This window comes from Methylocaldum sp. RMAD-M (genome assembly GCF_017832375.1).
Taxonomy (GTDB): Bacteria; Pseudomonadota; Gammaproteobacteria; order Methylococcales; family Methylococcaceae; genus Methylocaldum.
In genome coordinates this window covers 1-57,671 of the sequence record NZ_JAFIBZ010000018.1, presented here as the reverse complement: position 1 = coordinate 57,671, position 57,671 = coordinate 1, and the positions used below count along the sequence as shown (strand labels likewise).

Annotated in this window: 46 protein-coding genes, 1 tRNA gene and 1 pseudogene (1 of these 48 running past the window's edge); 23 read left to right on the top strand and 25 right to left on the bottom strand. The window is 57.3% G+C overall.

Annotation, left to right across the window (positions count from 1 at the left end):
* The 4 genes from lpxA to lpxB all read left to right on the top strand — a co-directional run.
* Nucleotides 1-611, top strand: partial view of an acyl-ACP--UDP-N-acetylglucosamine O-acyltransferase gene (gene lpxA / locus JOD69_RS16355; RefSeq protein ID WP_205781085.1) — the 3' portion only. 178 nt of this gene lie to the left of the window's left edge; 611 of the gene's 789 nt are visible here — the last part of the coding sequence; its start codon lies off the left edge, out of view; the stop codon is at nucleotides 609-611.
* Nucleotides 612-662: 51 nt separating this feature from the next.
* Nucleotides 663-1,598, top strand: a complete 936-nt coding sequence (locus JOD69_RS16350) for a Gfo/Idh/MocA family oxidoreductase (protein ID WP_077731244.1) — start codon at nucleotides 663-665, stop codon at nucleotides 1,596-1,598.
* A gap of 106 nt (nucleotides 1,599-1,704) precedes the next feature.
* Nucleotides 1,705-2,802, top strand: a complete 1,098-nt coding sequence (locus JOD69_RS16345) for a DegT/DnrJ/EryC1/StrS family aminotransferase (RefSeq protein WP_086134463.1) — start codon at nucleotides 1,705-1,707, stop codon at nucleotides 2,800-2,802.
* Entirely contained in the window at nucleotides 2,795-4,000 is a 1,206-nt protein-coding gene (gene lpxB / locus JOD69_RS16340) for a lipid-A-disaccharide synthase (protein ID WP_086134464.1), read from the top strand. The genes JOD69_RS16345 and lpxB overlap by 8 nt, the downstream gene beginning before the upstream one ends.
* Here the strand turns inward: lpxB and JOD69_RS16335 are convergent.
* Nucleotides 3,976-5,787, bottom strand: a complete 1,812-nt coding sequence (locus tag JOD69_RS16335) for a bifunctional diguanylate cyclase/phosphodiesterase (protein ID WP_077731241.1) — start codon at nucleotides 5,785-5,787, stop codon at nucleotides 3,976-3,978. The genes lpxB and JOD69_RS16335 overlap by 25 nt on opposite strands.
* Nucleotides 5,788-6,010: 223 nt before the next feature.
* Here JOD69_RS16335 and JOD69_RS16330 point away from each other — a divergent pair, with 223 nt between their 5' ends.
* From JOD69_RS16330 to JOD69_RS16310, 5 genes are all read left to right on the top strand, one after another.
* Complete coding sequence (locus JOD69_RS16330) at nucleotides 6,011-6,508, top strand: GreA/GreB family elongation factor (RefSeq protein ID WP_077731240.1); 498 nt, start codon at nucleotides 6,011-6,013, stop codon at nucleotides 6,506-6,508.
* Nucleotides 6,509-6,574: 66 nt separating this feature from the next.
* A complete protein-coding gene (locus JOD69_RS16325; RefSeq protein WP_240507010.1) occupies nucleotides 6,575-7,225 on the top strand; it encodes a SprT family zinc-dependent metalloprotease in 651 nt (216 codons plus the stop codon).
* Nucleotides 7,226-7,229: 4 nt separating this feature from the next.
* A complete protein-coding gene (locus JOD69_RS16320; protein ID WP_086134465.1) occupies nucleotides 7,230-7,721 on the top strand; it encodes a protein disulfide oxidoreductase in 492 nt (163 codons plus the stop codon).
* Nucleotides 7,722-7,757: 36 nt separating this feature from the next.
* On the top strand, nucleotides 7,758-8,735 hold the full coding sequence (locus JOD69_RS16315; protein WP_086134466.1) for an NAD(P)H-quinone oxidoreductase: 978 nt from the start codon (nucleotides 7,758-7,760) through the stop codon (nucleotides 8,733-8,735).
* A gap of 61 nt (nucleotides 8,736-8,796) precedes the next feature.
* Entirely contained in the window at nucleotides 8,797-9,510 is a 714-nt protein-coding gene (locus tag JOD69_RS16310) for a tetratricopeptide repeat protein (protein WP_086134467.1), read from the top strand.
* Between the two features lie 12 nt (nucleotides 9,511-9,522).
* On the opposite strand, the gene JOD69_RS16305 is transcribed toward JOD69_RS16310, so the two are convergent.
* The gene (locus JOD69_RS16305; RefSeq protein ID WP_086134468.1) at nucleotides 9,523-9,834 is read right to left on the bottom strand and encodes a pyrimidine/purine nucleoside phosphorylase; all 312 of its coding nucleotides are present in this window, start codon (nucleotides 9,832-9,834) and stop codon (nucleotides 9,523-9,525) included.
* Between the two features lie 178 nt (nucleotides 9,835-10,012).
* Between JOD69_RS16305 and JOD69_RS16300 the strand changes: the two genes are divergently transcribed.
* Nucleotides 10,013-10,975 (top strand): carotenoid biosynthesis protein, encoded by a 963-nt coding sequence (locus tag JOD69_RS16300; RefSeq protein ID WP_077731234.1) that lies wholly within the window; start codon nucleotides 10,013-10,015, stop codon nucleotides 10,973-10,975.
* Between the two features lie 75 nt (nucleotides 10,976-11,050).
* Here JOD69_RS16300 and JOD69_RS16295 read toward each other — a convergent pair whose 3' ends face one another.
* The 6 genes from JOD69_RS16295 to JOD69_RS16270 all read right to left on the bottom strand — a co-directional run bounded on the left by JOD69_RS16295 (nucleotide 11,051) and on the right by JOD69_RS16270 (nucleotide 20,026).
* On the bottom strand, nucleotides 11,051-13,594 hold the full coding sequence (locus JOD69_RS16295; RefSeq protein WP_086134469.1) for an ATP-binding protein: 2,544 nt from the start codon (nucleotides 13,592-13,594) through the stop codon (nucleotides 11,051-11,053).
* A gap of 51 nt (nucleotides 13,595-13,645) precedes the next feature.
* Nucleotides 13,646-14,284, bottom strand: a complete 639-nt coding sequence (locus JOD69_RS16290) for an FKBP-type peptidyl-prolyl cis-trans isomerase (RefSeq protein WP_348529967.1) — start codon at nucleotides 14,282-14,284, stop codon at nucleotides 13,646-13,648.
* Between the two features lie 347 nt (nucleotides 14,285-14,631).
* Nucleotides 14,632-16,470: an ABC transporter ATP-binding protein gene (locus JOD69_RS16285; RefSeq protein ID WP_077731231.1), complete on the bottom strand. Its 1,839-nt coding sequence runs from the start codon at nucleotides 16,468-16,470 to the stop codon at nucleotides 14,632-14,634.
* A 313-nt stretch (nucleotides 16,471-16,783) separates the two neighbouring features.
* Complete coding sequence (locus JOD69_RS16280) at nucleotides 16,784-16,969, bottom strand: hypothetical protein (protein WP_077731230.1); 186 nt, start codon at nucleotides 16,967-16,969, stop codon at nucleotides 16,784-16,786.
* A gap of 173 nt (nucleotides 16,970-17,142) precedes the next feature.
* Complete coding sequence (locus JOD69_RS16275) at nucleotides 17,143-17,847, bottom strand: endonuclease/exonuclease/phosphatase family protein (RefSeq protein WP_077731229.1); 705 nt, start codon at nucleotides 17,845-17,847, stop codon at nucleotides 17,143-17,145.
* A gap of 10 nt (nucleotides 17,848-17,857) precedes the next feature.
* Entirely contained in the window at nucleotides 17,858-20,026 is a 2,169-nt protein-coding gene (locus JOD69_RS16270; RefSeq protein ID WP_077731228.1) for a VTT domain-containing protein, read from the bottom strand.
* A 765-nt stretch (nucleotides 20,027-20,791) separates the two neighbouring features.
* On the opposite strand from JOD69_RS16270, the gene JOD69_RS16265 reads away from it, so the two are divergent.
* Entirely contained in the window at nucleotides 20,792-21,406 is a 615-nt protein-coding gene (locus JOD69_RS16265) for a response regulator (RefSeq protein ID WP_166642602.1), read from the top strand.
* Between the two features lie 799 nt (nucleotides 21,407-22,205).
* Nucleotides 22,206-24,623 carry a PAS domain S-box protein gene (locus JOD69_RS16260; RefSeq protein ID WP_168183837.1) on the top strand — a complete coding sequence of 806 codons (2,418 nt, stop codon included), beginning with the start codon at nucleotides 22,206-22,208 and terminating at the stop codon, nucleotides 24,621-24,623.
* On the opposite strand, the gene odhB is transcribed toward JOD69_RS16260, so the two are convergent.
* Nucleotides 24,609-25,859, bottom strand: coding sequence for a 2-oxoglutarate dehydrogenase complex dihydrolipoyllysine-residue succinyltransferase (gene odhB, locus JOD69_RS16255; protein ID WP_077731224.1), 1,251 nt, complete (start codon nucleotides 25,857-25,859; stop codon nucleotides 24,609-24,611). The genes JOD69_RS16260 and odhB overlap by 15 nt on opposite strands.
* The gene (locus tag JOD69_RS16250; protein ID WP_086134472.1) at nucleotides 25,834-28,686 is read right to left on the bottom strand and encodes a 2-oxoglutarate dehydrogenase E1 component; all 2,853 of its coding nucleotides are present in this window, start codon (nucleotides 28,684-28,686) and stop codon (nucleotides 25,834-25,836) included. Before JOD69_RS16250 ends, odhB begins: the two co-directional genes overlap by 26 nt.
* 555 nt (nucleotides 28,687-29,241) lie before the next feature.
* Here JOD69_RS16250 and JOD69_RS16245 point away from each other — a divergent pair.
* A complete protein-coding gene (locus JOD69_RS16245) occupies nucleotides 29,242-30,447 on the top strand; it encodes an HDOD domain-containing protein (RefSeq protein ID WP_086134473.1) in 1,206 nt (401 codons plus the stop codon).
* A 125-nt stretch (nucleotides 30,448-30,572) separates the two neighbouring features.
* Nucleotides 30,573-31,574, top strand: coding sequence for a GTP 3',8-cyclase MoaA (gene moaA / locus JOD69_RS16240; protein ID WP_077731221.1), 1,002 nt, complete (start codon nucleotides 30,573-30,575; stop codon nucleotides 31,572-31,574).
* Between the two features lie 224 nt (nucleotides 31,575-31,798).
* Here moaA and JOD69_RS16235 read toward each other — a convergent pair whose 3' ends face one another.
* The 3 genes from JOD69_RS16235 to moaB all read right to left on the bottom strand — a co-directional run bounded on the left by JOD69_RS16235 (nucleotide 31,799) and on the right by moaB (nucleotide 33,522).
* Nucleotides 31,799-32,005, bottom strand: coding sequence for a DUF6494 family protein (locus tag JOD69_RS16235; RefSeq protein WP_077731220.1), 207 nt, complete (start codon nucleotides 32,003-32,005; stop codon nucleotides 31,799-31,801).
* Between the two features lie 224 nt (nucleotides 32,006-32,229).
* Nucleotides 32,230-32,910, bottom strand: a complete 681-nt coding sequence (locus tag JOD69_RS16230) for an NnrU family protein (RefSeq protein ID WP_086134474.1) — start codon at nucleotides 32,908-32,910, stop codon at nucleotides 32,230-32,232.
* A 90-nt stretch (nucleotides 32,911-33,000) separates the two neighbouring features.
* On the bottom strand, nucleotides 33,001-33,522 hold the full coding sequence (gene moaB, locus JOD69_RS16225; RefSeq protein WP_086134475.1) for a molybdenum cofactor biosynthesis protein B: 522 nt from the start codon (nucleotides 33,520-33,522) through the stop codon (nucleotides 33,001-33,003).
* 317 nt (nucleotides 33,523-33,839) lie between these two features.
* Here moaB and JOD69_RS16220 point away from each other — a divergent pair, with 317 nt between their 5' ends.
* From JOD69_RS16220 to JOD69_RS16210, 3 genes are all read left to right on the top strand, one after another.
* Nucleotides 33,840-35,207 (top strand): TolC family protein, encoded by a 1,368-nt coding sequence (locus JOD69_RS16220; protein ID WP_210024078.1) that lies wholly within the window; start codon nucleotides 33,840-33,842, stop codon nucleotides 35,205-35,207.
* Between the two features lie 106 nt (nucleotides 35,208-35,313).
* Nucleotides 35,314-36,396 (top strand): efflux RND transporter periplasmic adaptor subunit, encoded by a 1,083-nt coding sequence (locus JOD69_RS16215; protein WP_086134477.1) that lies wholly within the window; start codon nucleotides 35,314-35,316, stop codon nucleotides 36,394-36,396.
* Complete coding sequence (locus tag JOD69_RS16210) at nucleotides 36,393-39,629, top strand: efflux RND transporter permease subunit (protein WP_086134478.1); 3,237 nt, start codon at nucleotides 36,393-36,395, stop codon at nucleotides 39,627-39,629. The genes JOD69_RS16215 and JOD69_RS16210 overlap by 4 nt, the downstream gene beginning before the upstream one ends.
* 377 nt (nucleotides 39,630-40,006) lie before the next feature.
* Here the strand turns inward: JOD69_RS16210 and JOD69_RS16205 are convergent, their stop codons facing one another.
* Nucleotides 40,007-40,288, bottom strand: coding sequence for a DUF4389 domain-containing protein (locus tag JOD69_RS16205; RefSeq protein WP_077731622.1), 282 nt, complete (start codon nucleotides 40,286-40,288; stop codon nucleotides 40,007-40,009).
* Between the two features lie 197 nt (nucleotides 40,289-40,485).
* On the opposite strand from JOD69_RS16205, the gene JOD69_RS16200 reads away from it, so the two are divergent.
* A complete protein-coding gene (locus tag JOD69_RS16200; RefSeq protein ID WP_086134491.1) occupies nucleotides 40,486-41,001 on the top strand; it encodes a DUF2127 domain-containing protein in 516 nt (171 codons plus the stop codon).
* 177 nt (nucleotides 41,002-41,178) lie between these two features.
* On the opposite strand, the gene ltrA is transcribed toward JOD69_RS16200, so the two are convergent.
* Both ltrA and JOD69_RS16190 read right to left on the bottom strand, forming a co-directional pair.
* On the bottom strand, nucleotides 41,179-42,852 hold the full coding sequence (gene ltrA, locus JOD69_RS16195) for a group II intron reverse transcriptase/maturase (protein WP_210024077.1): 1,674 nt from the start codon (nucleotides 42,850-42,852) through the stop codon (nucleotides 41,179-41,181).
* A 14-nt stretch (nucleotides 42,853-42,866) separates the two neighbouring features.
* Nucleotides 42,867-42,940, bottom strand: a tRNA-Gly gene (locus JOD69_RS16190).
* Between the two features lie 991 nt (nucleotides 42,941-43,931).
* Here JOD69_RS16190 and JOD69_RS16185 point away from each other — a divergent pair.
* The 3 genes from JOD69_RS16185 to JOD69_RS16175 all read left to right on the top strand — a co-directional run bounded on the left by JOD69_RS16185 (nucleotide 43,932) and on the right by JOD69_RS16175 (nucleotide 46,820).
* Nucleotides 43,932-45,359, top strand: coding sequence for a glutamate--cysteine ligase (locus JOD69_RS16185; RefSeq protein WP_086134480.1), 1,428 nt, complete (start codon nucleotides 43,932-43,934; stop codon nucleotides 45,357-45,359).
* On the top strand, nucleotides 45,347-46,384 hold the full coding sequence (locus JOD69_RS16180) for a M14 family metallopeptidase (RefSeq protein ID WP_077731625.1): 1,038 nt from the start codon (nucleotides 45,347-45,349) through the stop codon (nucleotides 46,382-46,384). Before JOD69_RS16185 ends, JOD69_RS16180 begins: the two co-directional genes overlap by 13 nt.
* A 151-nt stretch (nucleotides 46,385-46,535) precedes the next feature.
* Entirely contained in the window at nucleotides 46,536-46,820 is a 285-nt protein-coding gene (locus JOD69_RS16175) for a hypothetical protein (RefSeq protein WP_077731626.1), read from the top strand.
* 64 nt (nucleotides 46,821-46,884) lie between these two features.
* Here the strand turns inward: JOD69_RS16175 and JOD69_RS16170 are convergent, their stop codons facing one another.
* The 9 genes from JOD69_RS16170 to JOD69_RS16130 form a co-directional block, all read right to left on the bottom strand.
* Nucleotides 46,885-47,490 (bottom strand): peroxiredoxin C, encoded by a 606-nt coding sequence (locus tag JOD69_RS16170; protein WP_086134481.1) that lies wholly within the window; start codon nucleotides 47,488-47,490, stop codon nucleotides 46,885-46,887.
* Nucleotides 47,491-47,524: 34 nt separating this feature from the next.
* Nucleotides 47,525-47,752 (bottom strand): hypothetical protein, encoded by a 228-nt coding sequence (locus JOD69_RS16165; RefSeq protein WP_086134482.1) that lies wholly within the window; start codon nucleotides 47,750-47,752, stop codon nucleotides 47,525-47,527.
* 169 nt (nucleotides 47,753-47,921) lie between these two features.
* On the bottom strand, nucleotides 47,922-48,902 hold the full coding sequence (thiS, locus tag JOD69_RS16160; RefSeq protein WP_086134483.1) for a sulfur carrier protein ThiS: 981 nt from the start codon (nucleotides 48,900-48,902) through the stop codon (nucleotides 47,922-47,924).
* Nucleotides 48,903-48,905: 3 nt separating this feature from the next.
* Nucleotides 48,906-50,009 carry a 3-deoxy-7-phosphoheptulonate synthase AroG gene (aroG, locus tag JOD69_RS16155; protein ID WP_077731687.1) on the bottom strand — a complete coding sequence of 368 codons (1,104 nt, stop codon included), beginning with the start codon at nucleotides 50,007-50,009 and terminating at the stop codon, nucleotides 48,906-48,908.
* 176 nt (nucleotides 50,010-50,185) lie between these two features.
* Nucleotides 50,186-50,617 (bottom strand): hypothetical protein, encoded by a 432-nt coding sequence (locus tag JOD69_RS16150; RefSeq protein ID WP_077731630.1) that lies wholly within the window; start codon nucleotides 50,615-50,617, stop codon nucleotides 50,186-50,188.
* Nucleotides 50,608-51,393 carry a beta-ketoacyl synthase chain length factor gene (locus JOD69_RS16145; RefSeq protein ID WP_086134484.1) on the bottom strand — a complete coding sequence of 262 codons (786 nt, stop codon included), beginning with the start codon at nucleotides 51,391-51,393 and terminating at the stop codon, nucleotides 50,608-50,610. The genes JOD69_RS16150 and JOD69_RS16145 overlap by 10 nt, the downstream gene beginning before the upstream one ends.
* Nucleotides 51,390-52,577 (bottom strand): beta-ketoacyl-[acyl-carrier-protein] synthase family protein, encoded by a 1,188-nt coding sequence (locus tag JOD69_RS16140; RefSeq protein ID WP_086134485.1) that lies wholly within the window; start codon nucleotides 52,575-52,577, stop codon nucleotides 51,390-51,392. The genes JOD69_RS16145 and JOD69_RS16140 overlap by 4 nt, the downstream gene beginning before the upstream one ends.
* A gap of 53 nt (nucleotides 52,578-52,630) precedes the next feature.
* A complete protein-coding gene (locus tag JOD69_RS16135) occupies nucleotides 52,631-54,946 on the bottom strand; it encodes an MMPL family transporter (protein WP_077731633.1) in 2,316 nt (771 codons plus the stop codon).
* Nucleotides 54,943-55,575 carry a LolA-related protein gene (locus JOD69_RS16130; RefSeq protein WP_086134486.1) on the bottom strand — a complete coding sequence of 211 codons (633 nt, stop codon included), beginning with the start codon at nucleotides 55,573-55,575 and terminating at the stop codon, nucleotides 54,943-54,945. Before JOD69_RS16130 ends, JOD69_RS16135 begins: the two co-directional genes overlap by 4 nt.
* Before the next feature lie 1,254 nt (nucleotides 55,576-56,829).
* On the opposite strand from JOD69_RS16130, the gene JOD69_RS16125 reads away from it, so the two are divergent.
* Nucleotides 56,830-57,480, top strand: coding sequence for a DUF938 domain-containing protein (locus JOD69_RS16125; RefSeq protein ID WP_086134487.1), 651 nt, complete (start codon nucleotides 56,830-56,832; stop codon nucleotides 57,478-57,480).
* A gap of 45 nt (nucleotides 57,481-57,525) precedes the next feature.
* A pseudogene (locus tag JOD69_RS24755) lies at nucleotides 57,526-57,671 on the top strand (carbonic anhydrase); the annotation flags it as partial.

The following is a 57,671-nucleotide window of genomic DNA, read 5'->3' as shown; positions in this document are numbered from 1 at the left end:
GTCCACAGGCGGTCATCGGCGGATTGCCCCAGGATCTGGGGTTCGATCCTCTAACGGAAACCTATGTGGAGATTGGCGACGCCAATGTTTTTCGCGAAGGCGTGACCGTGAGTAGAGCCACCCGAAAGGGCGACGCTACGCGGATCGGCGCGAATAACTATCTGATGAACAATAGTCACGTGGCACACGACTGCCGGCTGGGCGACAACAATATTTTCGCCAGCGGTGCCACACTCGGCGGCCATGTTCAGGTAGGGGACCGGGTTTTTTTCGGGGGCGGGGTCATGGTTCACCAGTTCTGCCGCATCGGTAGCTTCGCGATCTTGCAGGGACTTGCGGGTATCAATAGAGACGTTATTCCCTTTACGATGGTAGGTGGAAGACCGGGTAAGCATTATCGGCTGAACCTGGTAGGTATGCGGCGCGCGGGGATCGACGGAGAACGTCTGAAAGCCGTATCGACCGCCTACCGGCGTTTGCGGAACAAAAAGAGCCTGGACGACTTGCCGGATACGCCGGAACTGGCCTATCTTCGACGTTGGCTGGCGGAAGAATCGAAGCGCCACGGGACTTTGGGGTTTATCGATATACATGCCCGTGGTGAAGATTGAATCGGTCGATACATCGACGCATCCACTTTCTTTCTCAGTTTAAAAAGCGCCATGAGTTCACTGAAATGTGCCGTGATCGGAGTCGGTTACTTGGGGAAGTTCCACGCGGAAAAATATGCTGCACTTCCTGATTGCGAATTGGTCGCCGTAGTCGATACGGATCTGCGGACAGCCCAAGCCGTAGCGGATAAGACCGGTAGCCAGGCGCTGACTGACTACCGGGAACTGCTCGGCCGAGTCGATGCCGTGAGCATCGTGGTACCGACCAGCTTGCATCACCAAGTGGCCAAGGATTTCTTGGCGGTGGGAGCGCATGTGCTGGTGGAAAAGCCGATCACGGTGACGGTAGAGGAGGCCGATGAGCTTATCCGCATCGCCGAAGAAAAGTGCCGCGTGCTCATGGTGGGGCATCTGGAACGCTTCAACGCCGCTCTATTGGCTCTCGATCTGACCGAGGACAAGCCGATTTTTATCGAATCGCACCGTTTGGCGCCGTTCAAACCACGCGCCAACGACGTCAGCGTAGTGCTTGATCTTATGATCCACGATATCGATATCATCCTGGATTTGGTCGATTGTGAAGTCGACCGCATCGACGCCAAAGGCGTGCCGGTATTGACCGGTGACGTCGATATCGCCAACGCGCGCATTGCGTTCAAGAATGGCAGCGTGGCCAACGTCACGGCCAGCCGCGTCAGCCAGAAAGTCGAACGCAAGATGCGTATGTTCATGCCCAATGCTTATATTTCCGTTGATTTCCAAAATCGCGCGCTGACGCGCCATCGTAAAGGTGAGGGCGAGATGTTTCCCGGCATACCGGAAATCGTCAGTGAAGAGTCCGTGTTCGACAACGGAGATGCTCTGATGGAGGAGATCAAGCATTTCGTCGCTTGCATCCGGAACGGACGCGAGCCTTTAGTGTCCGGGCATGCCGGACGGCGCGCTCTGGCAACGGCTACCGAAATCACCCGGCTACTCAACGCCTGACCATTCACGCCTGAATGGTTTTCCTGCCCCTGGCGCTGCGGTCGCGGGGGCTTAATGTCGCTACGCAACGCTTGTCATGACAACGCCTACAGGAGAGATAGATCTCATGATCCCCATGGTCGACCTAAAAGCCCAATATCTGCAAATCAAGGACGAAATCGATCAAAGCTTGAGGCAGGTCTTGGATAGCTGCGCCTTTGTTCTGGGGCCGAACGTCAAGGCCTTTGAAGAGGAAACGGCGGCTTATCTGGGGGTCAAGCACGCGATCGGTGTCGCTTCGGGAACCGACGCCCTGCATTTGGCCCTTTTGGCAGCCGGTATCGGCGAAGGGGACGAGGTCATTACGACACCGTTTACCTTTATCGCGACGGCGGAAGCCATTCGCTACGTTGGCGCCAAGCCTGTTTTCGTGGACATCGATCCCAAGACCTTCAATATCGATCCTGATGCCATCGAGGCGGCGATCACCGAAAAGACTGCGGCCGTCATGCCGGTACACTTGTTTGGCCAGCCGGCGGACATGCAGCGGATTTCCGCGATCTGCGAAAAGCACGGGCTCAGGATGGTGGAAGACTGCGCCCAGTCGTTCGGTGCATCCATCGGCGGGCAGCAGACCGGCAGCTTCGGCGTGAGCGCCGGATTCAGCTTTTTTCCGAGCAAGAATCTCGGCTGCTATGGCGATGGCGGTTTGGTCACCACGAATGAGGATGATATCGCCGACAAGGTCAAGGTGTTGCGTAACCACGGGTCCGAGGTGCGGTACTACCACGACGTGATCGGTTACAACAGCCGGCTCGACGAATTGCAGGCGGCAATCCTGCGCATCAAGCTGCGACGTATCGACGATTTCAACCACAATCGCCGCCGTGTCGCCCATCTGTATTCGGACCTGATGGCGGATCTGCCGGTAACCACGCCTTATGAGGACGGCATAGGCGTACACGTTTACCATCAGTACACACTGCTGACCAACCGGCGCGACGCCGTCATGCAGGCACTCCAGAAGTCCGGCATCGCCTGCGCGGTTTATTATCCGGTGCCGTTGCATCGGCAGAAGGTATTTGCCGAAGAGTGTGCCGGGCTAACTCTGCCGGTCACGGAAGCGGTCGCGGCGCGTTGCCTGTCCTTGCCCATTTACCCCGAACTTCAGGAAGCCGATGTCCGCCGCATCGTGTCGGTCATCCGTGCGGCTTTGAATGACTGAGCGCTCGCCTCTCGTCATGTTGAGCGCCGGAGAAGCGTCCGGCGATCTCCACGCCGCCCATCTATTTCGGGAGCTCAAAAAACTCATCCCGAACCTCCGCGGCATCGGCATGGGCGGCGTCAGAATGCGCGAGGCGGGGATTGAACTCCGTTGCGACTCCACCCATCTCGCCGTCATCGGGCTCGCCGAAGTGGCCAAGCATTACGGTGAAATTCGGCGAGCGCTCCGTTCGATGCAGCAGATAGCTTGCGAAGAGAAACCGGATTTGCTGATCTGTGTCGACTACAAGGAGTTCAACTTTCGTTTGGCGCGGAAGGCAAAGGAATGCGGCGTCAAAGTCCTGTTCTATGTGAGTCCGCAGGTTTGGGCTTGGCGCCCTGGGCGGGTGAAGAGCTACGGCCGGATCGTGGACCACATGGCGGTGATATTCCCGTTCGAAGTGCCGTTCTACGAGGCCTATAAAATACCGGTGACCTACGTGGGCCATCCTTTGGCGGGAAAGGTAAAGCCCTCCATGGAGCGATCCGAAGCTATGGCTAAATTCGGATTTGCGGGCAAACGCCCGGTTATCGGACTGTTGCCGGGTAGCCGGGTCAACGAGATTAACCGGCTTATGCCTGTCATTCTCGACGCCGCGGGACGGTTGGCGCACGAGTTTCCGGGAGCGCAATTCGCTCTTTTTCGCGCCCCTTCGATATCGGACGAGTTGCTGCACAGCCATCTTGCGCTTAGCGATCTACCCGTCCGCGTGATCGAAGGGCAGGATTACGATGCCCTGCAATGCTGCGATGCCGTGATCACCGTTTCCGGCACCGCGACGCTTGAAGTGGCATTGCTGGGTATACCGATGGCAATCGTCTATCGGCTGACTCCGCTCAGTTATTGGTTGGGGCGCCTGCTGGTCCGCATCCCTTATATCGGATTGCCGAACATTTTGGCGGGTCGTCATGTGGTCCGCGAGTTTATTCAGCACGATGCGACGTCGGGCAATATCGCCGGCGAGATCACCCGAATTCTTCGGGATCACGATTATGCAGAAGCGATGCGGCAGGCGCTCAGGCAAATCAGGGACGACTTGGGAGACAAGAATGGCGCGCTCAAACTCGCGCAGCTGGCAGCGGAAATGCTGAACTTGGAATCGAAGCCGAAAGCGGCATCCGATCAATCAGTCAGTCAGTGCATGAACAACTTGGTTTGAATGGCGATTTCTTCCAGGGTCGAAGTCAGATTGATTCGTTCTTCGCTCTCGAGATTTTCGATGTACATCGCGTTGCCGCAAGATTCCTTAGCCTTCTTTTTGGCTATCGATGCCAGTTCGGCGATAACTTCCTTGGTCAAGCCATTCTGACTCGCGGCCACCGGCAAAATGCCGATCGAAAGAGATACGAAAGGAAAATATCGTTTCTCTCCATACCTGTCGCACGCTTCGATGCCGCCGATTTGTCGGTCTTTGGCGGTGTAATGTTCCGGTACGAGCGTCTCGAAGGTTTGTAACAGGTGTCGACAGCGTTCTTTCCAGTCGGCGCTCCGGAACAGGACGATAAAATCGTCGCCGCCGATATGCCCTACAAAGTCCAAATCGGTATCGGCCGTTTCTGTCATGAGTCGGCCCACAAGCTGGATGAGATCGTCGCCGCGTAAATAGCCATAAACGTCATTGTAAGCTTTGAAGTAATCGATATCGCAATATGCGACGACGAAATCCTCTCGATTACGCAGGAACTCATCCAGTTTCTGTTGAATCAAAACACTACCGGGCAATAGTGTCAGCGGGTTCGCGTAGCGGGCTTTAGTGATCTGCAAGTCGGTGATCGTGCTCAGGAGATCCAGAAGAGTGCCTTTGCCGATCAAACGTCCGTTTTCCGTAATAATGAATTCGTCCGTTTGGTGATTGACCGCGCTGGTCAGGCAGCGACTGACGTCCTCGAGGGATGTGTGGAGGTCGAACTTGAGCGTTGGCCTGAAGGCGAATTCCTGTATGGGTTTTCGACCATGCAAGTCGCGTCCGTATCGGCTCGCCAAGAGATTCATCAGGTCGTTGCGCAAAATCAGTCCCAAGGGTTCGCCATTGTCTACAATGGCCACCGATTGGAGCGTTTCACTGATTCGGAAGAGATCGCCGACTTCTTCCATGGTTGATTGTGGCGATATGGTCGGAACTTCTTTCAACAGGTGTGCGATAGTCAGCTTTTCCGAATAAACGTTGCGTTTTTGTCGGTCACTGAACAGTTGCGGGTTAAGCGCGATATCGGGAGTCTTTTTCGGTGGAGCAAAATAGAATCCCTGGGCCATGTCGATGCCCAGGTTGCGCAAGGCAGCATATTCGTGTTTATGTTCGATACCCTCGGTTATAGTCTGGCAACCCAGGGACTTGGCGATTTCTATGATGGACTTGATGAATTGGCGCTTGGTTTGGTCTTCGTCGACGCCCTCGATGAAATGCCGATCGATCTTGACGAAATCCGGATTCAGCTCTGACCAGAGCTTAAGACTGGAATGGCCGGCTCCGAGGTCGTCCAAGGCGACTTTGAAACCCATTCCGCGATAGTGCTGGAGGGCATGCTGAAAAACTGTCCAGTCTTGAATGGGTTGCGTTTCGGTGATTTCGACAACGACGCGATCCGGATCCAATTTGTGATTCTGTAGGTACATGAGTGTTCGTCCGTGAATGAATTCGTCGTCGGTCAAGGTAATGGGATTGATGTTGACGAAGAGATGTCCCGACAGAGCGAGTTTGGCGAATTGGCGGATGATGAGCTTGCGGCACAGAAAGTCCAGTTCCACCAGGCGCCCATACTTGGCCGCCGCGGCGAACAGAACGTTGGGCCTATGTAGCAAAGATTCGGACGGTCCTCGAATTAAGCCCTCATATCCAAAAATCGCTTGTTTATCCAATACGACTATCGGCTGAAACAAAACGGTTAGCTGTTCCAGCGCGAGAATACGATCCAGCAGGCTTTTGACGTGGACTTCTTGCTTCTGCACCTAGGACTCGTCGCGATCGGTGAATGAGGCAGTCGTTTAATGATGAACTATAGCAGTTTGTATCATTTTGACCGACAAATATGACAGCAAACGTTTTAGGAACGTGTAAACATAAATTGCAACTGGCCTTGGCATTGGCTTCGGCAATGACGCCGAATGCCTCGGCACTTCCGGGCACGGGATTTTTCCATGCCTCTCTCGGTAAGATTTTGAGGTGGTTATCATGAGTCGCGCTTTTGTCAAAGAACCGGATGGCGAACAGCTTGGTGACGATCTTCCCGAACGGCCTCGGAGCTCGTATACCAATTATGTTACTCCGCAGGGATTGGCGCAGCTGCAACGGCGGGTTCGCGAGCTTAGTGCGCAAAAAGAGGCCCTGATTGGGAACGACGATCTGGGCGCCCGGCAACAGCTTAAGCAGGTGGAGCGCGATTTGCACTATTACGAGGAGCGTGTTCAAAGCGCCGTGGTGGTGCAGCCGGAAGCCCAGTCCGACGACAAGGTACGCTTCGGTTCAACGGTCGAGGTTCTCGATTCCGACGGCCAGACGCTGCGTTTTACCATCGTTGGCGAGGACGAGGCGGATGCGACTCATGAGAAGATCAGCTGGATGTCGCCTTTGGCACGGGCTTTACTGGAGGCTCAAGTGGGGGATGTAGTGACGTGGAAGAGACCGGTGGGGGATAAGGAATTGGAAGTCGTCGCGATTCGAAAAGGCTAGGCCGTGTCGTCAGGCTTTCCTTTGCCTTACAGCATTCGCCATAGCCGACGGGCCAAGCATCTTCGTTTGGTCGCGAAACCCGAAGGAATCGAGCTCGTCGTGCCGCCCACGATCAGCGAAGCTCGAGCCCTGGCGTTCTTGCACAAGCATCGCGACTGGGCCGAACGCAAGCTTTCGGAGATGCGTTCGACGACTGCTCAATCCGGGCCGGCGCAGCGTTTGGAGAACGGTTCGACCGTTCCGTTTCAAGGTCGTGAAGTGCCGCTCGTGATCCGCGAGCATACCGGGCGGCGGACGCATATCCAGTATGATGGCCATTTCCTGGTCTCCGTACCTGCGGGTACGGAGAACCAGCCGCATCTCGCCAGGAATGCACTTTTTAACTGGACGAAGTTGTGGATACGAGATCAGGCCGGATTCATCATACAAAGGCATGCTGTTCGCTTCGGATTGTATCCGCGTCAAATCAGGGTCAAGCGGATGAGTAGCCGATGGGGGAGTTGCGGCCCTAGGAACGACATCAACCTGAACTGGCTTCTGGCTTTTGCGCCGCCGTCGGTATTGGAATACGTGGTTGTGCATGAACTATGTCACATCCGCCATCGGAATCACTCGGCCGATTTCTGGGCCTTAGTCGCCCGGCATCTGCCCGCCTATTCCGGCGAACGCCAGTGGCTGCGCCAGAACGGTGCTGCTCTTTTGAGACGGTTCGAGTAGCGCCATGGCAAACAAGCTGAAGCAAATATTGGTATTCGGCAGTACCGCGATTGTGCTGTACATCGGTGTACAGTTGATCGCCACTCGCAGCTTGGTGTCCGGGATGCCGCCCCCGATACGGGCAACTGCTTTGGACGGCACGGCGTTGGATGTACCCAAGCCGGAAGGACGGCCGGCCGTAATCTACTTTTGGGCGAGTTGGTGTCAGATCTGCAAGGCGATGCAGAGCTCCATTCGATCATTGGCACGAGATACGCCGCTGGTCAGCGTGGCGCTGTTGTCGGGGGACGAAACCGAGGTCCGTGAGTACGTCAAACGGGAAGGATTCGAGTTTCCGGTAGTTCTCGACCAGGATGGCGCTATCGGCAGAGACTACGGAATTCGGGGTGTACCGGCCGTGTTTATTTTGGGTCCTGACGGTCATATTCGTTTTTCCACCATCGGCTACACCAGCGAATTGGGGCTTCGGTTTCGGCTTTGGCTGGCGGGTCTATAGGAGTTTTTTGATTTGACTGGTTTTTTCCCCGGCACGATGGCGGCCGTCGAGATCCCCCAATCGGGCGGTCCGGAGGTTTTGCAGTTGTGTCGGCGACCGATGCCGCAGCCGGGGCCAGGCGAAGTGCTGATCAAGGTAGCTGCGGCCGGGGTGAACCGGCCGGATGTCATGCAGCGCAAAGGGCTTTACCCGCCTCCACCGGAAGCGTCCGATATACCGGGCTTGGAAGTCGCGGGCAAAGTGGTAGCTTTGGGCGAAAGCGTGCGTGAGCCCGCCATCGGCGAATCGGTTTGCGCCCTGGTGAGCGGCGGGGGATATGCTGAATATTGCGTGGCCGCCGCGGCACTCTGTTTACCTATGCCGAAAGGATTTGGGCCGATCGATGCCGCCGCCATGCCTGAGACGTTTTTCACGGTCTGGACCAATGTATTCGAGCGGGGCGGGCTGAAACCGGGAGAAAGCATGCTGGTACACGGGGGCAGCAGCGGCATCGGCACCACGGCCATTCAATTGGCCCGTGCATTCGGCGCCAGCGTGTTCGTAACTGCGGGAAGCGCGGAAAAATGCCGGTTCTGCGAGCAGCTCGGGGCTACTGCGATCAACTATCGCGAGGAAGACTTCGTCGACCGCATCAAGGCACTGACCGAGAGCAAGGGCGTGAACCTGATTCTCGATATGATCGGCGGCCCTTATCTCCAGCGGAATCTCAGTTGTCTCGCCGCAGATGGCCGCTTGGTCGTGATTGCGGTTCAGGGCGGACCCAAGGCGGAAATCAACCTGCTCCCCATTTTTTTGAACCGTCTGACCTTGACCGGCTCAACCTTGCGGCCGCGGAGCGTGGAAGAGAAGGCCGCGATTGCCGATGCGCTGAGGCGGAAAGTGTGGCCGCTGCTCGAATCGGGTCAGGTCAAGCCGGTGGTGCACGCCACGTTTACCTTGGCCAAGGCAGCAGAAGCCCATCGACTGATGGAAAGCAGCCGGCATATGGGCAAGATCGTCTTGTCGGTCGCTTGAGTGCGGACAGGCTAGCGGCTTGCGCGCTTTTTTAGCTGAATTCAAGAAACCGGAATAAATCGTGATCTCAGTTGGCTACAAGAAATTTCCAGTTCTGACGTTATTGGCGGCGAGCGTCTGGCTGGTCTCCCCGGCATCGGCTTGGGCCGGATTCGAGGAAGGTATGGCGGCCATCGAACGGCGTGACTATTCCGCGGCCTTCGCTGAATTCAAGCCTATGGCGGAGCAGGGCATGCCGGAAGCTCAAGTCAATTTGGGCAATCTTTACATGAAAGGGCTAGGTGTGCCGCTGGACTATGTCGAGGCGCGGCACTGGTACGAGCAAGCGGCCAGGCAAGGCGATACAACGGCCGAAAGCAAGCTCGGCGTTCTTTACTTCTATGGTCTGGGAGCTCCGATCGACATGGGCGAAGCTGCGCGTTGGTTCAGCAAAGCGGCCGAGCAGGGCGATGCCAGCGCCCAAGCCGTGCTGGGTTCGCTTTATGCATCCGGCAACGGCATCGACAAGGACAATGCTCAGGCGTATTTCTGGTACACGCTTGCGGCAGAACAGGGTAATCAGAACGCGGCCGATGCCAAGGACAGCCTGGTCGAGGAAATGGCTCCCGGCGAAATGGCCCTGGCTTTGGACCGTCTCGCCGAGTGGCAGAAGCAAAAGGAGAATGCTGAGGCGCTTTCGCTAGAGAAGCCAAAGGCAAAAAACGCGCACGTTAAGAAAGCATCGAAGAAAGCGACTCAAAAGACCAAGATGAACCATAAGAGCCAATCGCGTTAGTTTTTGTTTGTCTTAGGCGAAGTGGCAAACATAATCCAGCATGTCAATCACTTCGATATCGAATCGGCTGTTGCCAGGAATTTCAAATGAATCGCCGGCCCCGTAAGTTTTCCATTCCGTCTCGCCCGCTAAGCGCACTCGGCAAGCGCCGGCATTGATTTCCATGGTTTCCGGCGCGGCGGTGCTGAAAGCCAGGGCGGACGGGAAGATCACGCCGACAGTCTTGCGGCTGCCGTCCGGAAAAAGGACGGTATGGCTGACGCATTTGCCGTCGAAATAGACATTGGCTTTCTTGACGACGCTGACGTTGTCGAATTGCGACATGGTGGCTCCTTAAAAACAAAGGCCGCCATTATACGTGACGGTTCGGCGTCTTGAAGAATCTCGCGGTTTCACGGAGAGCGTAATCGATATCGAGTTGGTGAATGAGCATTCAGGCCACCTGGCCGTCAAAGTCCTTGCCGGTTAATATGAAAGGTTTCGTAAACCTCGCACCTGTCGAATGTTCGAGCAACTCCTCTGGTCCTTGATCCATCGTCCGTACATCACGGTTTTTCTGATCGCATTCCTGCTGCTTTCCTGGCTGGAGCAAGGCGCTCGGCGAACGGTGATCTGGGTGATCAGCAGCTATTTGGTGGCTCTGCTGGCCGAATGGGGGAGCATCAACCATGGAATTCCGTTCGGGAAGTATGTCTACCATTACGAGGCGCTGAGCAACGATTTGGTCGTTTTTGGCGTTCCGTTCTTCGACAGCCTGTCGTTTTCATTTCTCAGCTATGTCAGTTTCTCGCTGGCGCAGTTCTTTATGTCTCCCCTATGGATCAAGGCGTACGACGTGCAGCGCGTAACCTCGGTAGAGGTCCGAAATTCGGTGTCGGTGTTGCTGCTCGGTGCATTTCTTATGCTGGTCGTCGACCTTATCGTCGACCCGATCGCCAACCTCGGCAAATATTGGTTCTTGGGGGACATTTATCATTATCCTGACCCTGGCGTTCATTTCGGCGTGACCCTCGAAAATTACGCCGGCTGGTATATCGTCGCGACGGTGACGATTTTGCTGAATCAGCGCATCGATCGGCTGTTGCTGGACCGGGAGCAAAGGCGCGGAGAGCCGGTTAGACTGGTCTATGTGCCGTTGAAGGGATTGTTCGCTCCGTGTTTCTGGAGCGGCATCGTGATTTTTCAACTGGGAGTGACTTACTGGCTCGCCTATGGGGTAGAGGCGGTTCCCGATCAAGAACAATTGAAGTTACAGGCGCTGACCGGCAGCTTCATCATCGCGCCGATCCTGGTACTCGCCGCGGCGCAGCTGACCAAGCCTTCCAACCGTGTAAAGGGCGACGATATACGGGAACGAATCGGTACCTATCCGTTGGGTTCTGCTGTCCGCAGCGACGACGAACCACGCGGGGCGTCGCCGCCGGCAACGCTCGTTGCGGCGTCGCAAGACCATGAAGGTTTTTGACAGCTCCGGCGTCGCACAAACCGGCGCGGCCCACATCCGACCGGAGATAATTCTTGACATAAGATCCCGGCAGGGTTACGAGGCCTTGGCGCGTGCCGGCTTTGCATGTGAACCGGTGTCGGCGTAGCGCCAGGTCAGGCCCAAGGATTTTTGCAGGCTGTTCAGCAAATCCCCGAGATCTACCGGCTTGGTGATGAAGCCATCGAAGCCCGATGCCAGGCACATGTCTCTGATGTCATCGAACGCATGCGCGGTGACTGCGATGACTTTGACGTTTTGCCCGGATTCCGTCTGCCGTAAATGTTTGACCGTTTCTGCCCCATCCATATCGGGCATCAAGAGATCGATCATGATCAGGTCAGGTTCGAAAAGCGCGAACTTGTCCAAGCATTCTCTGCCGTTCGAGGCCGTTTCTATGACAAAATCCAGTGATTCCAGAAGCGCCGACAGCATCGTCAGATTATCCGGATTATCGTCGACGATCATGATCCGTCGCGCTTTTCCGGTGTAACCAATGACCTGATTCTCATCGGCTTTCGGTTTCGACGGATTCGATGCTGCCGGCAACGCCAGCGAAACCGTAAAAACACTGCCTTGGCCGCGAGTGCTTTGCACGTCGATTTGTCCGCCCATGGCATCCACCAACCGCTTGCTGATAGCTAGCCCTAAGCCTGTTCCTTCCGTAGAGTCGTGATCGGCCACTTGCTCGAAGGCCAGGAAAATTCGTCCCATATCCTCTTCGGCGATACCCTGGCCGGTATCTTCAATCCGGAAATAGACGGTTTCTCCATGACTGAAGACTTTCAGAGCGGCATACCCCTGATGGGTGAACTTTATGGCGTTGCCGAGGAGATTGATGAGTATCTGCCGTAAGCGCTTTTCATCACCGATAACGTATTCGGGTAGAGTCGCGGCCTTTTCATAGATAAAACCAACGCCCTTATTTATTGCTCGGAATTCGAACATCTCGGCAATGCCGTCGAGAAACTCTACGAAATGGAAAATGGAATTTTCCACCTCCAGTCGCCCCGCCTCGATTTTGGATAAATCGAGCAGATCGTTGATCAATGTCAGCAAATGATGTCCGGAGCGGCCGATATAACCCAGATATTCCTTGTGTTTTGAGGTGAGATCGGTCTGTTTTTGAAGCACCTGGGTAAACCCGAGTATTCCGTTCAAAGGAGTTCTCAACTCGTGGCTGATGTTGGCGAGAAACTCGGTTTTGGCGCGATTCGCGGCTTCGGCGGCCTCTTTTGCTTCCTTTAGGGCCAGTTCGCCTTGCTTGCGTTCCGTAATATCGACCCAGGCGCCGATCGCTTCGATCATGTTTCCCTCGGAATCTCGAAGCGATCTAAGCTTGTCGTGAATCCACCGGTACGAGCCGTCCTTGTGTCGAAACCGGTATTGATGCGTGAGTTCGCCTTGACTAATCAGGAGGCTTTGATTTTCCAGAGCGGCAGCACGGTCGTCCGGATGAACATGATCGATCCAGAAGGTCTCGTCGCAATACCATTGGTGCGGTTCATAGCCGGTCACCAGGGTTATGGTTTCGCCCATGAAATCGACCTTGAAGGGGCATTCCGGATTGCCCGTTCGGGAGAGTATGTAAATTACGGATGGGCTGGTATTGACGATATATTCGAGCCGATTCTGGGATTGCTCCAATTTCTGCTGTTGGGTGCGCAGAGCAAGTTCAAGCTGTTTGTAGTCGGTGATATCTGTGAATACCGCTTGGATCAATTTTTTTTGATTGAGCTGAATGACCTTGGTGGTGACGCGGATATTCCGTACGATGCCGCTTTTTGTAATATGCTCGGTTTCGAATACATCTTCCCCGGTATCACGAGTTTTCTCGATATGTCGCCTGATGTCCTCTTCCGATTGCTGCCGATCGATATCGCTTATTCGCAGTTTCCGGAATTCGTCACGCCTATATTCGAGATTTTGGTGAGCCTTCGGATTGAAGTCGATCAATTTGCCGCTTTCGATATCCATCAGCACCAGCGCATCGGGCATTTGCTCGAATAACGTGCGATAGCGGCTTTCCGATTCGCGTAACGATTCCTCGATGCGGAGGCGCTCCAAGATTTCGTCCTCGAGTTGGGCGTTTGCTTCGACCAGTTGCGCGGTGCGTTGCTCCACCATTTTTTCGAGATTGGCGTTTAGTTGTCTGATTTCCTGCTCCTTCCCTTTGCGCTCTTCGATCTCATGCTGCAACTGGCGGTTTGTCTCTTCGAGCTTGGCAGGACTCGGGAGTTTGAGGGCGTGGGGAATCAGCGGCCAAAGCAGGACCGAGGTCGCGATCGAGACTAGGCCGGTAAACAGTTTGACGAATCCTTCCAGCACGTAATTGGGATGCCAAATCGTCCAGATTTCCATTAGATGCGTTGTCCCGCACGCCATGATGAAGATGCCGAACAGGACAAAGATCGAGCGGAACTCAAGGTCCCGCCGCTTGAGGACGAAGAAAATCAGTGCCGCGGGGATGGAATAATAAGCCGCCGTAATCAGCGAATCCGATAGGACATGAAGAAGCAGCAAATCGGAGCGCCAAAGAAGGCATGTCCCGTGAGGTATGAAATCTTTGATCGTCTGAGAATCGAAGAGATTTTCGAACATGGTAGGCGCACTTGAAGTGAAAACCGCATCCGGTTGCGCAGTCAGATCCGATTAAGGATTAACCTTTACCAGTTCCACATCGAAGATCAGAGCCGCGTTTGGCGGAATCACGCGGCCTGCGCCACGTTCGCCGTAGGCCAGTTCAGGGGGGATGAAAAAGCGGTATTTGGCGCCTTCCTTCATGAGTTGCAAACCTTCGGTCCAGCCGCGAATAACCCCGTTCAAAGGAAAACTCACGTTTTCGCCGCTGTCGAATTCCTGGCCCGAGATCAGGCTGCCGCGATAGTTAACGGTTACGGTGTCGGTGGCCTTCGGTGAAAGGCCGTTGCCCTCGCTAAGGATCTGGTACTGCAACCCGCTCGCGGTACTCAAGATGCCGGGCTTTTTCTCGTTGTCGACCAAAAATTTCAAGCTTTCCCGCTTGTGTTTTTCTGCATCGGCAGACGGCGAAGGGGTGCAGCCGGACAGCCCGAATATGACAAGAGCAACTGCTCGGGCAAAAGATCCGAGTTTCTTCATAGTGTTTACACTCCATTTTAGGTTTGATGTGCGAACCGGATGCCGTGTTGGGCGCCTCGAAAAAACTACTTGCGGCCCGAGTCCAAGACGTCCGGACAAATCCGCCGAAAGCGACCATTCCGCAGGGAGCGGAATGAGACGAACCGCGTTCGTCCGAAGGGCAAAGTCCACGGAAGGACATTGCCAATTTGGACTGCCAATGGCAGGCCCCGTTAAGGGCGGCTCCCACGGATGGGAGCCGCGACACAGGAACCGGAGTGTACATGGAGTACATGAGGATTCCGCAGTCCTGTGCGGCGTACGTCCCTGTGCCGCAGGACTGTCCGAGCACGCGCAACACAGCAATCGGGCCGCAAGTAGGTTCTTCGAGGCGCACTGTCGCACGGGCTCCAATGCGCGGCATATTGTCGGACAAGAAAAAAAGCCGAGTCCGAATAGCAGCTCGAATCATCGAGCGAACCACGTTTTTACTCGGCTGGGCCTGCTTCTGCAAGAGTGGCGTCAAGTAAACAGTCTCGCTACTGCGCTGCATAACGCGAGAGATCTGTGCTCGTATCGGGAAGAAAACCCCCTGCCTGCATGGTCCACAATTTGTGGTAAAAGCCTTTTGCTGCAAGCAATTCCCGGTGATTCCCGTCCTCGACGATGCGGCCTCGGTCGAAGACCAGGATACGGTCGAGATGCGCGATCGTGGATAAGCGGTGGGCGACGACGATGACCGTTTTTTGGCCCATTAGCCGATCGAGATTGTCCTGAATCGCCTTTTCCGTTATCGAATCGAGACTGGACGTAGCCTCGTCGAGTATCAAAATCGGCGCGTCTTTGACCATGACCCGGGCAATTGCGATACGTTGCCGCTGGCCGCCGGACAACTTGACGCCGCGTTCGCCCACCAGGGAGTCGTAGCCGTCTTTCATGCCGTCGATGAACTCGTCGGCGCGCGCCATTCGCGCTGCGGCGGCGATTTCGGCATCTTCGGCGTCCGGCCGTCCGTAACGTATATTTTCCCGCAGCGAACGATGGAATAGGCTGGGATCTTGGGGAATCAGACTGACTTGCTCGTGAAGCGAGTCCTGGGTTACGTGAGCGATGTCGGTGCCGTCGATCAGGATCTGACCGCCTTGAGGTTCGTAGTAGCGGAGGATCAGCCCGACGAAGCTGGATTTTCCGGAGCCCGAGAATCCGACCAGGCCGACCCGCTGACCGGGCTCGATGACGACGCTCAACCCGTCGAATACCCACTGTCCCGGCACATAGCCGAACCGGACATCGCGGAATTCGATCCGTCCGCGCGTTATTCGCAATGGTTGTGCCTTTGGCGTATCGACGATGTCATGGGGTCTGACGATGGTGGTGACGCCGTTGCCGACATTGCCCACATATTCGAAGAACTCCAGAAAGCGGCGGCTGAGATTGCGGGCATCACCGATGATCAGAAGCGCCAGTCCGGCGCTCATCGCGAAGTCGCCGACCCCGATCAGACCTTGGTCCCAGAGCCTCAAGGCGAAGTATATCGTGCCTACCTTCAAGGCAGCCGCGGATATGAACTGAAACCAGCGCACCCGCTCCATGTACCAGAAAGTCCGGCGCCCGGCTTTGACCTCCGTTTCGAGATAACGGTCGAGATAATCCCGCTCGTGACGCAGTCGGGCGAACAATTTGACATTCAGGATATTAGTCACGGAGTCGACGATTTTGCCGTTCACTTGGCTGCGGGTTTCGGCATAAGCCTGAGCGTAAGGACGGCAGCGTTTGGCCAGCCAGAACGATACGCCTACGTAGACCAGCACCCAGGCCGCTACGAACCATCCGAGATTATCGTGAGTTCTCAGCAGCAACGCGACGGACACGGCGAATACGACTCCGACCGGCCAGAAATCGAAGAGAATCGCCCAAGCGGTATGATTGACGCTCATGGCGGTTTCGGTGATCCGGTGCGCGAGTGCGCCGGCAAAATGCCCGCTGAAATACCGGACGGAATGGTGCTGCAGGTAGGCGTACAGTATTTGCGTTGTCCTTTTGCGCAAGCGCGGTCCCACCATGATCAGACAGGCGCCGCTGGCCCGGCTGAACAGGATTTCGGCGATATTCAATGCGGCGAAAAGCATCAAGGGCGTTTTCAAGCGCTCCGTCAAGGGAATCGAATCACCGCTTGCCTCGGTCACGCCATCGATGATTTGCCCGATGGCGTAGGGTACGAGGATGTTGCTCATGGCCTGTCCCGTTTCCAGAATCAGCATCAGCAGAAACCATCCACGAAACCCTGCCATACAGTGAATAATGAAGCGAACGCTGGTATTCGGCAGAGCGGGGGCGTCAGTTGCGCGTTTAAAAGCGAACCTTGTCGAATCGTTCATGATGAAGGCAGTGTGTTTGGGGAAACGGTGGCGGCGGTCAGTTTCAGGGCGACTCAGGCGCTATCTATCCGCACGAGCCCGGAAAATCTCGTCGATTACTGCTTTTGGGGCAAGAGGACAACTCTGTCGCGAAAGTCGCAAGACAGGCGTTGTTGACGACATGAGCGGCGGGCGGACTACGCCCGCGTCTGTGGTTAGCTTCGTTGCCCGAACGGATCGGGCAACGAAGCGAGGCGGAGCCTCGGGTCCTCGGGATTATAGGGATAGCCGAAATGCTCGGACGAGTGGGGTCGCGTCAATCCGTAAGCATTCGCTAACGGGCTTGCGCGTGGAAGCCAGACTCGAAGCCGATCGAATGGGGGCGTTCATAGCGGTCTTCGTTGTCTGCATCCATTTCGTCATCGGGTTGAATCCGGATATCCAGCCTATCAACATCGTCTGCCCATTTGTCTAAAAGCGCTGGCAGACTCTTCCTCAAATAGTCTCCTTTGATTCTCATGGTACTTTCCTTATTTTGAGTGAGTTTGCGAATTAAGTCCTGCACCTCGGCAAAGCCTCGGTAGTCAATTTATAAAAAAATTCAAGTCGCAGGTAAATCAGAATTCCTTATGAATATCGAGTTATAGATAAGTAACTATGAGTCATTCCTGAGACAGTGAACGTAAAAAAACCTTACGGATTCGAGCTCGAATCCGCCGGTTTCAGTACTGCCCGCAAGGGCAGATGATCGGAGGTTTCGCGTGCCAGAGGCGTTGAGTATGCCGCAATGTCCGCAAGAAGCTCGCGGGGTTTGACCCAAATTCGGTCGAGAGGGAACAGAGGAAATATGGACGGGTAAGTGGCGATATCGGGTATGTGTCCGAAATGGTTGCGCAGCCAGCGAAAAGGCCTTCCCCATAGAAACCACTCATTCAGATCGCCGAAGAGAAGCGCGGGCGGCGGGGCATCGGCCAGTATGCTCAGAAGCCGGGTCATTTGTTTCCGCCGCTCGCCGGGAAACAATCCCAAATGAGTCCCGATCGCGCGAAGAGGCCCGCAAGGACTGTCGACCGACAAATCGATCGCTGCACGGGGTTCCCGGTGCGGTATGCTGAGATCGACACGCCTAATGTTACGAACCGGCAGCCGGGTAAGGATGGCGTTGCCGTAGTGCCCGTTGCGGCGGAGCAGCGTCGGGCCCGGAACGGCCCGGTAGTGCAGACGGGAGGCGAAATGCTGAAGCAGGTCGAGAGCGACTTCAGGCTCCCATTGCAGTTCCTGGAGCGCGATGAGGTCGGCATCGAGTTCCCGAATGATGGTCAGGACTCTCTCCGGATCGTAACGTCCGTCTCGTCCGATGCAGTCGTGAACATTGTAAGTTGCAACGACTAACGACATGCCGGACCCGTTACCCGATCGAGCCGCCGGCGCATGCCGTGTTTTCCGCTTCGCGCCGACGCAGCCATCGGTGCGTAGCGAATGCGGCAGCCCCGATAATGGCGGCGGCGGCGACGAGCAAGGCGATATTGATCGGACTCGGGTGATGGACCGCAGCAGCCAAGCGATCCGAAAAAACCGTGATGGCCATGGCGCCGGGGACCATCCCAAAGATCGTTCCCAATAGAAAGTCGCGGAAACGGATATGGGAGGCTCCCGCAACTAAATTGACCACGGTGAACGGCGCGACGGGTATCAACCGGACCGTAAGCATGGCCAGCAAGCCACGATGACGCAGCCAGCGGCTGAGCGTATTGAGTCGGGCGCCGCCCAGTCGCCGCACGATATCTCGACCGAAAACGTGGCCGAGCGCAAAGGTGAGAGAGGCACCTACCAGCGACCCGAGAATCGCATAAACAAAACCCGTGATAGGACCGAACACAACTGCCGTCGTGAAGATCACCAATGTGATCGGTATCGCTGTTATAGCGGCAAGTATATAGGCGCCGATGACCCATACCGGCGTTGCCGGAGTCCGTTGCAGTGTGCGTCCGACATTGATCAGCGTCTCCTTGTCGAGCCATTCGTGCAGTGGCCCCCAGCGCCACGCGGCCGCAAGCGCCCCGATAGCTGCGAGCAGGCTGAGGGTGGCGGTAATCCGTTTGCGGGCGGAAGGCCGGTGTTCCACGGGGATGAGTTCGTCGATCAATCGATCGGGATCGATGGGCGCTTCCGGATCGACTACGCTGGCCTGGGGTAGAAGGGCATCGGCCTCGGGCGATACTTCGCCTTCAAGGTGCCGAAGCGTGTGCGGGTTTCCCCGTAAGCTTTCTATGGCGACAATCAGCGAGCCCGCCTGTCTGATAGCCAGTTCCATTCGATCCGTTCCGACGCCCAAATGCTCGGCCAGCAAGCGATTTCTTAAACCTGTAATCGCTTTTGCCGTATTTGGCTCGGTCGCTTCGATGGCAAGATTGCATTCCGTGTCCAGCCCCATCGAGCGATTGTTAAGATTCGCCGAGCCGACGAGCGCAAGGCGGTCGTCCACCACCATCAGTTTGGAATGTACGTTGATGCACTGATCGTTCAGCCCATCGCAGTCGGGATAATAGATCCGGAACTTGCCATGTCGGTCGGCTGCGCGAAGGCGGCGAAGCAATCGAGCCCGCAAGACTTCCATTGTCGTTTGCTCGAGCCAACCGCCGCCGGTCAGTCGCGATACGACGACGATCTCCGGCGGATTCGGCTCACGAAGTCTCAATTCGAGCAGAGCGCCGACCGAAGAAGCCGTCAGATACTGGTTCTCGATATAAATCGTGTTCTTCGCTGACCGGATTGCATCGACGTACAGTTCCCTGAGTTCGAGAATTTCGACACCGCCGTTGAACCGTGGGACCGTTCGGACGATTGCGACATCGACATCGCTGATGTCCGGGACGATCGACGGGGGCCAGGGATCGGTTCCGGCATCGCTGTCGGCACGGAGTTGGTTGCCTGTCGCATTGCGCCAGCGCTCACGGGCTAACATGCCGAGCGCCGCAGCTGCTTCTCCGTCCACCATCATCTGCACATCGTGGACCGGGGCGTAGGCTTGGCCGTTGGATCTTCGACGGTAGGGGGCGTTGGGTTCATGGTCCGGCGTATCCCAACGTTCCTGGGCGAGATCCATGCCACCGACAAAGGCCACGGCGTCATCGATCACGACGATTTTCTGGTGGTGCGAGGCACCGACCGGATGCCGGCCATCCAGATAAAAGTGAAGGTGCCGATGTCTTTGCCAGCCAAGCGTGTAAATCGGCAGGACTTCGCGGCCGGGTGCATAAAGCATTGCGAAGTCCCAATTCAAAATATAGACATCCAATCCGCGGCGGTCTTCGATAAGCGCTTTCAGAAAGTCGCCGAGCTGGATCGGAAATCCATCGCTGACGCCGTCTTGGGCTAACTTGGTTCGGCTGTCGATATCCCAGCCGATGATGAAAATAGATCGCTGAGCACGAGTCGCTGCCGCTCGCAAGGCCGGAAAATACGCCGAGCTGTCGATCAAAAATGAAGCTCGACGGGCGCGGGCAATTCGCCAACAGTTGCGTCCAGGTTGCAGTATGCGGTTCTCGCCTTCTCGTTGGGCATCGAAATTCCTCATTCTTGTCCCTTGGTGGTGATCTAAAGGCATTGAAAATTGCCGGAGCAAGTCTGACGGCTTGTATGATCGAGATCGCGGAAACAACGGTCGAATCTCTTTTTAGAGTGTTTGACAAGCTCTAGCCCGCATTTCTCACACCCTTTCGTTGCGAGGGCGTCGAGACGATGCTGTGGGCGCAGCATGGACCGAGCGACGGCGAAGGCGTAGCCGGCACATCAGGCTGTAGGATGTGCCGACGAAGGAAGGGGTGCGACTAAAGCAACCGTTTGCGATTGGAAGGGCGGCTCCGGTGCTCCAGGAGGATTGGAAGGGTCGCGACTAAAGCGACCGTTTGCGATTGGAAGGGGCCGATTAAAGGCCCGTTTGCGATTGGAGGAGTGTGAGAAATGCGGGTTAGCGGCTAGCTCTCCAAACAATGCGGATTCGCTTGTCTAAACGAGAGGGGGCGGGTTCAATTCGGCGTTGCTGTAGCCGTTTGCGAGGTGCGGGATGGGTTGATCGCTAAGATGAATGTCCTTCGCTTCGGAAAAACGATCCGCTGTCTCATCGTGATGCAGCTTGTCATTCTTACGAATATGGTCTCTCGAAACCGATATAGACGTAAGCCTAGGTTTACAAAGCTGTATTTGGGGAGATAGGATAACGTATTCATCGATCATATTTCGGGCCGGTTTGGCTGCATATTCGTATATACAAATGCATGACCTTCATGGAAAATACCGACCGCATACCCTCGAAACCATACTAATTGGAAAGGCGTTAGATATGGCTGTTAATGGACTAACAGTTTTCATCGTCGACGATGACCCCGACGTGTGCGATGCCTTGGCAGCGCTACTGAGGGCTGAGGGATTTGTTGTTGAAACCTACCTGTCCGGGCCTGATTTCCTGGCTTCGGTGAAGCCCGAGCAACAAGGATGCCTCATTCTGGATATCAATCTCCCGCAAATTTCCGGGTTGGATTTGCAACAGATCCTTACTGAGAGGGGATTTAACCTTCCTATCATTTTTCTGACGGGATTTGGCGACGTGCCCAAATCGACAGCAGCCTTCAAGGGTGGAGCCGTAGATTTTCTTGAAAAGCCCGTCGATGCCGACGTCCTGATACCGGCGATAAGAAACGCACTCGCTCTCAGTTATCAGCGTTACGAAGAAAAGTCGCGTCAGCACGAGCTTGATGCTCTATACGCTAATCTGACACCGCGTGAAAAGGAAATTTTGGTGTACCTAGCACGTGGCTATTCGGCCAAACAGGTCGGCAAGGCATTGGGCATCAGTCATCGTACCGCTGAAATCCACCGTGCCCGCATTATGGAGAAGCTGGGCGTTCAGTCACTCGCCGATCTCGTGGCACTCGCGATTCAGATGGGAATCCGTTAATCGTCACGACGAGATTTGACCGGGCGAGCCATACTTGGGCTGAGTTGGTACGGTTTGTAGCGGGTTGATGACTGTCGTTTGGCACGACAGCGTTGGCTTGTGTCGCCGCTTGGGAACCAAAGCTTGTCGCCTATTTGCGAAACCTAGAAGCGTTGCGCTCCAGAATCAGTTCCGGCGTCGGTTAACCGAACGTCACCATCAGGAGCCTATTCCAGTAGGCCATAGAAACCCTTTGACAAGCTTCGAGCGAACGGCTTATTCCATTCGGCATTCGAGTGAACATTACGTAGGGTGGGTTAGCGGAGCGTAACCCACCGATTCGAGGTCGCTCGGTGGGTTACGGCCTCGCGGCCTAACCCACCCTACAAAAATTAATGCCTTATTGAAAGCGATTTGGAATTACTGGCATAGGCCGTAAATTCCTCTTGGTTCTGCGTCACGGGTCCTTTTGGTAGCAGATAAGGCAGAGAGCGTAATCCAGACATACGTAAGAGTACGTACATTCGAATCGGCGTTAGACATCGTACTCTACGGCCACAGAGCGTTCAGGTCTTTCATATGAGCCGAAATGTTCCAATAAACTCGGCGTGACTGAACGAATCGTTCTTATCTTCGAAATATAAGCTACCGATCGTCGCAGCCTGACCGCAGTGCCGCGATGGCCGTTATTCAATCTGTAGCTGATACAAATACGTAGGAGCTTTTATCGTCCATTCCGTCATCGTATTCGGGTTGGGATGGATAAATGTGCTTAGGACTTGGCAAGTGTTGCCCGGGGTTATCGGAACGGAGGTCAGGCGTGTCCAGCTTCAATAAATCCAGCGAGACGTTGAAGCCCAGCAATCCATTCGCCGTTCTTAAGCCCTATATTGCCGTGCTCGCCTCTCTGATGGTTATCCTAGGGTTGATCGCCGCGACCCATGCGATGAACCGACCGGCTCCGATCAGCCTATTGCTGCTAATTCCGGTTGCCGTGGGTGCCTTCCTAGGCGGATTCGGCGCCGGGATATTGGCGCTGATTCTCGGGCTGGCAGCGGATCATTTTCTTTTCGGAGAATCCGCTTTCGGCATCCAGCGACTTTTTCCCTATATGGATGAACAGGTTCGGCTCGTATTTTTCGTAGCCGAGGGGCTGTTGCTGAGCGGGATCGGTCACTGGCACCGGCTTTCCAGATTCCAAGCCCACGAGTCTGCGCGCCGCCAACAAATGCTGGAGCAAGAAATCGTGCGTCGCCGGAAATTGGAGGAGTCGGTGGTGCGCAGCCAGCGTGCCGTCAAATCGCAACTTGCAGAAATCGAGGGTATTTATGCCACGGCGCCGGTAGGTCTCTGCTTTCTCGACCGGGATCTGCGCTTTGTCCGAATTAATCGTCGGCTTGCCGAAATTCATGGAGTTCCCGTGGAAGCACATATCGGGCGGGACATACAGGAGGTGGTACCGGAGGTCGGTCGAGCAATCATTCCCTTACTGCGGCGGGTGATCGTATCGGGCGAGCCGATTCTGGAAAAAGAGATTTCAGGGACAACGCCGAACAGTTCTCAAACACAGCGGGTTCTGCTGGCGAGTTTTTTTCCGATAAAAGAAAACGATGGCTTTGTGTCCGGCGTAAATGTTGCCGTTAAAGATATCACCGGGCAAAAGCGCTTCGAGGACACGCTAAGGGAAAGCGAAGAAAGATACCGGCTTCTCGCGGAGGTGTCTCCTCTCGTGATCTGGACGGCTGCGCCGGATGGCACTTTGGTCTACGCAAGTCATCATTGGCTCGAGTACAGTGGTTTGACCTTGGAACAGAGTCGTGGGCAGGGATGGACGTCGGTATTGCACCCCGAAGATCGCGAGCGAGTATTCACCGAGCAGCCGGAGGCGCTAAGAAAAAAGCGCCCTTACGAGACAGAACTCAGATTCCGCTGTCATCGGATCGGAGAGTATCGCTGGCATCTCATCCGCGCTTTGCCGCTTTGCGACGAACGCGGCGAGGTCCGCCAGTGGGTGGGTATCGCTATGGATATCCATCAAATGAAATGCGGTGAGAAAGCATGGAGGGACGGTCAAGCACGCCTGCTGCTGGCCCTCGAAGCCGGCCGCATGGCGGTGTGGGAGCGTGATTCGTCGAGCGGCGGAATAACGTGGCTGGACCCGACGGATATGCATTCAGCTATCGGTTTCGAGAACCAATTTCTGGCCTGGGTACGGGATATCGCGGAACGGAACTTGCCCTCGGTTCCCGAGAGGGGCGATCAGCCCACCGAGAGCTATAGCCAGGAATTCCACATTGTCTCGCCGGATGGACAATTGAACTGGGTCGAAGCGCGGGGACAGCATGTTTTGGGCAACCGGGAGAGCGGCCGGAGACTGGTTGGCGTTCTTTCCAATGTTACCGACCGGAAACGCGCGGAAGAGAGCTTGCGTCACGTCAAGGAGGTTGAAGAAGCACTGCGCGAGGCCGATCGAAGAAAGGACGAGTTCATTGCCCTCTTGGCTCACGAACTCCGGAATCCGCTCGCGCCGATTTTGACTTCGGCGCAATTATTGAAACGGCGTGGCTCGGAACGGCCGGAATTGCTCGAATCGGCTACCGATAGCATCGAGCGCCAGGTTAAATATTTGACTCGGCTGATCAACGATCTTTTGGATATATCGCGGGTCGCGAGGGGCAAGTTACAGCTGAGTTTTGAAGTCACCGATATGGCTTCGGTGATCGCCCATGCTATCGAAGTCTGTCGGCCGGTGATCGAAAAGAACCAGCAGGAGTTGGTGCATAGTGCAGCCGGCCAGCCGATTTATCTTTGGGGCGACCCGGCACGGCTCTCGCAGATCATCGCCAATCTATTGATGAACGCCGCAAAATTTACGCCTGTAAAAGGCCGGATAGAGTTGGCGATGAAGCAGACGGGACGGGAAATCTCGATTAAGGTGAGAGACAACGGCATCGGGATTGAGCCGGACGCGCTCGAACATATCTTCGAACCCTTCGTTCAGTTCGAACGGCCGCTGCATAGTGGCCATAGCGGACTCGGTGTCGGCTTGGCTCTCGTAAAAAGCCTGGTGGAGATGCATGGCGGTAAAATTTCGGTGGCTAGCGCCGGCAAAGATCAGGGCGCCGAATTTTCGATTCGATTGCCTTTGTTCGACCAATCGTCCGGGCGAAAACCAGATCGGACCGAGGCCGAGGACGAGGCGCAGCCTATTAAAGCCTTAGCTTCAGATCTTCAGTAGCAATCTGACCGGATCTTCCAGCAGTTCCTTTAACGTGAACAGAAAAGTCACGGCTTCGCGGCCGTCGATGATGCGATGATCGTAGGAAAGGGCCAGGTAGATCATCGGTCGAATCACGATCTGTCCGTCCTCGACCACTGGCCGGTCCTTGATGACGTGCATGCCGAGAATGGCGCTCTGCGGCGGATTGAGGATCGGGGTCGAGAGCATCGATCCGAAAATGCCGCCGTTGGTGATGGTAAACGTGCCGCCGCTCAACTCTTCGAAGCTGAGTTTGCCGTCCCGCGCTTTTTGTGAAAAATCGATGATCGCCTTTTCGATTTCGGCGAAATTGAGACGGTCGGCGTCACGCAGGATCGGCACCACTAGCCCGCGATCGGTGGATACTGCGATGCCGATGTCGTAATAATCGTGGTAGACGATGTCGTTTCCGTCGATCGAAGCGTTGATGATCGGAAAGCGTCTGAGGCCTTCCACCGCCGCCTTGACGAAAAAAGACATGAAGCCCAGCTTGATCTTATATTCCTGCTCGAAACGTGCGCGGTGCTGATTCCGCAGGTCGAAGATCTTCTGCAGATTGACTTCGTTGAATGTGGTCAATGTTGCGGTCGTGTGTTGCGCCTCGATCATGCGCTCTGCGATGCGGGCTCGAAGCCGGGTCATCGGCACACGTCGTTCGCCCCGGCCTTCCGTCGCTCTGACCTCGGGTCTCTCCTTCGGTGCCGGCTCCGGCCTCCGAGCCGGCGCAACCGCTTCGACGGTCTTGCGTTTTTGCGATTCCAGATAATCCAGGACGTCCTGCTTGGTCAAACGGCCCTCGCGTCCCGTGCCTTTTATCTGCGCCGGATCGAGGTTATGCTCCATGATCAGCCTGCGTACCGAAGGTCCCATGGGTTGGGCGAACCTCACGGGTCTGGGTACCGCCTCGGGCACAGCCGCCGGTTCCGGCTTTGCCGGTATTTCCGGGGGCGCGGCAGTTTCGGCGACCGCGGGACGGGCCTCTGTTTCAATGACCGCCAGAAGCTCACCGCTCCCGACCACGTCACCCTTGGCGTGTCGGATTTCCTGCAGCACGCCGTTGTCCGGCACGGGAACTTCGAGGATCACCTTGTCGGTTTCCAGGTCGACGAGAGTCTCGCTTTTCTGCACCGTATCGCCCGGCTGTTTACGCCAGTCGAGCAAGGTCGCGTCGGTGATGGACTCGGGCAGATTAGGCACGGTGACTTCGATGCGCATGAACTATTCCTAAAGGCTCTTGACGGGGCACGGTTCCAAACAATGCGTCTTCGACAACTTTCTTCTGCTGCTCCAAATGCCGGTGGAATTGGCCTACGGCGGGCGCAGCAGACATCGGCCGTCCAGCATAGCTGAGGACGATGTCCTTTTCCAGCAGGCTCAGGAAGCGGTGCTTGATCTGGTGCCACGCGCCCTGATTTTCCGGTTCTTCCTGACACCAGATCAATTCTTTCATTTGGGGGTAAGCCGCCAGTTCCTGCATGAAGAGATCGTAAGGAAAGGGATAGAGCTGCTCTATGCGGATAATGGCGACGTGGTGAAGGTTTTCCTTGCGCCGAGTCTCCAGAAGATCGTAGAACACCTTGCCGGTGCAGAGGATGACGCGGGTGATCTTGGCCGGGTCATGGGCGTCGATTTCGCCGATGATGTTGCGGAAGCATCCGTCCGACAATTCTTCCAGCCGCGACGTGGCCAATTTGTGCCGCAGCAGGCTTTTGGGCGTCATGATGATCAGCGGCTTCCGGTAAGGTCGCAGCATCTGCCGGCGCAAAAGATGAAAGATCTGGGCCGGTGTCGTCGGCACGCACACCTGAATGTTCTGTTCGGCGCATAGTTGCAGATAGCGCTCGATCCGGGCCGATGAATGTTCGGGGCCCTGGCCTTCGTAGCCGTGCGGCAGAAGCATGGTCAGTCCGCTGAGCCGTCCCCATTTGGTCTCTCCCGAGGTGATGAATTGATCGATCACAACCTGGGCATTGTTGGCGAAGTCTCCGAATTGGGCTTCCCAAATGACCAGGGTGTCAGGCTCGGAGCTGCTGTAGCCGTATTCGAACCCGAGCACGCCTTCTTCGGACAGCAGCGAGTCGTAAATGTAAAAACGCGCCTGGTTGTCGCTGAGGTTCTGAAGCGGAATATAGGTATCGCCGGAATCTTGGTCATACAGAGTTGCGTGACGATGAAAAAACGTTCCGCGTCCCACGTCTTGACCGGTCAAACGTACGGCGTAACCCTCGGTCAGCAGCGAGGCATAGGCCAGAGTTTCAGCATATCCCCAGTCGAGAGGTATTTCCCCGGCCGCCATTTTGCGCCGGCTTTCCATGATCGCCGCCGCACGCGGATGAAGGGCAAATCCCGGCGGAATGCCGATCAGTCGCTGCGACAGGTCTTGAATCGTTTTCTGTGGCAAACCTGTATCGCAGGGCAGCGTCCACTCGGTGCCGAGGTAGTGATCCCAGCGGGTTTTGTAGTAGCTCATGGCGTCGTGAACGATCGGCCGGAGGAATGTTTCGTCTTTCTTCAGACCATTTTGGTAATCCTCCTCCATGTGCTGGACGACGTCGGGGGTTACCACTCCTTCGGCGATCAATCGGTCGGCGTAAAGCTTCCGAACCGGCGGATGGTTGCGGACAAACCGGTACATCGAAGGTTGAGTCACGGCCGGTTCATCCGCCTCGTTATGCCCGTGGCGGCGATAGCAGATAAGATCGATCACCACGTCTCGCTTGAATTTCATCCGATAATCGAGAGCGAGCCGGGTGACATAGAGCACCGCTTCGGGATCGTCGCCGTTTACGTGAAAAACCGGCGCCTGAATCATGTTCGCAACATCGGTGCAATACAGCGTGGATCGGGCATCGAATGGGTTGCTGGTGGTGAAGCCGATCTGGTTATTAATGACGACATGTATGGTTCCGCCCGTCGTATAAGCACGGGTTTCGGCCATGTTGAGCGTCTCCATGACGACGCCTTGCCCCGCAAAAGCGGCGTCGCCGTGAATCAGGACCGGGAGTACGGCGGTCTCGCCGTCTTCGTCCTCGCGCCGGTCCTGGCGTGCGCGCACGGAACCTTCCACGACCGGATCGATGATTTCGAGATGCGAAGGATTGAAGGCCAGGGCAAGATGCACCATGCCGCCGCCCGTTTCGATGTCCGATGAGAAGCCCATGTGATATTTCACGTCGCCTGCGCTGGCATATGGCGGTGCGTTCGGATATATGCCTTCGAACTCCTGAAATAGCGAGCTGGGCTTTTTCCCAAGGATGTTGATGAGCACATTCAGCCGCCCTCGGTGGGCCATGCCCATCACGATTTCCTTGGTTCCTTTTTCGCCTGCCCGCTGGATCAGATCGTCCAGCAGCGGAATCAGGCTTTCCGCCCCTTCGAGCGAGAACCGCTTTTGGCCCACGTACTTCCGATGCAGGTATTTTTCTATACCCTCGGCGGCGGTAAGGAGCTTCAGCATCCATTTCTTTTCCTCGGCACTGAAGTTTCCGCGGGCGCGCGTGCTTTCCAGCCGCTTTTGGATCCATCGCTTGATGTCGCTGTCGACGATATGCGTGTATTCCGCACCGACGTGTCCGCAATAGGTCTGCCGCAGCATCGAGAGAATCTCGCGCAATGGCAGCCGTTCCGGGCTTCGCAGGATGTCGATGTAAAACGGACGGTCCAGCTCATCTTCGCTCAGCTCGTAATGGGCAGGGTCCAAATCCTTCAGCGCTGCCGGGGGGGATAGCTTTAACGGGTTGTTGTCGGCGGACTGATGGCCGCGGGTTCGGTATTGATAAATCAGCCGGTCTACAGCGGATTGCTTGCGCAGCATTTCTTCCGCTTCGGATTCCCCGATTGCCGCTTTGATGACGCGGCGCTCTCTTTCGGCTGCGGGCTCCTCTCTTGTCAATTCGTGCTGGATCGACCGGAATTTCTCCCGCCAGCTTTCATCGACGGACTCGGGATCCCGCAAGAATCTCTCGTAGAGATCTTCGAGAAAACCGACGTTGTCTTCGCTGAAAGCCGATGCGTCTTTAAAGAGTTGTAAGAGCTTATTCATTAGGTTGTCTCGTGTGTCCGTCCCGTTCTTTGAGATTTTAAACGAAGGTCTTGCGCCTACCGTGTGGTGGTCAGTCCGTTTGGCCAGACTGTGGGACGCGTATACGTATGCGTATACTTAAAGACAATTTTGAGCCGAGTTTTATCTCCGATAAAGCCCGGAAAATTTCCTGCTACCAAGCTGCCGGAGGGACCGACACGGCACCGGTGCCGTCGTTTCTCGCCATTGCGGCAGTCCGTTGTTTCCGTCCACGTCCGTCACAGTCTAAGTCTACGTTATTAACCCGGCTTCTAAATTAGGCCGGGTTAATCCGGGGCGGCGATCAGCCGCGTGAGCTAGGCCTAAGCGTGTAACCGGCCTGGGCGGCGGCCCGAAAGACCAGGAGGGTATTTACGGGCCTGATTAATAAATTATTCCGGAGCAGGCTAAACGACCGGTAGTCGGCCGATTTTGGTCGTCATTCCACGCGGCGACAACACGTCGAGCGCATGAAAGTTTCTTGTGCTAGCCTCTTGCTTGGTTTCATTTTGGACGAAATACGGTGGGGGAGACAGTATGTTCGATGGGTTGATCGGTCGTGTGCCCATATACACGCACACTCTCGATGTATACGGCTACGAGCTTAGCTTTTGCAGCGGTGAAGCTCTGAGCGTAGGGACCAAAGACAGCGAAGATCGGTGGACCGAAGCGGTGCGGCAGGCCGGCCAGGCGCTGGATTTGAGAGATTTGGTCGGCGATAGCCGAGCGATGCTCCGGGTGCCGTCCACTTCTTTAACCGTATGCGAAGGATTGGCCTGGCCGAAGTCCCAGGTGGTTCTGGCGGTATCGGGAGACGTCTTGAATGATAGTGCGGCGGAGGAAACCGTATCCCGCCTGGCCGACGAGGGTTTTACCATCGCGCTTCATAATCCGTCCTGCGATTTGGTCGAACTTAGGCGCGAGGCCGACTTCGTATCGATCTGCTCCCTGGATGCCAGAAAGCTGAACGGTTTTAAGATCAGTTGGACGGCCCGCCACGACCAAAATCTGCATCTTCTGGTGAGAGACATAGAAACGCCGGACGAATACGATCGTTTCCGCAAGCTGGGTTTCGATTATTACGAAGGCATGTTTTTCGAGCGGCCCCGACATTTGCGCAGTTGCGATATACCGGGAAACCGCCTGGCCGTGCTCGAACTGCTTGCGCGGCTCCAAAGTCCAAAGGTCGACGTCGCCGAGGCCGAGGCGATCATCACGCGCGATATGACCCTGAGTTATAAGCTGCTCCGATTAGTCAATGCCGCATTTTTCGGTGTGACGAAGCGGATCGACTCGATCCGCCGGGCCGTGATTTTCTTCGGCGTACAGCGGATCAAAAACTGGGCGTCGGTCATTCTGGTCAATTCCGTCGATTACCGCCCGCGCGAGTTGCTGACCACGGCACTGGTACGGGCGCGAACCTGCGAGCTGCTGGCCGAACGAATGAAACGGCCAAATACCGAGCTTTATTACATAACCGGGTTATTTTCCCTGCTGGACGCCGTCATGGACGTTCCCAAGGAGGACATTCTGCGACACTTGAACCTCGATGACCGCATCGATGAGGCGCTGCTGCATGGTAGCGGCCCGATCGGCGAGGTGCTCCGCGCCGCGATTGCATTCGAGCGCGCCGAGCCCGGTGAAATTCAGGGTTGCAAGTTTGAACAGGGCGTACCGGCGAGCGCTTACGTGGAATCGATCCGCTGGGCGACGGACGTTCGAAAGGCGCTGGAGGTTTCTTAACCGGGACTTTATGAACGGAAGAAGATGGAGATGAAATCCTGAGTGATTTGCTTGGCTATTGGGCCGCCTTCGTGGGAAAATCGTGATTTAAGCTTTCGAACCTACCCGATCGGAATGACTAGACTATGGCGGCTTTACCCGCGCAATTGATAGACCGCTTCGGGCGGCGTATCAGTTACGTTCGCATTTCCATCACCGACCGCTGCGACTTTCGCTGCATTTATTGCATGAGCGAGGACATGGCTTTTTTGCCCCGCGCTCAGATCTTGACGCTCGAGGAAATCCTGGCCGTCGCCACGGCGTTCGTGGAACTCGGCGTCGAAAAGATACGCATCACGGGCGGAGAGCCCCTGGTGCGCAAGGGCGCGGTCGATCTATTGCAAGAAATCGGCAAGCTGCGGGGCTTGAGAGAGCTGGTTTTGACGACCAACGGATCGCAGCTGGAAAAAACCGCATTGCTGCTGAAGTCCGCCGGAGTAAAGCGCATCAATGTCAGTCTCGATTCGCTGGATGGCGACCGGTTCCGGAAGATGACCCGGATAGGGGACTTGGATCAGGTGCTCCGCGGGATCGACGCCGCGCTGGATGCCGGTTTCGAACGACTCAAAATCAATGCCGTCGTGCTCAAGAATCGCAACCATGACGAGGTGAGCGATCTGGTCGACTATGCGATCGCCAAGAACATCGACATCAGCTTCATCGAAGAGATGCCGCTGGGCGCGGTCGATGGGCACGACCGTGCCGAGGAGTATTATTCCAGCGACGACATCAAGCGGGATCTCGACCGGCGTTTTGTCCTGCTGCCCACGCCGGAAACCACAGGCGGACCTTCCCGTTATTACCGCGTGTCCGGCACCCACACACGTGTGGGGTTCATATCCCCGCACAGCCACAATTTCTGCGGAACCTGCAACCGCGTGAGAGTGACGGCCGAAGGCCGGTTGCTGCTCTGTCTGGGCAACGAACACTCGATAGATCTGAAACGGGTCTTGCGAGCCAATCCCGGCGATATGCACAAGCTGAAACATGCGATCGTCGATTCGATGGCGATCAAGCCCGAACGGCATTATTTCGACATCAAGGCACAGCCCGTGATCTTCCGCCACATGAACGCTACCGGCGGCTGAGCCCGCCGTCGAGGGGCGGCGCGCTAAGTACATTCAGGGAAGTCTTGCGGCATAGACAACCTGCAGGACAACCCCGCCAATCAAGCCAATCTGTCGAGATTCCGCAAATATTTGCGGAATGTACTTAGAGCGTTTTTCATCGCTTTATAGCGGCGTGGACGGGGACACCGCCCGTACCCATTCGTAGGTCGGCAATCCTTTGCCGACGAACGTGTTTGAAGGAACTACTCCAGAGCGATCTCGCCGTCTATGACGTGATGGATGTTCAGGGCCGGAACTTCCAAGGTCATCTTGACGGCGAATTTCTCGTTTCCGACGAGCTTGCCGGCTTGCAGCGCGTCGTGCACGGCCAGCTCGATCTCCCGCTGCGAAGTCACACCGACCTTTTTCAGGAACTTGCGGATGTCCATGTTGAAAGTATCGTCGTTCATTGCCGTGACTCCTAAATTTCAAGAATCTCAAGTTTCGATGCAAAATTTCGGGACTTGATCCCGGTGCTGTTATTAACCCGGCCTATCAATATAGACCGGGTTAATCCGGGGCAGGGATGCGCCCCGGCGCGGCGACCAGCCTCGTGAGCCAAGGCCTAAGCGTGTAGCGGCCTGGGCGCCGGCCCGAAATACCAGGAGGGTATTTACGGGCCAGATTAATAAACTCAGAAGAGCGGCGAAACTCCGAATAGTTTGCTGTGGAAATGCAGTATTGCGAGATAAAGCACTACGGCCAGCGTGATGCGCCACCAACCGATCTCGGTCAATTTGAGCTGATTGCGCCCTTCTCGGATGGCGTTGAAAGGTATATTGGATGTAACGGCCGTGAATTTCGCCCATTGCTCTCCGAAGTGCCTTTGACGCTTGGCATCTATCGAGCGGGTTCCACCTATCGTTAGGATCAGCAAGGACCCGAACAGTACGAGTGCTGCGGCATCGCCGTTGGCGATCAGGTGCACGACGGCCCACAGGCCGATTCCCCAAAGAAAGGGATGACGGGTGATCCGCAGAATGCCTCGTGCCGGCTCTGCTTCAGAGAGTAGAGACTCACCGTTTACCGCAGTCGGATTGGGTGTCGTTACGCCGGCGACAGCCAGGAAAAAAGCGACCAGCATCAAAAGCGCCGCGATAGGTTTGAACCACGCGAGCTGCCCCCAGGTTTCGATGTAAGGCGCATGGCGGTAGGCGTAAATCAGCCAAACTAGACCCACCAGCGAAAGCACGGAAAAACCGAAGCGGTAGACGCGCTCGCCGTATTTCTCGGCCAGCCGATCCCGCCATTGGGTGCCGGCGATCAAGAAATGAATGCCGACGAAAAACAAGGCGGCAAGTGTAAGCTGGATCATATGGATGCTCCGGGTTCGAGTTGGCTACGGTTCGTGGGTGTTTATTTCAAGTCGCGAGCTTCGCCGCGAGCGGCGTGCCTTCTGTTCGGCTCATTTCTCCAGCAAGCGGGGCATCAATTCCACCAGATTGCACGGACGGGTACGGTAATCGAGCTGATCTCGAATGAGCTGGTCCCAAGCGGTTCGACATGCGCCCGAAGAGCCTGGCAGACAGAAGATATAGGTCCCGTTGGCTACCCCGGCAACGGCGCGGGACTGAATCGTGGACGTCTTGATATCTTGATACGAGATGGCGCGAAAGACCTCGCCGAATCCGTCCAGAGTCTTGTCGAACAGGACTGAAACCGCTTCCGGTGTGCCGTCCCGTCCGGTCACGCCGGTGCCGCCGGTGGTGATGACGACCTGTATCGTCTCGGAGGCGATCCATTCCGATACCACGGCGCGGATTCGGTAGATGTCGTCGGCTACGATGCGTTTATCCGCCAGGCGATGTCCGGCGGCGCTTAGCCGGTCGACCAGGGTTTTCCCGGAAACATCGGTGTCTTCCGTGCGCGTGTCGGATACCGTCAATATCGCGATGTTGAGGGGAACGAAATCTCTTTCCTGGGACATTGAGATGCTTTCCTGTGGTACGTGTTGTAAATTCCGTTCGTGAAACGGTCGGCGGCCTCTTCATTCGCCCGCGCGAGACTGCGGGCTGAGGGGCGAACATTAAAAAGCTATCGAACATCCCGAGGGGGTGCAATCCTTTCGAGCAGGATGCGGACTTGATTAAATATTAGCAAACGCTTATATTTTAGCTTGTCCATGATCGAGCGGTATTCGCATTACGGAGTGCGCTGACAGATCCGGGGTAGGCATTCGAGTTTCGAAGCACTTGGCGGTTTTCAAGCATCAAGGCGCAAGACGATGAGGAGCAAAGGCAGGATATGAGTTTGAAGCTTTTCCAGTCGAGACTTTTGGCCGCGGGTTCGACGCTCTGTCTGATACTGATCGGAGCCGGGTCTGCCGCAGACGCGCCGGCGGAAACAAGCGCTCGCCATCCGCTCAAGCTGGAGGAAGCCATCGATTTGGCCTTCGAGCAAAATCCCGATCTTCTCGCGGCCGCCGCCCGGATCGGCGAGGCCGAGGCCAAGGTTGCCGAAGCCGCCGCGAACTTCTATCCCAAGCTTATGGCGCGGGTCGGTTACGCCTATTCCGACGATCCTTCCCAAGCCTTTTCCTATATCGTGGCACAGCGTCGTTTCAACTTCGGCGTGGATATCAATCATCCGGGCTGGGTGGAAAACTTTCGCCCCGAGATCGTCGGCACCTGGTCGTTGTATCGAGGCGGGCAGGATAGTTATCGGAAGAAAGCCGCCGAATTGGGCGTCGAAGCGGCCGAACTGGAGCGCTCGGCGATTCGCAACCGTCTGGCTGCGGCAGTGACGGCGGCGTATTACGCGCTGCTGTCCGCGCCGCAGCAAGTGGATGTGGCGCGCCATTCGATCGAGGCCGTCGAGCGCGAACTGGAGCATACCAAACATCGGGTGGCGGAAGGCATGGCGCTCAAGGCGGACGTTTTATCCTTGGAAGTCCGCGCGGCGGAGGCCCGCGAGTCCGAGTTGAAGGCCCAAAACGCCATCGAATTGTCCCGTTCGGCGCTTAAGACGCTCCTCGGCATCACGACGGGCGAAATCCTGGAGCTGCGCGAACCCGCGGACAGACTTGCCGACCATCCAGCTCAAGATTATGCGCGGCTGCTGGATCAAGCCTTGGCCCAGCGTCCCGAGATGCAGGCCGCGATACATCAGTCGCAGATCCGGCGCGAGGAACTTCAGGCCGAACGGGGAGCGCGCTGGCCGCGGGTCAATGCCTACGCTGCTTACGGTCAGAACAGCCGCTCGCCGGATTTCGCATTCAGCCGGGACAACGTCACCCTGGGCGTCAACGCCGAGGTGGATCTATTCTCGGGCGGCGCGGTCAGCGCCCGTATCGCCCAGGCGGAACGCCGGCTGACCGAAGCTCAGGCCCTGGAGCAGCGCACCCGGCTGGAGATCGGGGATGAAGTCCGGCGCGCCTATACGACCCTGGAAGAAGCGCTGCAACGCCTTAAAGTGGCCGAAGCCGGCGCTGCCGCCGCCGACGAGGCTCTGCGACTGGTCAATGAGCAATATCGAGGCGGCGCTGCTACCGTGACGCGGTATCTGGAAGCGGAAACCGATCGTGCCGATGCCGCCCTGCGCGTCATCGTCGTCCGTTACGAAGCGGAGGTGGCGCAAGCGCAGCTGAAGAAGGCGGTGGGACACTGGCGGTAAAGTCTCCGGACAACCTGTTCTTCAACCCCCGCTCTGGCCGGCTTTCATGCAGGTGCCGGGGGCTTTTGCCCGACTACGAACAAGCAAGAAACCGATAGGCCAATTCATGACGCATGCCACGCATTCCCGGACCAAGCTTATCTACGCCCTGATCGCGGTATCCGTTTTGATTCTTCTTCTCGTCTGGATGCAGGGAGGCTTTAAGGACAAGGTGGAACCGGGGGTGAGCGAGTCCGTGGCGAATGGGAAAGCCGACGAGCGCACGCCAACGGCCAAGGTGGTTCGAAAGGAAGTCGAAAAAGTCTTTGCCTGGCCCGGAACCGTCGCGGCGCGGACGGTGGCGCAGATCGCTCCCAAGATTCCCGGCAGGATTCTGGAAATCACGGTTCGCGCGGGCGACCGCGTCAAGCAAGGCCAAGTGCTGGCACGCCTCGACGAACGGGAAACTCGGTCGCGCCTCGGCCAGGCGCGCGCCGCTCTCGCCGCCGCCGAGGCGCAAGCCGGACGCGCTCGTGCGGATGCGCGCCGAATCCAAAACCTCTACGACAAAGAGGCCGCGACCCGGCAAGCCCTCGATGCCGCCCTGGCGGCGGCCCGGACCGCGGAAGCGCAAGTGCGGGAAGCCAGGGACGCAATTCGCGAGGCGGAATCCTCTCAGACGGAAACGGTGCTGCGCGCGCCCTTCGACGGTGTCATCGTCGAACGCCGTCTGGAACCGGGCGACATGGCCTTGCCCGGTGCGCCGATACTGGTTCTTCAGGAATCGCAGCGGCTTCGGATCGAGAGCGCCGTTCCGGCCCAATGCGCCGGTCTGGTCGAAATCGGGAATGAACTCAAGGTCCGCATCGCCAATCCGGAACGAGAACTCGATGCCGTGGTGGACGAAATTCAGCCCGCTGCCGATCCCAAGACCCGAACCGTGCTGGTGAAAGCCCGTTTGCCCGAAGATTCGGCCGTGCAGCCCGGCGCGTTCGGCTGGCTCTATCAAGCCTGCGGTCAGGACGAGGTGCTGTTGCTGCCGGTTTCCGCCGTGAGCCGCGTCGGACAGCTCGAGAGCGTGCGGCTGGTGGTGGACGATAAGGTCCGGCTGCGCCACGTCCGCACCGGCAAGCGCTACGACGGCCAGATCGAAATCCTTTCGGGGCTCAAGGAAGGCGACACCGTGCTGCTCCGGGAGGCCGGCCGATGAGCGCGGAAACCTCTGTCGAGCGGGGTTTGACGGCCCGCATCGTCGAGCTGTTCATCACCTCCAAGCTGTCGGTGTTGTTGCTGATCGCGTCCTTTCTGGTCGGGTTCGCCGCGCTGGTGCTGACGCCGCGCGAGGAAGAACCGCAGATCGTGGTGCCGGTGGCGGACGTTTTGATCAGCGCGCCGGGCGCCGATGCCGAGGAAGTCGAAAAACTGGTGTCGACGCCGCTCGAGACCCTGCTGAGGGAAGTGGACGGCGTGGAATACGTGTATTCCGCTTCGCGCGAAGGCGAGGCCCTGGTGACGGTGCGCTTCTATGTCGGCGAAGACCGCGAGGACAGTCTGGTCAAGGTCTGGAACAAGCTGATGTCCAACCAGGACCGGATACCGCCCTTGGTCAGCTCCTGGACCGTGAAGCCGGTGGAAATCGACGATGTCCCCATCGTTACGCTGGCGTTGTCGTCGAACGATCCGGTTTACGATGCGGCGGCGCTGCGCCGTTTGGCCGACGAGATGAAGGACAAACTGGCCGTGGTGGAGGATGCCGGCAAGATTACCGTGGTCGGCGGAGAGCGCCGGCAGATCTCGGTTTATCCCGATCCCGCGCGTTTGGCGGCACACGGCGTAACCGTTCTGGACGTGATGCGAGCCTTGCAAGCCGCCAATATCAACCTGCAGGCCGGGACCTTCGAACAGGCCAACCGCGCCGTCCGCTTGGAGGCCGGTCCGTTCTTTACCAGCGCGGACGAAGTCGCCGGCACGCCGGTGGTGGCCGGGCAGGGCGGCAAACTGGTTTATCTCCGCGACGTGGCGGCGGTTATCGACGGTCCGCAGGAAGCATCGAGTTACACCCGGATCGGCTACGGGCCGGCAGCCGCCGAGAGCCCGCACCTGGGCGAAACGGAAGCCGCGAAGCCCGGCGAAGAGCGGCAATCGGTCACCGTAACCGTGGCCAAGCGGAAAGGGGCCAATGCGGTTGCGGTGGCCGAAGAGGTCATCGAGGCGGCGAACGAACTGTACGGCACCGTCATTCCGGAAAACGTCACCGTCAATATCACCCGCAATTACGGCGAGACCGCCAATCACAAGGTCAACGAACTGGTCCGGCACCTCTTCATCGCCATCGCCACGATCATCGTCCTTTTGGCTTTCGCCTTGGGGCCGAAGGAGTCTTTCATCGTCGCCCTGGCGGTGCCGATGACTTTGGGCGTGACCCTGTTCTGCGATCTCATCTTCGGCTACACCATCAATCGCGTGACCCTGTTCGCGCTGATTCTGTCGCTGGGGCTTTTGGTGGACGATCCCATCGTCGATGTGGAAAACATCTTTCGCCATTTCCAGCTGCGCCGGGAGCCGCCCCTGGACGCCACCTTGACCGCGGTCGACGAGGTCCGTCCGCCCACCATCTTCGCGACCTTCACCGTCATCGTTTCCTTTCTGCCGATGTTCTTCATCACCGGCATGATGGGGCCGTACATGGCGCCCATGGCTTTCAACGTACCTATCGCGATGCTGATGTCGCTCCTGGTGGCGTTCACCGTAACCCCCTGGGCGAGCTATTACCTTCTCAAGAGCGAGTACGGCAAGGGCGAGGAAGCGTTCGATCTCAAGCAGAGCACGGTGTATCGGTTTTATCACCGCACCTTAGGCGGACTCTTGGCAACTGCCGGTCGGGCGAAGATTTTTCTATGGCTGGTGCTGGCGGCATTCGTAGTCTCCGCCTTGCTCGCGGTTTTCCGCATCGTGCCGCTCAAACTCCTGCCTTTCGACAACAAGAACGAACTGCAAATCGTCGTCGACATGCCGCGCGGCACCACGCTGGAAGCATCCGACGCCGCCGCGCGGGCGCTGGGCGATTATCTCGCCACCGTCAACGAAGTGACCGATTACGAGACCTTCGTCGGACTCGCATCGCCCATGGATTTCAACGGTTTGGTGCGGCATTACTATCTGCGGCGCGAGCCCCATCAGGCCGAGATTCGAATCAACCTGCTGCCCAAGGAGCGGCGCGAGCAACAGTCCCACGAGATCGCCCTGCGCATCCGTCCCGATATCGAGCGGATCGCCAAGGCTTACGGCGCCAATGCCAAGATCGTCGAAACCCCTCCGGGTCCCCCGGTGCTGTCCACCTTCGTGGCCGAGGTATACGGGCCTCTGGACGCGGCTTATTCCGATCTGGCGCGCGTCGCAGAGCGGGTGAAACAGGAGATCGCCGGGATAGAGGGGGTCGTGGATGTGGACGATACCGTCGACGAGCCGCAGACCGTGATCCGCTATCAGTTGGACCGTCAGCAGGCCGCGCTGCACGGCGTAACCGTGGCGGAGGTCGCGGAAACCCTGCGCGCAGCGTTGAACGGAATGTCCATCGGCGTCGTGCACATTTCGTCCGAGCGCCAGCCCTTGGAAATCGTCATGCGGCTGCGGCGCGCGGAACGTTCCTCCATGGCCGATCTGAGTACGCTCCGGGTGAAAGGCCTGGACGGCTCGCTGGTGCCGCTCGGAGAAATCGGCCATGCGACGGAGGAACCGGCGGATCTCACGATTTATCATAAAGACCTCAGGCGCCTGAGCTACGTGACCGCGGAAATGGCGGGGCGGAGTCCGGTGGAGGCCGTGTTCGACTGGTGGGACATCGAGGACGAAAAACCGCTGCCCGCAGGCTATACGGTCGATCTGGCCGGGGAAGGGGAGTGGAAGATCACGGTGGATGTGTTCCGGGATTTAGGGCTCGCGTTCGGTGCGGCCCTGCTCATGATTTACGTGCTTCTGGTGGCGCAGACGGGTTCCTTGGGGATGCCGCTCATCATCATGGTGGCCATTCCCCTGACCGTCATCGGCATCATGCCCGGCTTCGCGCTGCTCAACCTGCTGATTACCGAGCCCGTGGCGGGTTTCGACAATCCCATCCTGTTCACCGCAACGGCCATGATCGGCATGATCGCTCTGGCCGGCATCGTGGTCCGGAACTCCATCATTCTCATCGACTTCATCGAGCGGCTGCGGGCTCAGGGCGAAACCCTCGTCGATGCCCTCATCGAGGCCGGTGCCACCCGTCTCCGCCCGATCTTTCTCACCGCCGCCGCCGCGCTGTTCGGCTCTTTCGTCATCACGCTGGATCCCATCTTCTCCGGCCTTGCCTGGAGTTTTATCTTCGGCATCTTCGCGTCGACCGCATTCTCCCTCTATGTGGTGCCGATGGTTTATTACCTGCTGAATCGGAAAGCGGCGCAATAGCCGCCATCAGAGCCTTTTCCGGTATGTCGTAGCACTATCGGGAGGCCTTCGTCAGCAAGGGATTGCCGATCTACCGCATCTTTTCCAGGCTATATCTCTTGAAGGTGGAAGGCGCTTTGCCGGTCCGCGCCTCATCCGATCACTTCCTCGGCATCGGCCGGGATCTTCGCTCACGCGGCGGCACCTTTGCCGCAACAATTTGTACACAGCAGGCAACAAAATTTCGTGTGCGCATGAACTAACGGGCTGCCACGCTGTCTACATGTATGTGTTCTTCCTCCTCTTGACCCACCGTATGGTGGGTTTTTTTATTTTCGGGGATGCTGAAAGATAAGAGCTTGAAAGCTCGGATAATTGAGCAACGAACTCCGCGACCGTCAATCCTCTCTCGCTCCGAAAGCGGAAAACGGGAAAGGCATGCGGTCGGTGCTGTAGGACATGAAGAGCATCATGTTGTAAATCCACGCCGACAGGGCTTCACCCCATTTCACGCCGAGGCGGGTGGCTCGGCCGGTAAAGAGATGGGCGATGAACTGGAACAGGACGATGGCCCACAGAACAAAACGTACGATACCGAAGAGCGCAAAAAACAGAGCCATGAACAACAGGCGTTTAAAGGCGTTCATGCTGACTTGATTGTTGTCAATCGGGTCTTTCATAAAATGCAAAGGATAAGAAACATAGTGGAGCTACTCAAAAAGGTATTGCCAACGGTCTAGCACAGCCATCGGGGACATGGCGCATGACAGCCGGCGTTAAAAGATGCGACGTCGATCATATTCGCAATCCAATCGCTCGATCCCGAGTTCATTTGCTCAAAAAGTTGGCGGCCAAGGATTTTAGGAGGCGTGTGGTCATGGGACAACTATTATCTGCCAAGCAAAATAGCGTCGTCAGGTCTTCGCACTCGCCGGGAGGCTTACGCGTGATTGCGATAGTCGAGTTGAGCAAAGGTGTGCTGATCGTGCTGGCGGGATTCGGACTCCTCTCGCTTATCCATCATGATGTGCAGCAACTGGCTGAGGAAATTGTCGGTCATTTTCACCTCAATCCAGCCAGCCGGTATCCGCGAATTTTTATCGATTTGGCAGGACGGCTTTCTGATAAGAGGCTTTGGCTTTTTGCCGGTTTTGCATTTACGTACAGTGGGTTGCGGTTTATCGAGGCTTATGGATTATGGCGAGGACGGCGCTGGGCCGAGTGGTTCGCGGTGGCGAGCGGTGCCATCTATATTCCCATAGAGCTTTTCGAGCTGCTGGCCGGCGTCTCGTGGATCAAGGTCCTGACTTTCGCCGTCAATATTGGGATTGTGTCTTATGTGGGCTTTTCTCTATGGCAATCTCAAAGGAATAACCTGAGCCTGCCTGCGTAGGCGGTTCGAACTGAAGTGAAGCAACTTTGATGTTCGAGGATGAAGAAGGTGGGGGACGTGGAGCGGGTGATGGGAATCGAACCCACGTCATCAGTCGGGTAAGGAGATGACCTCGCGGCCATCCCCTCCCCTAAGAACCGGACATGCGTATTTCTACGCATCCGGCTCAAGCAGCACTTAAGCCTGCTTCTCGCGAAGCAGGCCAGCAACGTCGTCTGGCTTCGCCTTCGCATGGACCTGGCGATGGCAGTTCTCGTGCAGGAGCACGAGGTTACTCATCGCGTCGGTTCCGCCCAGCCGCCGTGGTAGGACGTGGTGCAAATGCCACCCCGTCTCCACGGTGATTTTCTGAGAACAGACTGGGCAGGTTCCTTCCTGGAACAACCATAGCCAGCGCAGCCTCCGTCTGTCTTTCAACGTTTGCAGCATCCGTGCCGCAAGCCGTTTGGAGAAGTAGTCGTCAAACGCCGAATCATAGGGATTGGCTTCCGCCGCGATCTTGATGTGCGTGCGTTTCCGCACGCTCCCCAGATACAGCAGTAGCTGGTCCTTTTCTCCAAAACGCCAATCACGTCCCCGGAGACACTGAAAATAACGCTGCTTGATCCATCGCTTCCCTTTGGCAGGGTGACGGCGGACCGCCCAACGCCATATCGCGTTCCAAATGTGATGGTCGCATCGAGTGAATGTACGGCTGGCCATTTGGCTGCGGTGGTAATTTGCCCATCCCCGGAGAATCGGGTTCAGGGTTTTTATTACGTCCTTTTGCCGGGCTTGCCGCATGTCCTTGAGTACCTGTCTGACATGACCGAGGAATGACTTCACGTTCCGTTTTGACGGCTGTATGAGCAGCGTCGAACGTCTCATTCGGACATTCCACCCGAGGAAGTCGAAGCCTTCGTCCACATGGGTAATGTGGGTTTTGGTCTCCGACAAGGTCAGTCCGCGTTCCCGCAGGAACTCGGCGACCACAGGCTTGATCGTCGTTTCCAGCAGTTCTTTCGAGCTACCGGTGATGACGAAGTCGTCGGCGTATCGCACCAGATGGACTTTGGCGTCACGGGCTTCGCGTACCGTTCGGAAGAGCGAGTCGAGCCGCTTTTGGAGTCCATCCAGTGCCCAATTGGCGAGTACGGGAGAAATGATGCCTCCCTGCGGTGTACCCGCTTCAGTTGGGAACAGGTTTCCGTGTTCCATGTATCCCGCTTTCAGCCACTTCCGGAGCAGGCGCTTGTCCATGCAGACATTTGCCAGTAGCCAGTCATGACCGATATTGTCAAAACACCCCTTGATGTCCCCTTCCAGAACGAACCGTGGCGAAGCTTTTCGGCCAAGTACGTTGCGTACCTGTTCGATGGCATCCACCGTGGCACGTCCCTTTCGGAAACCGTAAGAGTGAGGATCGGCGATTGATTCCGCCACAGGATCTAAGGCCAGGAGATGCAGAGCTTGCATCGCCCGATCACGCATGGTGGGAATGCCCAAGGGCCGTTTGCCACCACTTGCTTTTGGGATGTGTATCCGGCGTAGAGGGGCAGGTTTGTAACCCTTGCTGCGCAGGCTATGCGCCGCGTGCCACTTTTCTTCCGGGGTGCTCCACGTCTGACCGTCGACGCCGGGCGTCTTCCGTCCTTGATTCTCCGTGACACGCTTGACCGCCAGCACTTTCGCGCTGGTGGAACGAGTCAGTAGAGATTGCAAGCGCCTGACTCGTCGCCAGTCACCTGCTTTCGTTGCTTTCGCGATACGAGTCTGTAACCTTCCGACCACACGATGCGAATCAGACCACGAAATCTCGTGCCAGCTCGACCATGCAGTGGAAGCGACATCGCTAGTTGAAGTAGCGTCCATATCAACCTCCAAGTTGGAGCGGGTGATGGGAATCGAACCCACGCCTGAGGCTTGGGAAGCCGCCGTTCTACCATTGAACTACACCCGCCCGATTCCTTCGGAGATGGACACATTGCCCCTAAGGGGATGTTTCCATCCCCTTAGGGTTAGGTTAACAGACCTGTCTCACGACAGGCTACCACGCGGAAGTCAGCCCCCTTTCGGGGTGGGGCGATCGTTTCATCCCCTATCCCTCCCGTTACAGGAAGGCATTCGCTTTTTCCGCGATCCTTTACCCACACAGGTAAAGACAAACCTTGCGGTTTGCCGTGTACCGTTGCCGGCACACCCGTTTGGGCTTACCACGTTCCGTTCGAGTAGCAAGAGCCAGGAGGATTCCGCCCTTTCGCCGGTGGTGCTTGATGTCAGCGTGCCTCTACCAAGCAGAGAGAACACCCACCACGTCCCGTTTGGGTCAAGCCTGTCAGTCGCTTTGGCTTGTTCAGCTTTACGACGATTAACAGCGGTTCGCTTACGCTAATCCTTTGGCTCAGCCTAGCGCCTCAACCGGGTTGCGACTCCCAGTATCACACTAGACCCCTCGCGGGGTCAGTGTACCCCGTAAGGTGGCTACATTGTCAGTACGCTTAGCACCGGACCGTTACCAGTCCCGCACTGTACTTAGGCTACCGGCGGCTGAACGCCGGGTCTTGTCAAATCTTGCGATCAGCAAGACAACTACTTAAACGGCCTTCGCCGCTATGTCGATATTGTCCGCTCAGAACCTCCGCTCTTTCGAGCTTCAGGTTCTGCCATCAGGATTTCACAGACGCGCTGATGGTTAAAGGGGCTATTTTCCTCGCTATGACGCTGCGAGTAGGCTAGCTACCGACGCGACTCGTGTCGCACGCTTGGGAAGCTGAGGTTCTACCATTGAACTACACCCGCTTGTCTTCATGATTTTAAGCGCTTTCGCTGGCCAGGATCAATCTTTTCGACCACTTTTGCGGTCTATAGCTTGCGTAAGATAAATTGCGTCTTTGGTCGGCCTTAAGTCCGTGGCATGATGTGGTCAGAGCGCCAAAACTTTGGGGTGGAACATGGGGCAAGAGATAGAAAAAGCCCGGTTCTCCGATGCCGATTTCGATAATTTTCGCCAGCGCCTGGAAGCGGAAACTGGATTACTCAGCCGCTATGTCCGTAAGGGCGTGTGTTCGTCGCTGGGACCGATTACCGGGTTCGAGCTGGAATCCTGGCTAGTGGATTCGGAAATGAACCCCGCGCCGGTCAATGCCGCGTTTCTCGAAGCTTTCGGCGGCTCGCTCGCCTGTCCGGAGCTCGCGAAATTCAATGTGGAGTTCAATAGCGTGCCGCAATTCCTACGGGGACAGGTGCTTTCGCAGCTTCGCCTCGATTTGGGCGAACTCTGGCGAAAGGCCTGCGCGGCGGCGGAATCTTTGGGCGTCGAACTCGTGGCGATCGGAATCTTACCTACGGTGCCCTCGGCGGTGCTCAATCTGAACAATATTTCGGAGATGAACCGATACCGGGCGCTAAACGAGCAGATTCTGTCGGCACGTCGCCAGGAGCCTTTGAAACTCGACATTTCCGGTCATCAGCATCTCGCGGTCGAACACCAGGACGTGATGCTGGAATCGGCGGCAACATCGTTTCAGATTCATCTCCAGGTTCCGCTTGAACGGGTACGGGAGTATTTCAATACCGCCATTCTGGTCTCCGCGCCGCTGGTAGCTGTTTCCGCCAATTCGCCGTTCTTGTTCGGAAAGGATCTGTGGGCGGAGACGCGGATTCCTCTGTTCGAGCAAGCGGTCGACAGCGGCGGTTTCCATGAGGCGAGCCACGGCCCCTTGCATAGAGTCGGCTTCGGCAGCGGTTATGCGAGGCACGCTATTACCGAGGTGTTCGAGGAGAATTTTCAACATTATCCGGTTTTGCTGCCGATACTGTCGGAGTGCCCGCCCGAGCAGTTCGCCCATTTGCGGCTGCACAACGGCACCATCTGGCGCTGGAACCGCCCTCTGGTCGGTTTCGATCCCGACGGCCGCCCCCATATCCGAATCGAGCATCGCGTTATTCCCGCAGGGCCGAGCATTGTGGATATGATCGCCAATGCGGCATTCTTTTACGGTTTGGTGGAAGCGTTCGCGAACGAGTACCATGAGCCGTTGATTCCGTTCGCTCAGGCCAAGGATAATTTTTATCAGGCGGCTCGATACGGCCTGGGGGCGCACGTGATTTGGCGGGACGAGACAAAGCTGCCGCTCAAGCCATGGCTTCTGCATGAACTGCTCCCGAAAGCGGAATCCGGTTTAAAGCGATTGGGGTTGGCGGAAGCGGATATCGCCTATTTTTTGGGCATTATCGAGCAACGGATATTATCCGGCCAGACCGGCAGCGAATGGCAACGCCGCTTTATAGAGAAACATCCTGGGGAATTTTCGACCATGACTCGCGAGTATCTGAATCGTCAGAAGAGCGGGGAGCCGGTTCATCGATGGCCGCTCTGATGGATGCTCCGTCTCTGACTCAACTGGACCATGTCCCGCAAGGATTGACCGAGATAGCCGCGGAACGCCTCCATACGATATTGCCGGGACCTACGCTCATTCATCTCCCGGGACGTCAGGAAAGACCCTTGTTCGTGTCCGTTCTGCTTCACGGCAATGAGCCTACCGGCCTACTTGCTGTGCAAAGCTTGCTCAGAAAGTATTCGGACCAGACTTTGCCGCGCGCGCTGTCGGTTTTCATCGGCAATGTCAGTGCGGCGCGGAATGGTGTGCGGCGGCTGGATGGGCAGGTGGATTACAATCGCATTTGGCCCGGAACTACGCATTCCGCTTGCCCTGAGACGGCCATGATGCAGTCGGTAATGGAAGAAATGGCCAGGCGTCGCGTTTTCGCCAGCATCGATGTGCACAACAATACCGGGGTGAACCCTCATTACGCCTGCGTCAACCGGCTGGACCACCGGTTTTTTCGATTGGCGTCCATGTTCAGCCGGTTGGTGATTTATTTTACCTATCCCAAAGGCACCCAAACCTCTGCTTTCGCCCGGCTGTGTCCTGCGGTTACCCTGGAATGCGGCAAACCGGGACAAAAATACGGGAGCGAGCATGTCTTCGAATATTTGGACGCCTGCCTGCACCTCACCGATATACCGGACCACCCGGTTGCATCGCAGGATCTGGATTTTTATCACACGGTCGTACAAGTCACCGTGCGCGAGAACGTGTCCTTCGACTTTTCATCCGAGGACACCGACCTTCGGCTGAACGAAGATTTGGATCATCTTAATTTCACGGAATTGAGCGCCGGGACGGCTTTGGGAATGGTCAAGAACGGCTCGTCCACTCTTCCGTTCATCGCCTGCGACGAATCGGGGCACGATGTCGCCGCCGACTATTTCGAAATTCGCGAAGACCGGCTGGTGCTGAAAAGGGCGGTGATGCCGTCCATGCTGACCTTGGACAAGCGAATTATCCGACAGGACTGCTTCTGCTATTTGATGGAGAGGAAATCGCTCAATCTTTGATGGTGAAAGGAGTCCGGATCTTTTGTATCGTACGCTGTTACGAAGTGCTTACCATCTCCCGGAGCACGGTCTGGACAAGACAGCTTCGCGATGCCGGAACAACCGGCAAATCTACAACTATTAAAACAATATCACTCAGAGGAGAGGCACCATGATAGGCGGCGTTGTCGCAGTGTTGATCGCATACTGGTTTTATCGGAGCGCGGAAGATCGCGGTCTTCCGACTTTTCAATGGGCTTTCGCGGGGCTATTGGCGTTTTACGTACCCAATTTCGCTTGGAGCTTGTTGGTCGCAAAGCCGTGGATTGCTTCACTCCACGTACAGCAAGCAAGCTTCTCGACCGGGCTGATCAATTTTTCATCGGTTGCCCTCGGTCTCGTGTGCGCCGTGCTGGTTCGGCATTTTTTCTTGCTCAAGGCAGCTAAGGCGCAGTAGCAGAAGACAAAAACGCCCCGCCGGCGTGCGCAGGCGGGGCGTTGATGCGGGAAAAACCCGGATTTTAGAGATTGGCCGCGTTCTTGCTCAGGTAATCGGCCACGCCTTCGGGGTTGGCGTTCATGCCGGTCTTGCCTTTGTTCCAGCCGGCCGGGCAAACTTCGCCGTGCTCTTCGCAGAACTGGAGTGCGTCGACCATGCGGACGAGTTCGTCCATGTTACGGCCCAGCGGCAAATCGTTGACGACCTGGTGACGGACGATGCCGCTCCGGTCGATCAGGAAACTACCGCGATAGGCCACGGCCGCGCCTTCCACTTCTACATCGTAAGCCTTGGCGATGGCGTGGCTGACGTCCGCCACCATGGTGTACCGCACCGGGCCGATGCCGCCTTTTTCGACCGGCGTGTTACGCCAGGCGTTGTGGGTGAACTGGGAATCGATGGAAACCGCGATGACTTCTACGCCGCGCTTTTTGAATTCGTCGATACGGTGATCGAGGGCGATCAATTCGGTCGGGCAGACGAAGGTGAAATCCAGCGGATAAAAAACAATGGCGGCGTACTTGCCTTTGGTTTCCTTCGAGAACCAGTAGTTGTCGACGATCTTGCCATCGCCAAGAACAGCGGCCGCTTGAAAATCGGGGGCGGGTTTACCGACTAATACGCTCATCAATCGTCTCCTTTAATTGTGAATTGTGTCAGGTTTAGATGTACTGGCCATAAGCCACGGAAACCGATCCGGTGGCTTCAAAAGCTTCGGTCATCCTTAAAATGACGGCCGAAAGATCAAAATCAAGAGCTATCGATTCTACACAAAAATAGTCAGAAATTCTTCCCGCAATCCACGCGGGATGACGAACGGAAAAGCCTGCCGCGCTTAGATTGTTGCCCGTCGTTTTGCCGGCGACACAGTATTTTTCCGCCGGCAACAATGGCAGGAATACCGCTTGCTCGTGAATTATTAACCCGGCCTATAAATATAGGCCGGGTTAATCCGGGGCAGGGATGCCCCGGCGCGGCGACAAGCCGCGTGAGCCCAGGCTGGGCGTGTACCGGCCTGGGCGGCGGCCCGAAATACCAGGAGGGTATTTACGGGCCTGATTAATAAAAGAACAGCCCTGATTCGGGTGAGGAGGCCGAAGCGTAGCGGCGGCGCGGCATGCGGCCGGCGAGAAAAGCCTCGCGGCCCGCTTCCACGGCCTTTTTCATGGCTTGTGCCATCAGTACGGGGTTTTTCGCCTCCGCAATGGCGGTATTCATCAATACGCCGTGGCAGCCGAGTTCCATGGCGACGGCGGCGTCGGACGCCGTGCCCACGCCGGCGTCCACCAGAATGGGAACCTTGGCGTTTTCGATGATGGTCAGAATGTTGTAGGGGTTGCGTATACCCAATCCGGAGCCGATCGGCGCAGCGAGCGGCATGACGGCGACACAACCGAGCTCTTCGAGTCGTTTGGCCACCACCGGATCATCGCTGGTATAAACCATGACTTCGAATCCTTCCTTGATCAGAATTTCGGCAGCCGCCAAAGTGCCGGTAACGTCCGGATACAGCGTTTTGGGATCGCCCAGCACTTCCAGCTTGACCAGCTTGTGGCCGCCCAAGAGCTCTCGGGCGAGCCGGCAGGTACGCACTGCGTCTTCCACGGTATAACACCCGGCCGTATTGGGCAGCAGGGTGTAACGATCCGGCGGAACCGCATCGAGCAGATTGGGCTGACCGGGGTCTTGCCCGATGTTGCTGCGGCGTATGGCGATCGTGACGATCTCGGCCCCGGAAGCCTCCACGCAACGGCGGGTTTCGTCCAGATCCTTGTATTTCCCGGTCCCGACCAGGAGCCTCGAATGATAAGTGCGGCCGGCGATAACCAAGGGATCGGCTTGTCCGCCGCCAATGGCATGTACGATTTCTATTTTATCGTCCATAGCGAGTCGATGATCTTCATAGTGCCCGTGAGGCACGATTTCGCGGTTCAGTTCTACGGCGATGCGTTTGCCGCCCAGATTCAATTCGGCGATAAGGTCCGCGAGCGTCGCTCCATCAGCTACGGTACGCGGTTCGCCATTGACGAAAATACGCATGATTCAGGTGCTCGATCGGATAAGCTCTGCGGCGGTTTCTTGGCGGCCATGTCGGCGCCGGCGAGCCACGCCTTTCGCCAAGCGTTGCAGCAGAGAGTTGCTGTCGTCCCAGCCGAGGCAGGGATCCGTAATGCTGAGGCCGTATTCCAGCGGCTTGCGCGGCTCGAGTTTCTGATTGCCGGCTTTTAAATGGCTTTCGATCATGACGCCGAAGATGCGGTAATCGCCGGCTTCGAGTTGCATCGCCACATCCGTTCCTACGCTCAATTGGCGGTGATAATCCTTCATGCAGTTGGCGTGACTGAAATCGATCATGATGTTGGGTGGCAGGCCCGCCTTTTCCAGAGCCTGAGCCGTGGCCTCCACGCTCTCGGCATCGTAGTTCGGCTGCTTTCCACCGCGGAGAATTATGTGACTGTCTTCGTTGCCCGTGGTCGAAAAAATGGCTGAATGGCCCGCCTTGGTCAAGGACAGAAAATGATGCGGACGTCTGGCCGCGCTGATGGCGTCTATGGCCACTTTGATACCGCCGTCGGTGGCATTCTTGAAGCCGACGGGGCAGGAAAGGCCGGAAGCCAGTTCACGGTGCACCTGGCTTTCCGTGGTGCGGGCGCCGATCGCCCCCCAGGCGATAAGGTCCGACACGTATTGCGGCGTAATCAGATCGAGATATTCGGTGGCGGACGGCATGCCAATCTGGTTCAGATTGAGCAGCAGTTGCCGGGCTAATCTCAGCCCTTTGTTGATATTGAAGCTCTCGTCCAGACATGGATCGTTGATCAACCCTTTCCAGCCTATCGTGGTCCTGGGCTTCTCGAAGTAAACCCGCATGACGATCACCAGATCGTCGACCAGCTCCCGCTTCGCTTCCAGCAAGCGTCTGGCGTACTCCAGAGCGGCTTCGGGATCGTGAATCGAGCACGGACCTATGACGACGAGCAGGCGGTCGTCCTGGCCGGCCAGAATACGGTGGATTTCCCGGCGCGCTTGTAAAGTCGTCAGCGCGGCCTCTTGGGTGATGGGAAATTCTTCGTGAACCTGTACGGGCGGAATGACCTCCTTAACTTCGCAAATGCGCAAATCGTCCGTGTTGTATTCGTTATGCATTACCGCCATGATCTCCGAGAGCTGTTTCATAGCCTTGTCTTACCGCAGGAATCGCCTCGTTTGCCCAAATAGAAGCGCGTTATAAAAGGTTAAGTATTGTACTCTCCCGAGGAGGGTGGTTCTACCCGATGCAGTGTTTTCCAAAGAAACGGTCCCGAGCGATATCCCGGTTCGGCTTAGGCCGACAAGAACACCGATACCCTACCCGTGAGAAGAACGTTGCCGTTCGATTCGACGGCAAAAGCGTACAGCAAACCGGTTTCATTTCCGTGAAGTTTTTCCGCTCGAATTACGAGCGTGGATTCGATTCTGTTCAAGTACCCGACGGCGAGTTCGAGCTCGCGAACGGCCGCCAGATAGCCCGGTTTCACCGGAGCATCTTGTTTTCCGGCCAACAGGCTCCCATGTATCGCGGCCGCTTGAGCGGCATATTCGATGCCGCATACGGCGCTTAAGCCCTCTTGACGGCGTAGCGGATTATCCGACCGCCGGTGGTTGGTGGCCGACGCGACAATGCGGGTTTCATCCCAGTCGAGTATGTCATCGAGCAAGCACATGGTACCCGCATGAGGGAGCAGGCCAATGAGCTCCGATCGGTCTAGGCGCATGGCTTAAGCCCGACCCGCGCTTGGCCATAACTCAGTTCGGCAGGCTCGGAACGCGCCAGAGCCGCCAAAAGCGGCAGGCTTCGAGCCGCGGGATTGCCGGCGCGCAAGGCCTCGAGCCCCGCATCGTCCATGTGGCCTATGTCGCCCGCATTGGCGGTATCGAGGCCGATCGTCAACTCGCCGAGGCTGTGCTCGGATCTTTCCGAAGCAAGCAGCAGGGAGACCGCAAACGGTGCCAGCAACGGACGAGCCCGGAGAATCGGATCAAGCGGCGGGAAATCATAGGCGACGAGTAGAACCTTCGTGTCTTCGACGAATGCCTGGCCGGCGGTTTCCAGCAGTCCCATGGCGAAGGAGTCGTCGAAGCAGGACAGGCTGGTGGACGCCTGCCGCGAACCGGTCGCGATGCTCCAGTATCCGGATGCCGCGTTGTGGACCGAGTTGTGGAATTGGGTCGGCGAGATCTGCCGCTCGACGGTGGCCAATTCCTCGAAAATCCGATGAATGATTTCGACTTCGCCGCCCGAGGACGTGAATACCGTCGCGATATCTCCCGCGTTTACGTCCGGCGGTAGCGCTTGTTCCGCCACGTCGATCGCGAGCCGGGTAACGGCGGTGCTTCTTCGTCGCTCCGCCGCAGGAAGTCGGCTCGCCAGGAGCCGCGGCAGCTCGCCGCCAGCATAGGCTTGCCGTCCGGCCAAAATCTCGCGGCTCTCCTTCCAGGAGGAAAGCCCGGGACCGATCATGCCGACGCCTTCGACGAATACGCGGATCATGAGCGTTTTCCCAGAACCAGGCTGGCGTTGTTTCCGCCGAAACCGAAGGCGTTGCTGAGGACGGTCCGGACCGGCCGCCGCAGTTCCTCGGTGGCGATCCAGGACGCGATCTCCGGATCGACCCGCTCGGTGTTCAGGCTGCGCGGCACGAAGCTTTCGCGAATGCTCAGGCAACCGACGATGACATTCACGATTCCCGCCGCTCCCAGGGTATGGCCCGTCCAGCCTTTGATCGAGCTGCACGGTACCGCTGCGGCGAAGAGGCCGGACACGGCTTTGTCCTCGGCGGCATCGTTGGCTTTGGTGGCGGTGCCGTGCAGATTGATGTAATCGATAGCGCCCGGATCGATCCCGGCCCGCTGCATGGCCTTGTTCATGGCCTCCGCCGCACCCAGGCCATCGGGATGGGGCGAAGACATGTGGTAGGCGTCGGTGCTTTCGCCGTAGCCGAGCAGCGCGATATCGCCGGTGCCGCGTTCCGGTTTTTCCAGCAGGGCGAAACCGGCCGCTTCTCCGATGGAAATGCCGTTGCGGTCCGCATCGGCAGGGCGGCACGGGGTGGACGATACCAGTTCGAGCGCGGTGAAGCCGTATAGGGTGGTAAAGCAGAGACTGTCGACGCCTCCGACGACTGCCGCATCGCACAGCCCCGTCTGAATCAGGCGCGCGGCGCTGGCGAAAACCTTGCTGCTGGACGAACAAGCCGTGGAGACGACGGATGCGGGGCCCTGCAGATCGAGATAGCGCCGGGTGAAATCGCCCACGGAAAACGTATTCTGGGTCTGCCGATAACGAAAGTCGGGCGGCAGCGCCCCGGTTTCGGGATTGCGCCTCCGATAAGCGGATTCCGTTTCCAGGATGCCGGATGTACTGGTGCCGAGAATCACCGCGATTCTTTCCGGCCCATAGCGCCGCCGGGCGCTTTCCACGGCTTGAACGAAGCCGTCCTGCTCGAGACCGATCCGGGCCAGGCGGTTGTTGCGGCAATCATAATCGCTTAAGCGTCCGCTTACGGGTTCGTTTTCGATTCCGTCGATCCGGCCGATGTAAGTGTCCAGTTCGGTACCCGGAAAGTCGCAGTGGCGAAGACCGCTGCGCTGTTCCCGAAGCGCCGCCGAAGTCGCATTCAGCCCCCTTCCCAGACAGTTGGTCAGGGTGAATGCGGAAATAATCAAAGGCTGCATCAAGTGGGTGTGGAGAAAGATAGCGTGAGATGGCGATGTGAAGAATTCAAGTATTATGCCGAAGACGGATTCCGTCTGGCCAGCATCGCTGCGAAAAGAACCGCGAGAGCCGCGCCCATGGCCACGGTGCTGCCGATGGCGTTGAGAATGTTGACGCTCGATGTTGCCAGAATGCCGAAAGCCATTACTGCGCTGAAGCTGCAAATCAGAAGCGACAGGAGGGTCCGGTTGCGTTCCTCCGGGGTTCGGCTGGGTTTGTTGAAGAACAATGCCTGGTCCATGCCGAGCCCCATTACCAGGAGCAGCGAAACCAGGTGATAAAGCGACAGGCCTCCGTACAGCCTCATCAATACCGCTGCGGTGACGAAAGCCGCAGCGGCCATGGGCGTCACAACCCGCAGCATGCCGCCCGGCGAGCGGAGTCCGAAAGTCAGCAGGATCACGATGGCTGCCACGCTCGCGCCGAGCAAATGAACGGCTTCGCGCCGGTAATCCCGAAGCAGCCGGCTCGATGCCTCGCGAAGATCCAGATAGATGAGGTTCTTGTCCGCCGCGAGCGCCGCCTGCAACTGCGCGGCATCGGCCACGCCGACGAGCGGAACCAGGCCGACCCAGAGCTCGCCATGCCGGAAAAGGAGCGATTCGATCTTGAGCCGGAACGAGGTTCCGGCAAAGCTCGTTTCATCGAGCAGCGGCGTATGTTTCGCATGCGATACGTCGGCGATGAAGGGTTCGAAGGCATTGGGCTTGAAAGACGTTTTCCGGAGCGCTTCATCCAGGTTGCGCCGCAGGATTTCCGTCTCGGGCAAGGCCGACTGCCGATGGCTTTGCGTTTCATGGCTGGGCAGGTAAAGCGCCGCCATGTCGAATCCGGCCATCGTTCCGTTGTCGGCCAGGGGCTGTAGGATTCTTTTCAGATCCTCGCTCCGCCTCAGAACGGTTTCGGCACCGGCGCCGGTTACGACGATCAACTGGCGAAGATCCGGTGCGCCCAGATCGCGGCGCAGGGCTTCGTCCAGCGCTTTGCGGGACTCGGGTACCGGGCTCAGGGCATCGATATCGTCGTTCCAGAGCGACGCGCCGGAGCCGGTTATCCATGCAATCGCGGCGAAGATCAGCAAAGGCGGAACGAAGCGGAACCGGCTTAGCCTTCTGAGAAACTCATCGGCATGCAACCCTCTGACGATCCGGTCGGGTAGGGCGATATGCTGGGGCATGAGCGCCGGCATGATCCAGCGGCAGGTCAGCCCGGCGGCCAGGAGTCCCGTCGCCGCGAAAACGCCCAATTGTGAAAGGCCTTCGAAGCCCGAAAACAGCATCGCGGCAAAGCCCGCCACGTTGGTGAGTATGCCAAGGCGTAGCGTCGGCCAGATCAGGCTTACCGTCTGGCGGCTGGTCTCTCCACGGCGCACATGGGTGAACAGATGGTTGGGATAATCGGCGGCGACGCCGAGCAAGGTCGCGCCGAATCCCAGGGTGATGCCGTGTATCCCGCCGGACCAGAGGCTCACCGCGCAGGTCCCTGCCAAGGCGCCCGTCGCCAGCGGCACCAGGCCGAGCAGGATGACCCGCAGCGACCGGTACACCGCCGCCAACAGCAGCGTGATCGCCAACGTATTGAGCAGGGACAGCCTAACGGCATCCTGCGTGATGGTGGCGTTGGCTTCCACCGAAAACGCGCCAGGGCCGCTCAGGAGCAGCTCGACCGAGCGGTTTCCCTTGACCGCCGCGAAGCTCTCCCGAATCGCAGCCACGGCTTCGGCCTGGGCATCCAGATCGAAAGCAGGCTCTTTCGTCTCCGCCACGAGCAGCGCCCGACGGCCGTCCGGCGAGAACCAGACGCCCTGTCGGAGCGAAGGCCCCGCGGATTTCATCCAAGGCCGCAAGGTTTCGAGGAATTCGCCGGTCGGATCGCGGGGCAGGAATTCCTTTTCCAATAAACCGGCCGGCGAGGCCAGTTCCGCCAGGCGCGCTTCCAAGGCTTGCCGGAGCCCTTCCGCGCCGAACCGCTGTTCGCTGACCTTAGGGCTCAAGAGATAGCGATTTTCGAACAGAAATTCCCGGTCTGCCGCGGAAAGCCCTTGAGTCCCGTTGTCGATCCGCACGAACGCGCGGTTCTCCCGCAACCGTTCCGCCAGGCGTCGACTGACCTCGGCCAGATCGGATTCCTTGTCTCCCTCCAGCGCCATGAGCAGCAGGCGGGACGCGACTCCGTGACGCAACTGCTCGACCAGGATCTGCTCCGCGATTCCCGCCTTTTTCGGGAGAAAATGCGTGAGGTCGGTGGAAATTGGTGTGCGGAACAGCGCGATCCATGCGCCTGCCGCCATGAGGACCAGCCACACGAAGACCGGCAGGCGCTCCCTCACGGCCGATGCTCGATGGTCATGACGGAGGTGTCGCCCCCGGTTTCCTCGATTTCGACTCGATCGATGCGGTCGCCGCTGCCTCGAATCCGGATGAACCGAACCAGCTTGGCCATATCCGGTTCGGTGGGCACCAGGGCCAGCAGCCAATTACGTTTCGATCCGCCGAAGCTGACTTTGTAAAAGCGGTTCAGGGTCGCGAGATCGCCCGCCAGCGGCGCCCTGATGCTTTCCACGAAAGCCCAGATGGCGGGTTGGGAAGCCAGCGAAAGGGTCTGTTTGACGCCTTTTGCGGGATTCTCGATGGTCAGGGAGTCGCCATCCACCGTATAGCGCTCCTCGAAGGGGGAAAGCACCCGTTTTTCGAGGAACGACGGCGCGCGGTAGATCAACGTGCCGCTCAGGCGCATGGGTTCCTTGAGGAGCGCCATGGTCTTGATTTCGGTATAGCGTTTCTCGCCGCTCTCGATGCGGGACAGTGCGCTCATCAGCGCATCGATGTCCCAGCGCTCGGCCGCGCCAGCCAGGGTTACCGCCAAAATGAAGCTGAGCGGAATGACGAGCCAACGCGAGATATACGGTATGCGTCGCGCCAGGCAGCACGCCCGGCCCGTTCTTGTCCCAAAAGTCATAGGATGCCTATTGTTCTGATTCTTCGAGTAGGTTTCGGCGATATATCGAACGCCGGAAGGGTATCTGAATAATCAATGATCGCGATGGGTGATGCGAGGTTGCCTACATGATAGTAAGGCGTCCCCCGGCAGGGAATAGCGGCGCGCTTTATCCGCTCCCATCTGGACGTTTCTCAAGGTCTAGCCCGGATTTCTCACGTCTCTTCGTCGCGATGGCGCCGAGGCGCCGGTGTGGCGCGCCGCACGGATTGAGCGACGGGGAAGGCGTAGCCGATACTACGTCGAGTCGGCGCGAGGGGCGAGGCGGAGAAGCCCATCCTCCGGTGAAGGATGGGCCTGCCGATCGGGCGGCCAAGGAAGGCCGCCCTGGACGTTGCGCGCAGCCGGATGGCGCAGCGCAAAGACGGCGCGTCACGGCGAGCGAATAGGCGTCCGCAGTAGAAGGGGGGTGAGAAATGTGGGCTAGAGCATTTTCATACCGACTGTACGGGCATTCGCGCGTAGGTCGGGAATCCTTCCCAATCGCAAACGGTCGCTTTATTAACCCGGCCTATAAATATAGGCCGGGTTAATCGGGGGCAGGAATGCCCCGGCGCGGCGACAAGCCGCGTGAGCCCAGGCCGGGCGTGTACCGGCCTGGGCGGCGGCCCGAAATACCAGGAGGGTATTTACGGGCCTGATTAATAGTCGCGACCCTTCCAATCGCAAACGGGCCTTTAATCGGCCCCTTCCAATCGCAAACGTCGCTTTAGTCGCGACCTTCCAATCGCAAACGGCGTCGTCGGGAGCGCCGAAGCCGCCCTTCCCGACGCCACGTCCCGGCCGAGCGTCTTCGTCGGAAGGGTCGCGACTAAAGCGACCGTTTGCGATTGGGAAAGGATTGCCGACCTACGAATGCTTGAATCAATTCACCCGAGCCGAAGGCGCCAACGACTTTCGCCAAGCCTGTTTTGCCGTACGAGCGAGATGCAAACGCTCTAGGGGCTATTCGCCGCCGGTTTCGGTGCTGAATTACGCCATAAGAGCTTGGATGTAGATAACGGCGTGATCAGCGACGTGGATCGCCGCCACATGAATTGCAATTTCATCCTGTGAAGCGGTTTTTCAGGGCTGGGTGTGAAGGTTCTTATAAGTGCCTGTTTTTACGTTAAAACCGAATCGAATAAGCTTGGCACATAAGCTGCTACCTGCTATAGGCCTGTCCGTCAGGCTTGTCCTAGAACTGATAACCTTTTATTCCAGAGGAGATGTTTCATGTACGAGGACAGACCCCCACTCGATCCCCATCCGTTGAGCCCCTACGTGGCTTGGGCGGGGCATCGCAACCGTGATTCCATCTTGGAAATGCTGAAAACGCTGCTCCCGAAAAACGAGGCCCACGTGCTCGAATTTGCCTCGGGGAGCGGCATGCACCTGCATTACTTCGCGCCGCATTTCGAGCATCTGCAATTCCATCCCACGGACATGAACGAGGAGGTGTTTCCGAACATCGAGAAGCTGACGGCGGAGAGCGGCCTCGGCAATATCCGGAAACCGCGCCGGCTGGATCTCACCCAGCCGGACACATGGCCTGATCCGGACGAGGAGGAGTTCCACGCCATTTACTGCATCAACATTTTTCAGGTTGCACCGGTCTCCATCGCCGACGGCATGATGCAGTGCGCTTCCGAGGTATTGGCGGACGACGGCCTTCTGTTCATCTATGGCCCCTTCAAGATCGACGGGCGATTCACCACACCATCGAACGAAGAATTCGATCGGACCCTGCGTTCGGCCGGCGTGCCGGAATGGGGCTTGAAGGATACGGCCGACCTGAACCGGGCTGCCGCCAAACACGGCATGAAGCTGGACAAAGCCATGGACATGCCCGCCAACAACTTCGCCCTCATCTACCGCCGGGGCTAATAGGCGGCTTGTCTTTTACAACAACAATCCTTAGGAGGAAATCATATGAGCCAGATCCTGACCGAAGTTCTAAACGCCAACCAAGGCTATGCTGCCAGTTTCAACAAGGGCCATCTTCCCTTGCCGCCGGGGCGGCATTTCGCGATCCTGACCTGTATGGACGCGCGCCTCGATCCTGCCAAGTACGCCGG

Coding starts and splice junctions, on each gene's coding strand:
- JOD69_RS16170 (WP_086134481.1), bottom strand. CDS start 47,490: ATGAGCGTATTAGTCGGTAAACCCGCCCCCGATTTTCAAGCGGCCGCT.
- JOD69_RS16295 (WP_086134469.1), bottom strand. CDS start 13,594: ATGTTCGAAAATCTCTTCGATTCTCAGACGATCAAAGATTTCATACCT.
- JOD69_RS16210 (WP_086134478.1), top strand. CDS start 36,393: ATGAGCGCGGAAACCTCTGTCGAGCGGGGTTTGACGGCCCGCATCGTC.
- JOD69_RS16220 (WP_210024078.1), top strand. CDS start 33,840: ATGAGTTTGAAGCTTTTCCAGTCGAGACTTTTGGCCGCGGGTTCGACG.
- JOD69_RS16125 (WP_086134487.1), top strand. CDS start 56,830: ATGTACGAGGACAGACCCCCACTCGATCCCCATCCGTTGAGCCCCTAC.
- JOD69_RS16275 (WP_077731229.1), bottom strand. CDS start 17,847: ATGTCGTTAGTCGTTGCAACTTACAATGTTCACGACTGCATCGGACGA.
- JOD69_RS16130 (WP_086134486.1), bottom strand. CDS start 55,575: ATGACTTTTGGGACAAGAACGGGCCGGGCGTGCTGCCTGGCGCGACGC.
- JOD69_RS16180 (WP_077731625.1), top strand. CDS start 45,347: ATGGCCGCTCTGATGGATGCTCCGTCTCTGACTCAACTGGACCATGTC.
- odhB (WP_077731224.1), bottom strand. CDS start 25,859: ATGCGCATCGAAGTCACCGTGCCTAATCTGCCCGAGTCCATCACCGAC.
- JOD69_RS16150 (WP_077731630.1), bottom strand. CDS start 50,617: ATGCGCCTAGACCGATCGGAGCTCATTGGCCTGCTCCCTCATGCGGGT.
- JOD69_RS16315 (WP_086134466.1), top strand. CDS start 7,758: ATGGCGGCCGTCGAGATCCCCCAATCGGGCGGTCCGGAGGTTTTGCAG.
- JOD69_RS16230 (WP_086134474.1), bottom strand. CDS start 32,910: ATGATCCAGCTTACACTTGCCGCCTTGTTTTTCGTCGGCATTCATTTC.
- JOD69_RS16145 (WP_086134484.1), bottom strand. CDS start 51,393: ATGATCCGCGTATTCGTCGAAGGCGTCGGCATGATCGGTCCCGGGCTT.
- JOD69_RS16235 (WP_077731220.1), bottom strand. CDS start 32,005: ATGAACGACGATACTTTCAACATGGACATCCGCAAGTTCCTGAAAAAG.
- JOD69_RS16330 (WP_077731240.1), top strand. CDS start 6,011: ATGAGTCGCGCTTTTGTCAAAGAACCGGATGGCGAACAGCTTGGTGAC.
- JOD69_RS16345 (WP_086134463.1), top strand. CDS start 1,705: ATGATCCCCATGGTCGACCTAAAAGCCCAATATCTGCAAATCAAGGAC.
- JOD69_RS16205 (WP_077731622.1), bottom strand. CDS start 40,288: ATGAAAGACCCGATTGACAACAATCAAGTCAGCATGAACGCCTTTAAA.
- JOD69_RS16300 (WP_077731234.1), top strand. CDS start 10,013: ATGTTCGAGCAACTCCTCTGGTCCTTGATCCATCGTCCGTACATCACG.
- JOD69_RS16215 (WP_086134477.1), top strand. CDS start 35,314: ATGACGCATGCCACGCATTCCCGGACCAAGCTTATCTACGCCCTGATC.
- JOD69_RS16280 (WP_077731230.1), bottom strand. CDS start 16,969: ATGAGAATCAAAGGAGACTATTTGAGGAAGAGTCTGCCAGCGCTTTTA.
- JOD69_RS16185 (WP_086134480.1), top strand. CDS start 43,932: ATGGGGCAAGAGATAGAAAAAGCCCGGTTCTCCGATGCCGATTTCGAT.
- moaA (WP_077731221.1), top strand. CDS start 30,573: ATGGCGGCTTTACCCGCGCAATTGATAGACCGCTTCGGGCGGCGTATC.
- JOD69_RS16200 (WP_086134491.1), top strand. CDS start 40,486: ATGGGACAACTATTATCTGCCAAGCAAAATAGCGTCGTCAGGTCTTCG.
- JOD69_RS16250 (WP_086134472.1), bottom strand. CDS start 28,686: ATGAATAAGCTCTTACAACTCTTTAAAGACGCATCGGCTTTCAGCGAA.
- JOD69_RS16285 (WP_077731231.1), bottom strand. CDS start 16,470: ATGAACGATTCGACAAGGTTCGCTTTTAAACGCGCAACTGACGCCCCC.
- aroG (WP_077731687.1), bottom strand. CDS start 50,009: ATGCATAACGAATACAACACGGACGATTTGCGCATTTGCGAAGTTAAG.
- JOD69_RS16175 (WP_077731626.1), top strand. CDS start 46,536: ATGATAGGCGGCGTTGTCGCAGTGTTGATCGCATACTGGTTTTATCGG.
- JOD69_RS16265 (WP_166642602.1), top strand. CDS start 20,792: ATGGCTGTTAATGGACTAACAGTTTTCATCGTCGACGATGACCCCGAC.
- JOD69_RS16350 (WP_077731244.1), top strand. CDS start 663: ATGAGTTCACTGAAATGTGCCGTGATCGGAGTCGGTTACTTGGGGAAG.
- JOD69_RS16305 (WP_086134468.1), bottom strand. CDS start 9,834: ATGTCGCAATTCGACAACGTCAGCGTCGTCAAGAAAGCCAATGTCTAT.
- ltrA (WP_210024077.1), bottom strand. CDS start 42,852: ATGGACGCTACTTCAACTAGCGATGTCGCTTCCACTGCATGGTCGAGC.
- thiS (WP_086134483.1), bottom strand. CDS start 48,902: ATGCGTATTTTCGTCAATGGCGAACCGCGTACCGTAGCTGATGGAGCG.
- JOD69_RS16245 (WP_086134473.1), top strand. CDS start 29,242: ATGTTCGATGGGTTGATCGGTCGTGTGCCCATATACACGCACACTCTC.
- lpxB (WP_086134464.1), top strand. CDS start 2,795: ATGACTGAGCGCTCGCCTCTCGTCATGTTGAGCGCCGGAGAAGCGTCC.
- JOD69_RS16140 (WP_086134485.1), bottom strand. CDS start 52,577: ATGCAGCCTTTGATTATTTCCGCATTCACCCTGACCAACTGTCTGGGA.
- JOD69_RS16270 (WP_077731228.1), bottom strand. CDS start 20,026: ATGAGGAATTTCGATGCCCAACGAGAAGGCGAGAACCGCATACTGCAA.
- moaB (WP_086134475.1), bottom strand. CDS start 33,522: ATGTCCCAGGAAAGAGATTTCGTTCCCCTCAACATCGCGATATTGACG.
- JOD69_RS16320 (WP_086134465.1), top strand. CDS start 7,230: ATGGCAAACAAGCTGAAGCAAATATTGGTATTCGGCAGTACCGCGATT.